The organism is Pseudarthrobacter defluvii, from assembly GCF_030323865.1.
GTDB lineage: Bacteria > Actinomycetota > Actinomycetes > Actinomycetales > Micrococcaceae > Arthrobacter > Arthrobacter sedimenti.
The window spans coordinates 1,927,318-1,984,988 of record NZ_CP066362.1 but is presented as its reverse complement, the minus strand read 5'-3'; the positions used below and the strand labels follow the sequence as shown (position 1 = coordinate 1,984,988).

Annotated in this window: 49 protein-coding genes (2 of these 49 only partly in view); 13 read left to right on the top strand and 36 right to left on the bottom strand. The window is 66.9% G+C overall.

All coding sequences use genetic code 11. From position 1 onward, the window contains the following. From JCQ34_RS09120 to JCQ34_RS09075, 10 genes are all read right to left on the bottom strand, one after another. Positions 1-704: the 5' portion of a gluconeogenesis factor YvcK family protein gene (locus tag JCQ34_RS09120; protein WP_286403991.1), read on the bottom strand. Its footprint begins 316 nt before the window's first position; 704 of the gene's 1,020 nt are visible here — the first part of the coding sequence; the start codon lies at positions 702-704; the stop codon falls past the left edge of the window. Next, positions 704-1,627 carry an RNase adapter RapZ gene (gene rapZ / locus JCQ34_RS09115; protein WP_142133918.1) on the bottom strand — a complete coding sequence of 308 codons (924 nt, stop codon included), beginning with the start codon at positions 1,625-1,627 and terminating at the stop codon, positions 704-706. The genes JCQ34_RS09120 and rapZ overlap by 1 nt, the downstream gene beginning before the upstream one ends. 66 nt (positions 1,628-1,693) lie before the next feature. Continuing rightward, complete coding sequence (uvrC, locus tag JCQ34_RS09110; protein WP_286403987.1) at positions 1,694-3,739, bottom strand: excinuclease ABC subunit UvrC; 2,046 nt, start codon at positions 3,737-3,739, stop codon at positions 1,694-1,696. A gap of 45 nt (positions 3,740-3,784) precedes the next feature. Further along, on the bottom strand, positions 3,785-4,453 hold the full coding sequence (locus JCQ34_RS09105) for a lysophospholipid acyltransferase family protein (protein ID WP_286403985.1): 669 nt from the start codon (positions 4,451-4,453) through the stop codon (positions 3,785-3,787). Then, entirely contained in the window at positions 4,440-5,156 is a 717-nt protein-coding gene (locus JCQ34_RS09100) for an HAD hydrolase-like protein (RefSeq protein ID WP_286403983.1), read from the bottom strand. Before JCQ34_RS09100 ends, JCQ34_RS09105 begins: the two co-directional genes overlap by 14 nt. Before the next feature lie 79 nt (positions 5,157-5,235). Then, positions 5,236-8,160 (bottom strand): excinuclease ABC subunit UvrA, encoded by a 2,925-nt coding sequence (uvrA, locus tag JCQ34_RS09095; RefSeq protein WP_286403980.1) that lies wholly within the window; start codon positions 8,158-8,160, stop codon positions 5,236-5,238. Between the two features lie 47 nt (positions 8,161-8,207). Then, on the bottom strand, positions 8,208-8,588 hold the full coding sequence (locus JCQ34_RS09090) for a GntR family transcriptional regulator (RefSeq protein WP_286403977.1): 381 nt from the start codon (positions 8,586-8,588) through the stop codon (positions 8,208-8,210). Then, positions 8,585-10,426: an ABC transporter ATP-binding protein gene (locus JCQ34_RS09085; RefSeq protein WP_286403974.1), complete on the bottom strand. Its 1,842-nt coding sequence runs from the start codon at positions 10,424-10,426 to the stop codon at positions 8,585-8,587. The genes JCQ34_RS09090 and JCQ34_RS09085 overlap by 4 nt, the downstream gene beginning before the upstream one ends. Continuing rightward, complete coding sequence (locus tag JCQ34_RS09080; RefSeq protein ID WP_286403971.1) at positions 10,423-12,192, bottom strand: ABC transporter ATP-binding protein; 1,770 nt, start codon at positions 12,190-12,192, stop codon at positions 10,423-10,425. Before JCQ34_RS09080 ends, JCQ34_RS09085 begins: the two co-directional genes overlap by 4 nt. Positions 12,193-12,331: 139 nt before the next feature. Next, the gene (locus JCQ34_RS09075) at positions 12,332-13,114 is read right to left on the bottom strand and encodes a trans-aconitate 2-methyltransferase (protein WP_286403969.1); all 783 of its coding nucleotides are present in this window, start codon (positions 13,112-13,114) and stop codon (positions 12,332-12,334) included. 97 nt (positions 13,115-13,211) lie between these two features. On the opposite strand from JCQ34_RS09075, the gene JCQ34_RS09070 reads away from it, so the two are divergent. From JCQ34_RS09070 to JCQ34_RS09060, 3 genes are all read left to right on the top strand, one after another. Then, on the top strand, positions 13,212-15,755 hold the full coding sequence (locus JCQ34_RS09070) for a DEAD/DEAH box helicase (protein WP_286403966.1): 2,544 nt from the start codon (positions 13,212-13,214) through the stop codon (positions 15,753-15,755). Positions 15,756-15,831: 76 nt separating this feature from the next. Beyond that, positions 15,832-16,338: a GNAT family N-acetyltransferase gene (locus JCQ34_RS09065; RefSeq protein WP_286403963.1), complete on the top strand. Its 507-nt coding sequence runs from the start codon at positions 15,832-15,834 to the stop codon at positions 16,336-16,338. Positions 16,339-16,402: 64 nt separating this feature from the next. Further along, entirely contained in the window at positions 16,403-17,668 is a 1,266-nt protein-coding gene (locus tag JCQ34_RS09060) for an alpha/beta fold hydrolase (protein WP_286404399.1), read from the top strand. On the opposite strand, the gene JCQ34_RS09055 is transcribed toward JCQ34_RS09060, so the two are convergent. Together JCQ34_RS09055 and JCQ34_RS09050 are read right to left on the bottom strand one after the other, a co-directional pair. After that, positions 17,654-19,033: an MFS transporter gene (locus JCQ34_RS09055; protein ID WP_286403960.1), complete on the bottom strand. Its 1,380-nt coding sequence runs from the start codon at positions 19,031-19,033 to the stop codon at positions 17,654-17,656. The two genes, JCQ34_RS09060 and JCQ34_RS09055, sit on opposite strands and share 15 nt — an antisense overlap. A gap of 131 nt (positions 19,034-19,164) precedes the next feature. Further along, positions 19,165-20,193 (bottom strand): TerC family protein, encoded by a 1,029-nt coding sequence (locus JCQ34_RS09050; protein ID WP_286403957.1) that lies wholly within the window; start codon positions 20,191-20,193, stop codon positions 19,165-19,167. Between the two features lie 329 nt (positions 20,194-20,522). Between JCQ34_RS09050 and JCQ34_RS09045 the strand changes: the two genes are divergently transcribed. Then, positions 20,523-21,848 carry an ABC transporter substrate-binding protein gene (locus tag JCQ34_RS09045; RefSeq protein ID WP_286403955.1) on the top strand — a complete coding sequence of 442 codons (1,326 nt, stop codon included), beginning with the start codon at positions 20,523-20,525 and terminating at the stop codon, positions 21,846-21,848. A gap of 115 nt (positions 21,849-21,963) precedes the next feature. Here JCQ34_RS09045 and uvrB read toward each other — a convergent pair whose 3' ends face one another. From uvrB to JCQ34_RS09030, 3 genes are all read right to left on the bottom strand, one after another. After that, complete coding sequence (uvrB, locus tag JCQ34_RS09040) at positions 21,964-24,087, bottom strand: excinuclease ABC subunit UvrB (RefSeq protein ID WP_286403952.1); 2,124 nt, start codon at positions 24,085-24,087, stop codon at positions 21,964-21,966. 80 nt (positions 24,088-24,167) lie between these two features. Beyond that, positions 24,168-25,382 carry a dephospho-CoA kinase gene (coaE, locus tag JCQ34_RS09035; RefSeq protein WP_286403949.1) on the bottom strand — a complete coding sequence of 405 codons (1,215 nt, stop codon included), beginning with the start codon at positions 25,380-25,382 and terminating at the stop codon, positions 24,168-24,170. Between the two features lie 61 nt (positions 25,383-25,443). After that, positions 25,444-25,893 (bottom strand): hypothetical protein, encoded by a 450-nt coding sequence (locus JCQ34_RS09030; protein WP_286403946.1) that lies wholly within the window; start codon positions 25,891-25,893, stop codon positions 25,444-25,446. 112 nt (positions 25,894-26,005) lie between these two features. On the opposite strand from JCQ34_RS09030, the gene JCQ34_RS09025 reads away from it, so the two are divergent. Continuing rightward, positions 26,006-26,716, top strand: a complete 711-nt coding sequence (locus tag JCQ34_RS09025) for an IMPACT family protein (protein WP_286403943.1) — start codon at positions 26,006-26,008, stop codon at positions 26,714-26,716. Beyond that, positions 26,700-27,197 (top strand): GNAT family N-acetyltransferase, encoded by a 498-nt coding sequence (locus JCQ34_RS09020; protein ID WP_286403941.1) that lies wholly within the window; start codon positions 26,700-26,702, stop codon positions 27,195-27,197. The genes JCQ34_RS09025 and JCQ34_RS09020 overlap by 17 nt, the downstream gene beginning before the upstream one ends. A gap of 153 nt (positions 27,198-27,350) precedes the next feature. On the opposite strand, the gene rpsA is transcribed toward JCQ34_RS09020, so the two are convergent. From rpsA to polA, 3 genes are all read right to left on the bottom strand, one after another. Next, the gene (gene rpsA / locus JCQ34_RS09015) at positions 27,351-28,826 is read right to left on the bottom strand and encodes a 30S ribosomal protein S1 (protein WP_142133935.1); all 1,476 of its coding nucleotides are present in this window, start codon (positions 28,824-28,826) and stop codon (positions 27,351-27,353) included. Between the two features lie 241 nt (positions 28,827-29,067). Further along, a complete protein-coding gene (locus JCQ34_RS09010) occupies positions 29,068-30,366 on the bottom strand; it encodes a GNAT family N-acetyltransferase (RefSeq protein WP_286403937.1) in 1,299 nt (432 codons plus the stop codon). A gap of 77 nt (positions 30,367-30,443) precedes the next feature. Then, on the bottom strand, positions 30,444-33,086 hold the full coding sequence (gene polA / locus JCQ34_RS09005) for a DNA polymerase I (RefSeq protein WP_286404396.1): 2,643 nt from the start codon (positions 33,084-33,086) through the stop codon (positions 30,444-30,446). A gap of 217 nt (positions 33,087-33,303) precedes the next feature. Here polA and JCQ34_RS09000 point away from each other — a divergent pair, with 217 nt between their 5' ends. Beyond that, positions 33,304-33,768, top strand: a complete 465-nt coding sequence (locus JCQ34_RS09000; RefSeq protein WP_142133938.1) for a hotdog fold thioesterase — start codon at positions 33,304-33,306, stop codon at positions 33,766-33,768. Between the two features lie 24 nt (positions 33,769-33,792). Here the strand turns inward: JCQ34_RS09000 and JCQ34_RS08995 are convergent, their stop codons facing one another. From JCQ34_RS08995 to JCQ34_RS08965, 7 genes are all read right to left on the bottom strand, one after another. Continuing rightward, positions 33,793-34,353, bottom strand: coding sequence for a dihydrofolate reductase family protein (locus tag JCQ34_RS08995; protein WP_286403932.1), 561 nt, complete (start codon positions 34,351-34,353; stop codon positions 33,793-33,795). A gap of 80 nt (positions 34,354-34,433) precedes the next feature. Next, complete coding sequence (locus JCQ34_RS08990) at positions 34,434-34,655, bottom strand: hypothetical protein (RefSeq protein WP_286403930.1); 222 nt, start codon at positions 34,653-34,655, stop codon at positions 34,434-34,436. Further along, positions 34,652-35,911 (bottom strand): inorganic phosphate transporter, encoded by a 1,260-nt coding sequence (locus JCQ34_RS08985; RefSeq protein ID WP_286403929.1) that lies wholly within the window; start codon positions 35,909-35,911, stop codon positions 34,652-34,654. The genes JCQ34_RS08990 and JCQ34_RS08985 overlap by 4 nt, the downstream gene beginning before the upstream one ends. A 249-nt stretch (positions 35,912-36,160) precedes the next feature. Continuing rightward, positions 36,161-36,835 carry a hypothetical protein gene (locus JCQ34_RS08980; protein WP_286403926.1) on the bottom strand — a complete coding sequence of 225 codons (675 nt, stop codon included), beginning with the start codon at positions 36,833-36,835 and terminating at the stop codon, positions 36,161-36,163. Between the two features lie 91 nt (positions 36,836-36,926). Continuing rightward, entirely contained in the window at positions 36,927-37,358 is a 432-nt protein-coding gene (locus tag JCQ34_RS08975; protein ID WP_286403923.1) for a VOC family protein, read from the bottom strand. Positions 37,359-37,469: 111 nt separating this feature from the next. After that, complete coding sequence (locus JCQ34_RS08970; RefSeq protein ID WP_286403921.1) at positions 37,470-38,186, bottom strand: response regulator; 717 nt, start codon at positions 38,184-38,186, stop codon at positions 37,470-37,472. Further along, positions 38,183-40,198 (bottom strand): DUF4118 domain-containing protein, encoded by a 2,016-nt coding sequence (locus tag JCQ34_RS08965; protein WP_286403918.1) that lies wholly within the window; start codon positions 40,196-40,198, stop codon positions 38,183-38,185. Before JCQ34_RS08965 ends, JCQ34_RS08970 begins: the two co-directional genes overlap by 4 nt. Positions 40,199-40,303: 105 nt before the next feature. On the opposite strand from JCQ34_RS08965, the gene JCQ34_RS08960 reads away from it, so the two are divergent. Beyond that, the gene (locus tag JCQ34_RS08960) at positions 40,304-40,924 is read left to right on the top strand and encodes an L-threonylcarbamoyladenylate synthase (RefSeq protein WP_142133947.1); all 621 of its coding nucleotides are present in this window, start codon (positions 40,304-40,306) and stop codon (positions 40,922-40,924) included. A gap of 105 nt (positions 40,925-41,029) precedes the next feature. Here JCQ34_RS08960 and ligD read toward each other — a convergent pair whose 3' ends face one another. After that, positions 41,030-42,052: a non-homologous end-joining DNA ligase gene (ligD, locus tag JCQ34_RS08955; protein ID WP_286403914.1), complete on the bottom strand. Its 1,023-nt coding sequence runs from the start codon at positions 42,050-42,052 to the stop codon at positions 41,030-41,032. Positions 42,053-42,120: 68 nt separating this feature from the next. Between ligD and JCQ34_RS08950 the strand changes: the two genes are divergently transcribed. Continuing rightward, entirely contained in the window at positions 42,121-42,798 is a 678-nt protein-coding gene (locus JCQ34_RS08950; protein WP_286403911.1) for an alpha/beta hydrolase family protein, read from the top strand. 17 nt (positions 42,799-42,815) lie between these two features. Here JCQ34_RS08950 and hrpB read toward each other — a convergent pair whose 3' ends face one another. The 5 genes from hrpB to JCQ34_RS08925 all read right to left on the bottom strand — a co-directional run bounded on the left by hrpB (position 42,816) and on the right by JCQ34_RS08925 (position 48,206). Next, entirely contained in the window at positions 42,816-45,452 is a 2,637-nt protein-coding gene (gene hrpB / locus JCQ34_RS08945) for an ATP-dependent helicase HrpB (protein WP_286403909.1), read from the bottom strand. A 41-nt stretch (positions 45,453-45,493) separates the two neighbouring features. Beyond that, on the bottom strand, positions 45,494-46,099 hold the full coding sequence (locus JCQ34_RS08940; protein WP_286403906.1) for a hypothetical protein: 606 nt from the start codon (positions 46,097-46,099) through the stop codon (positions 45,494-45,496). Position 46,100: 1 nt separating this feature from the next. After that, on the bottom strand, positions 46,101-46,403 hold the full coding sequence (locus tag JCQ34_RS08935; RefSeq protein ID WP_286403903.1) for a hypothetical protein: 303 nt from the start codon (positions 46,401-46,403) through the stop codon (positions 46,101-46,103). Between the two features lie 148 nt (positions 46,404-46,551). Then, positions 46,552-47,067, bottom strand: coding sequence for a flavin reductase family protein (locus JCQ34_RS08930; protein WP_286403901.1), 516 nt, complete (start codon positions 47,065-47,067; stop codon positions 46,552-46,554). A gap of 200 nt (positions 47,068-47,267) precedes the next feature. Next, positions 47,268-48,206, bottom strand: coding sequence for a 5'-3' exonuclease (locus tag JCQ34_RS08925; RefSeq protein ID WP_286403898.1), 939 nt, complete (start codon positions 48,204-48,206; stop codon positions 47,268-47,270). 156 nt (positions 48,207-48,362) lie between these two features. Between JCQ34_RS08925 and JCQ34_RS08920 the strand changes: the two genes are divergently transcribed. After that, positions 48,363-49,658, top strand: coding sequence for a BNR-4 repeat-containing protein (locus tag JCQ34_RS08920; RefSeq protein WP_286403895.1), 1,296 nt, complete (start codon positions 48,363-48,365; stop codon positions 49,656-49,658). 16 nt (positions 49,659-49,674) lie between these two features. On the opposite strand, the gene JCQ34_RS08915 is transcribed toward JCQ34_RS08920, so the two are convergent. The 3 genes from JCQ34_RS08915 to JCQ34_RS08905 are packed head-to-tail and all read right to left on the bottom strand — an operon-like array spanning position 49,675 to position 53,693. Next, positions 49,675-50,283 (bottom strand): dihydrofolate reductase family protein, encoded by a 609-nt coding sequence (locus JCQ34_RS08915; protein WP_286403894.1) that lies wholly within the window; start codon positions 50,281-50,283, stop codon positions 49,675-49,677. A 6-nt stretch (positions 50,284-50,289) separates the two neighbouring features. Then, entirely contained in the window at positions 50,290-52,290 is a 2,001-nt protein-coding gene (locus JCQ34_RS08910) for a vWA domain-containing protein (protein WP_286403892.1), read from the bottom strand. 14 nt (positions 52,291-52,304) lie between these two features. Next, complete coding sequence (locus JCQ34_RS08905) at positions 52,305-53,693, bottom strand: sigma 54-interacting transcriptional regulator (RefSeq protein ID WP_286403889.1); 1,389 nt, start codon at positions 53,691-53,693, stop codon at positions 52,305-52,307. 160 nt (positions 53,694-53,853) lie between these two features. Between JCQ34_RS08905 and JCQ34_RS08900 the strand changes: the two genes are divergently transcribed. After that, positions 53,854-54,483, top strand: a complete 630-nt coding sequence (locus tag JCQ34_RS08900; protein WP_286403886.1) for an MSMEG_4193 family putative phosphomutase — start codon at positions 53,854-53,856, stop codon at positions 54,481-54,483. A 28-nt stretch (positions 54,484-54,511) separates the two neighbouring features. Further along, the gene (locus JCQ34_RS08895; protein WP_286403885.1) at positions 54,512-55,213 is read left to right on the top strand and encodes an SCO1664 family protein; all 702 of its coding nucleotides are present in this window, start codon (positions 54,512-54,514) and stop codon (positions 55,211-55,213) included. Between the two features lie 62 nt (positions 55,214-55,275). Here the strand turns inward: JCQ34_RS08895 and JCQ34_RS08890 are convergent, their stop codons facing one another. Then, positions 55,276-56,019 carry an SGNH/GDSL hydrolase family protein gene (locus JCQ34_RS08890; RefSeq protein WP_286403882.1) on the bottom strand — a complete coding sequence of 248 codons (744 nt, stop codon included), beginning with the start codon at positions 56,017-56,019 and terminating at the stop codon, positions 55,276-55,278. Between the two features lie 241 nt (positions 56,020-56,260). Here JCQ34_RS08890 and JCQ34_RS08885 point away from each other — a divergent pair, with 241 nt between their 5' ends. Next, entirely contained in the window at positions 56,261-57,040 is a 780-nt protein-coding gene (locus JCQ34_RS08885) for an MBL fold metallo-hydrolase (RefSeq protein WP_286403879.1), read from the top strand. Positions 57,041-57,066: 26 nt separating this feature from the next. Here the strand turns inward: JCQ34_RS08885 and JCQ34_RS08880 are convergent, their stop codons facing one another. Then, on the bottom strand, positions 57,067-57,671 hold the 3' portion of the coding sequence (locus JCQ34_RS08880; RefSeq protein ID WP_286403877.1) for a DUF1206 domain-containing protein. Its footprint extends 220 nt past the window's final position; the window shows 605 of its 825 coding nt (coding positions 221-825); its start codon lies beyond the right edge, outside the window; its stop codon occupies positions 57,067-57,069.

Genomic DNA, 57,671 nt, shown 5'->3' with positions numbered 1-57,671 from the left:
GGCAGGAGCAGGTGCGGCAGGACCGACGTGTACCAGGAGCCGGGGCCGAGGACCACCCAGTCCGCCAGTTCGATGGCCGTCAGGGCATCAGTGCACGCCGGGGCTGCCTCGGGCAGGAGCCGGACTTCCTCCAACGAACCGGCCACGGCACAGCGCGCCTGGCCGCGGATGGTCTGGAGGCTGGTGCCACCGTCCGGGGCGGTCACGCGCACATCGCCTTCGATGGTGAGCGGAACGGTTGACATGGGCAGGACCTGCCCCCGTGCCCCGAGCAGCGCTCCGGCCCACTTGAGCCCTGCGACGGCGTCGCCCAGCAGTTCCCAAAGCGTCACGATCAACAGGTTGCCCATGGCGTGCTCGTCAAGGGAGCCGCCCGGGCCCTTCCCGGCTCGGAACCGGTGCTGCATGACATCGCGCCAGGTGCGGCCCCAGTCTGTGTCGTCGCAGAGCGCGGACAGTGCCATGCGGAGGTCTCCCGGCGGTAGGACGCCGTACTCCTCGCGCAGACGCCCGGACGAGCCGCCGTCGTCCGCTACCGTGACCACCGCGGTGAGCTCGGAGGTGAGCAGCCGCAGTGCCGAGAGCGAGGCCGCCAGGCCGTGGCCGCCGCCCAAGGCCACCACGTTGGGACCCTTGTCCTGCTGGCCCGAGCCCTTACCAGCGGCCGGCGGCACCAGGGGCAGGGCTCCGGTAAACAGGGCCATTACTCGCGGCCCAGATCCCGGTGCGCGGTGGTCACCGTGACCCGCGGATACTGTGCGAGTTTCTTCGAAAGTTCCACGGCCACGGCAACGGAGCGGTGCTTCCCGCCGGTGCAGCCCACGGCGATGGTGGCGTAGTGCTTGTTTTCCCTGCGGTACCCCTCCAGGACGGGTTCCAGGGCAAGGACGTAGCGGTCCACGAAGTTCTTGACGCCCTCGGCCTCCAGCACATAGTCACTGACGTCCTTGTCCAGGCCGGTCTGCGGGCGGAGCTGGGGCACCCAGTGCGGGTTGGGGATGAACCGGACGTCGGCCACGTAGTTCGCGTCCACCGGCAGGCCGTACTTGAAGCCGAAGCTCATGACGTTGAGCCGCAGGGCGACGGGGCCAGTTTCGCTGAACAGTTCCGTAATGGCGGTGGCCAGGCCGTGGACGTTGTAGTTGGAAGTATCCAGGACGACGTCGGAGCTGTCGCGCAGTTCCTGCAGCAGCTCACGTTCGGCCGCTATACCGTCAAGGATGCGTCCACCACCCTGCAGCGGGTGCGGACGGCGTCCCTGTTCAAACCGCCGGACCAGGACGTTGTCGCTGGCGTCAAGGAACAGGACCCGGAAGGTGACCCCGCTGGCGGCAAGTGCATGCAGAGCCGAACGGATATCGGCAAAGAGACCTTTGCTGCGGACGTCGATGACCACTGCCAGCCGGGGAATGGACTGCGGTGCGTGCGAGACCAGTTCCGCCAGCGTGCCCAGCATCTGCGGCGGCAGGTTCTCTACGACATACCAGCCGTGGTCCTCCAGTGCGTCGGCTGCCGTGCTCCGTCCGGCGCCGGACATTCCGGTGACCACCAGCAGCTCCGCTTCGACCGGTTTGACGGGTTCCATCCCGTCGTGGCCGGCCCCGGATTCCGCCGTCGTGTCTGCCATGAAGCCTGCCCCGTTTCCTCGTTGTCCCCTTGGGCGGCGATGGCGCTGCCCCGCCCTTTACCCTAGCTAAGATTCAATGATTTCGCCGGTGGTCATGTTGATCGCCGGCACTGTGACCGCTTCGGGCCCGTCGGCAGCGAAGTGGTGCACGATGGCATTGGCCAGTGCCGGGCCAATGCCTTTCGCCTGGGCAAGCTCTTCCACGGTGGCAGCCTTCACGCCCTTGACCGAGCCGAAGTGCGCCAGCAGGGCCTTGCGCTTGGAGGCACCCAGCCCCGGAACGGCGTCCAGCGCCGAGACGGTCATGGCCTTGCCGCGCTTTTGGCGGTGGAACGTGATGGCGAAGCGGTGCGCCTCGTCACGGATCCGCTGCAGCAGGTACAGCCCCTGGGACGTGCGGGGCAGGATTACCGGGAAGTCGCTGTCCGGAAGCCACACTTCCTCCAGGCGCTTGGCCAGCCCCACGACGTACACATCATCGATGCCAAGATCCTTCAGGGCTCGGGCCGCTGCGTTCACCTGGGGCTGGCCGCCGTCCACCACCACCAGGTTGGGCGGGTAGGCGAACTTTGCCTTGGGCGCCGGGGTGGTGGTGTCGAGGGCGGCAGCTTCGGTTTCGGCCGCCTGGTCAGCCTCAGGCTGGCCATCCGCCACCAGCCCGTCCACCGCCAACCCGTCCGCCGCCAGGACGGACTCATCCACCTGCGCGGACTTGTCCTGCAGGTAGTGGCGGAACCGGCGGGTGAGGACGTCGTGCATGGCGGCCGTGTCATCGGACGCCGCGGGACCCGTGATGGAGAACTTGCGGTAGTCGGACTTCTTGGGGAGTCCGTCCTCCACCACCACCATGGAGGCCACCACGTTGGTGCCCTGTACGTGGGAAACGTCGAAGCACTCGATCCGCAGCAGCGGAACGGGCAGGTCCAGCGCTTCCTGGAGTTCCTGGAGGGCCTGGGACCTGACGGTGATATCGCCCGCGCGCCGCGTCTTGTGGAGCCTCAGCGCGTGCTCGGCGTTCTCGCGCACGGTGGACATCAGCGCCGCCTTGTCCCCCCGCTGGGGTACCCGGATGTCCACCTTGGCGCCGCGGATGCCGGCCAGCCACTTCGCCAGGTCCTCCATATTGCTGGGCGCCACAGGCACCAGGACTTCGCGTGGGAGCCGACCGTGCGTATCGCCGTCCTCGCCGTAAACCTGCTGGAGCAGGTGCTCCACCAAATCAGGGGTGCTGAAGTCCTCCACCTTCTCCACCACCCAGCCTCGCTGGCCGCGGATCCTGCCACCGCGGACGTGGAACACCTGGACGGCGGCCTCGAGTTCGTCCTCATGCAGGGCGAAGACGTCGGCGTCGGTGTCCTCTGACAGGACCACCGCGTTCCGTTCGAAGACCTTGCGCAGCGCGGTGATGTCGTCCCGGAGCCTGGCAGCGTGCTCATAGTCGAGCTTCGCCACGGCGTCGCCCATCTGCTTCTCGAGCTTGTTGATGAACCTGGTGGCCTCACCGCCCATGAAGGCGCAGAAGTCGTCAGCCAGTGCCCGGTGGTCCTGTGGCGAGATCCGGCCCACGCAGGGCGCTGAGCACTTATCGATATATCCCAGCAGGCACGGCCGCCCGCTGGCCTCAGCCCGTTTGAAGACACCGGCGCTGCAGCTCCGGACAGGGAAAACGCGGAGCAGGGTGTCCATGGTTTCCCGGATGGCCCCGGCTGTGTACGGACCGAAGTAGCGCGTCCCCTTCCGCTTGTCGCCGCGCATCACCTGCACCCGGGGGTACTTTTCGCTCATGGTCACGGCAAGGTACGGATAGGTCTTGTCATCCCGGAACACCACGTTGAACCGGGGCTTGAATTCCTTGATCCAGGTGTATTCCAGCTGCAGCGACTCCAGCTCACTGCCCACTACGGTCCACTCGACGCTGCTGGCGGCGTGGACCATCGCATAGGTCTTGGGCAACAGCCCGGCCGGGTTGGCGAAATAGGAGTTCAGCCGCGACCGCAGGCTCTTGGCTTTGCCTACGTAGATGACCCGGCCGTGCGGATCGCGGAACCGGTAGACGCCTGGGTTGGTGGGGATTTCACCGGTTTTGGGGCGGTAACTTGCTGGATTTGCCACCTATCAAGTCTACTGAGTCGCGCCGGGTCTCCCTGCCAGCCCCGGCTATTCGGCGGACTTGCTCTGGTTGTAGCTCGCAGAGCGTTCCTGGCCGCTGAGTTCGGCGATGGCGTCCATGATCCGATCCGTAACCTGACGGCGGGCCGGAAGGGAGTGGTCCGGACCCGTCTTGTCGAAGTACAGCGGCTCCCCCACCTTCATGGTGAAGTGCTGCGGCCGGACCCCTTTTTCGCCGGCGCGCTGGAGCTGCTCGGTCCCGATCAGGCCCACGGGAATCACGGGAGCCCCAGTGGTGAGCGCCAGCCAGCCAACCCCGGTGCGCCCCCGGTAGAGGATGCCGTCACGGGAGCGGGTGCCCTCCGGGTAGATGCCGATGCCGCGCCCGGCTTCCAAAATGTCCAGCAGGGTCTTGAGGGCCTGCACGCTGGCAGCCTGTTCCCCGCGCTCCACCGGGATGGAGCCCACGGACTCGAAGAAGGCCTTCATGACCTTGCCCTTGACGCCGCCGGTGGTGAAGTATTCAGCCTTGGCGAAGAAGGCGACGGGCCGGGGCATCAGCGCCTGGACGATCACGCTGTCGAAAAAGGACAGGTGGTTGGGTGCAACGATAAAGGGGCCATCGGTAGGGACGTTGTCGAGGCCGACGACGGTGGGCCGGCAGGTGCCGGCGATCAGGTTGCGGGTGGTCCAGCGGACGGCATCAAACATTTCCATCGTTGCTCACCCCGCTCATGGCCGCAGTGTGGATCGACTGGAGCCGCTCGATCACGGCTACGAGTTCCTCGCCGGTATTGACGACCGCCACGGAGCCGGCTTCCTCCAACTCCCCGTCCGGCGCGAAGCCCCAGACAACCCCGATGCAGTCCAGCCCGTTGGCGATTGCACCGGAAACGTCCTGGGCACGGTCCCCCACCATGATGGCGTGCCGGGTGTCCAGGTCCCGGAGGGCGGCGGCGATGATCTGCGTCTTGCCGAGCGGGACGCCTTCCACCAGCGTTTCGTCGTCGGCGGACCCGTGGATGCCGTGAAAGAAGCCGTCAATGCCGTGGTGGGCAAGGACCTTGTGGGCAAGCCGCTGCGGTTTTTGGGTGGCAACGGCCACGGGGCGTCCAGCCTCTGCGAACGATTCGAGGATTTCGCGGATGCCCGGGTACAGCCGGCTCTGGGCGATGCCTGTGGCGACGTAGTAGTCGCGGTAGCGGCGGACCACCTCTTCCAGGCGGTCCGCCGGCACCTTTGCCACGTTGAGCAGTGAATCGCTCAGCTTGGGGCCGATCATCGAGTCCAGCAGGTCCTGGCCGGGAACGGGGAGCCCCAGCCCGCGGAGGGCCGACGCAATCCCCCCGGTTATTCCACCGGCCGGGTCGACAAGAGTGCCGTCCAGGTCAAAGATCACGGGCACTGTTGTTGAAGTCACCGGGTTAGTTTCTCACGACAGCAGGAGTGCCTGAAACTCGCATTCCCGGCGAGGAATACTTCTCTTGTAATTCCTTCGCTCAGCCCAGTATTTCGGCGAGGAACTTCCCCGTGTGGCTGGTGCTGGACTTCGCCACCTGTTCCGGCGTCCCTGCGGCGACAATCTGGCCGCCGCCCGAACCGCCGTCAGGCCCGAGGTCAACCAGCCAGTCCGCGCTCTTGATGACATCCAGGTTGTGCTCAATGGTGATCACGGTGTTGCCCTTGTCCACCAGGCCCTGCAGGACCATGAGCAGCTTGCGGATGTCTTCGAAGTGCAGGCCGGTGGTGGGCTCGTCCAGGACATAGATGCTGCGTCCGTTGGAGCGCTTCTGCAGTTCCGCCGCGAGCTTGACCCGTTGCGCTTCGCCGCCGGACAGGGTGGTGGCCGGCTGGCCCAGCCGCACGTAGCCCAGTCCCACGTCCACCAAGGTGTTCAGGTGCCGTGCGATGGGTGAGAACGCCGCGAAGAATTCGGCGGCCTCTTCGATGGGCATGTTGAGGACATCCGCGATGGTTTTGCCCTTGTAGTGCACTTCCAGGGTCTCCCGGTTGTAGCGGGCCCCGTGGCACACCTCGCAGGGGACGTAGACGTCAGGCAGGAAGTTCATCTCGATCTTCAGCGTGCCGTCGCCGGAGCACGCCTCGCAACGGCCGCCCTTGACGTTGAAGGAGAAGCGGCCGGGGAGGTAGCCACGGACCTTGGCTTCGGTGGTTTCCGCGAAGAGCTTGCGGATGTTGTCGAAGACGCCCGTGTACGTGGCCGGGTTGGACCGCGGAGTCCGGCCGATGGGGCTCTGGTCGACGTGCACCACCTTGTCCAGCTGCTCCAGGCCCTGGACCGTCTTGTGCCGCCCGGCCACCTGCTTGGCACCATTGAGCTTGTTCGCCAGGACTTTGTAGAGGATCTCGTTGACCAGCGTGGACTTGCCCGAACCGCTCACGCCGGTAACCGCAGTGAAGAGGCCCAGGGGGAAAGCGGCATCGACGTTCACGAGGTTGTTCTCCCGCGCGCCCACTACCTTGATCTCGCGCTTCTTGTCGTACTTGCGGCGCTTCTTGGGTACCTCGATGGCCTTGCGGCCGGACAGGTAGTCACCGGTCAGCGATTCCCTGTTGTCCAGCAGTTCCTTGTATGTGCCGGAGTGGACCACCTGGCCGCCGTGCTCGCCGGCGCCGGGTCCGATGTCCACGATCCAGTCGGCCACGTGGATGGTGTCTTCGTCGTGCTCCACGACGATCAGGGTGTTCCCCATGTCGCGGAGCCGGGTGAGGGTTTCGATGAGCCGGCGGTTGTCCCGCTGGTGCAGGCCGATGGACGGTTCGTCGAGGACATAGAGGACACCCACCAGGCCGGACCCGATCTGTGTGGCCAGCCGGATGCGCTGGGCTTCTCCGCCTGACAGGGTGGCCGAGGGCCGCTCCAGGTTGAGGTACTCCAGGCCGACGTCCAGGAGGAAGGTCAGCCGTGCCTGGATCTCCTTGAGGACCTGGTGGGCGATCTGGGCTTCGCGTCCGGTCAGCACCAGGTTGTTCAGGAAATCTGCGCATTCCCGCATGGGGAGGGCGGCAACCTCGGCGATGGACTTGCCGTTGATGAGGACGGACAGTGATGCCGGGTTGAGGCGGGCACCATTGCACGCGGGGCAGGGAACCTGCCGCATGTACTCTTCGTAGCGGTCGCGGGCCCAGTCGGAGTCGGTCTCGCCGTGCTTGCGGTGGACGTACTGGATGGCACCTTCGAATCCGGTGCTGTACTTGCGTTCACGGCCAAAGCGGTTGCGGTACTGCACAACCACTTTGTGGTCCTTGCCGTGCAGGACGATCTGGCGCACGTCCTTGCCCAGCTTCTCCCACGGCGTGGTCATGGAGAAACCGACTTCCTTGGCCAGGCCCTCCAGCAGCCGGTTCCAGTACTCCGTGGTGGCGGTTCCCATGGACCATGGAGCGATGGCGCCCTCGGACAGGGACAGTTCCGGGTTGGGAACGATGAGTTCCTCATCCACCTCCAGCCGGGTGCCGATGCCGCTGCAGGCCGCGCAGGCGCCGAAGGGATTGTTGAAGGAGAAGGAGCGGGGCTCGATCTCGTCGATGGCGAGCGGGTGCTCGTTGGGGCAGGCGAGATTTTCCGAGAACGCCCGTATCCGCTCGGGGGCATCCGCATCAACGTCAACGAACTCCGCCAGGACGCGGCCCTCGGCCAGTCCCAGGGCGGTCTCGATGGAGTCTGTCAGCCGCTGGCTGATGCCTTCCTTGACCACCAGGCGGTCCACCACCACCTCGATGGTGTGCTTGAACTGCTTGCCCAGCTTGGGCGGATCGCTCAGCTGGATGAGATTGCCGTCCACGCGCGCCCGCGAGTAGCCCTTGGCGGTGAGGTCCTTGAAGAGGTCAACGAACTCCCCCTTGCGTCCGCGCACCACCGGGGCCAGGACCTGGAAGCGCGTGCCCTCGTCGAGTTCAAGGAGCTGGTCGACAATCTGCTGCGGGGTCTGCTTGGACACCGGTTCACCACAAACGGGGCAGTGCGGCCGGCCGACGCGCGCCCAGAGCAGGCGCATGTAGTCGTAGATCTCGGTGATGGTGCCCACCGTGGACCGCGGGTTCTTGCTGGTGGATTTCTGGTCGATGGAGACCGCCGGGGAGAGGCCCTCGATGAAATCGACGTCGGGCTTGTCCACCTGGCCCAGGAACTGGCGTGCATAAGCGGAGAGTGATTCGACGTAGCGCCGCTGGCCCTCGGCGAAGATGGTGTCGAACGCCAGGGACGACTTGCCGGATCCGGAGAGGCCGGTGAAGACGATCATGGCGTCACGCGGCAGGTCGAGGTCCACGTTGCGCAGGTTGTGCTCCCGCGCGCCCTTCACCACGAGGCGGGAGAGGTCCGGGCGTTCCAGGGCGGCCGCGGAGGGTACGGCGAGGGAAGCGGAGGGGGCAGGGGTTTCTTCAGCTAAGGCTTTAGGCACCCCATAATGCTAATCGAAAACTTTTTCGAACACTGACCGTTCCGCCCTCAGGGAACATCGTAGGCGGCGGCCAGCAGCTTGACCGCTTCGGCGAAGCTGGCGCCCTGGGATTTTGCGACGGCGGCATATGCGGCCGCGGCGTCGGAGAGGCCTCCCAGCCGCTCATCACGGGCACAAACAACCGTGCCGTTGCGGCCACGGGTGGCGACGACGCCGGCCGCCTCCAACTCCTTGTAGGCCCTGGCGACGGTGTGCGGGGCGACGTCGAGTTGTTCCGCGAGGGCCCTTACCGCAGGGAGCCTGGTTCCGGGCGCCAGTGCACCGCTGTCCGCCAAGTGGATGACCTGCAGACGAAGCTGCTCGAACAGCGCTACGCTGCTGGCCTGGTTGGGCCGCCAGGACCCCGGGAAGTCGGTAGCAGCTTTCACAGGCCGCCCTCCAGGACGCCCGCCTTGCCTTCGCGTTCTGCAAACTGGGCGTTGTACAGCCTGGCGTAGTAGCTGTTGGCGGCAAGGAGCCTTCCATGCGTGCCCTGCTCGACGATGCGTCCGTGGTCCATGACGAGAATTAGATCAGCGTTACGGATGGTGGACAAACGGTGGGCGATCACGAAGCTTGTCCGCCCGTGGCGCAGCCGCTGCATCGCCTGGCGGATGAGCAGCTCAGTCCTGGAGTCCACCGAACTGGTTGCCTCATCCAGGACGAGAACGGAGCGCCCGGCGAGCTGCGCCCTGGCGATAGTCAGGAGCTGCCGCTGGCCCTGGCTGAGCGGATCCCCTCCGTTCTCCAAAACAGTGTCGTAGCCGTGCGGCAGGGACCTGATGAAGCGGTCCGCATGCGTGGCCTCTGCCGCGGCGACGATGGCAGCATCCGGGGCGTCGGGCCGGCCGTAGGCGATGTTGTCGCGGATGGTGCCTCCGAAAAGCCAGGAATCCTGCAGCACCACGCCAAACCGGGCACGAAGGTGGTCCCGGGGGATGTCCGCGATGTTGAGTCCACCCATGGTGATCCTGCCGGACGTGGGCTCCAGAAACCGCATCAGCAGGTTCACCACTGTGCTCTTGCCCGCGCCGGTGTGTCCCACGATTGCCACCGACTGTCCCGGTTCCACGGTGAAGGCGAGGTTGCGGACTGCGGGAACGGAGCCGGGGTAGCCGAACGTGACGTCGTCGAAAACGATGGCGCCCCCGGCCGCAGCGCCGGAAGGCCGCCCGTCCTGCTCCGGCGGGTCCTGCTGCTGCAGGTTTGGCTCCTGCGGATCCTCACGTGCATCCAGGAGCACGAAAACCCTGCCCGCGGACGCCGCGCAGGACTGCATGACGTTGAGGAGCCCCCCGATCTGGCCCACCGGCTGGGTGAACAACCGGCTGAACTGGATGAAGGCCTGGACGCCCCCGATGGTCATGGCCCCCGCGATGACCTGCAGGGCTCCCACCACTGCAACCGCTATGTAATTGAGGTTGGACATCAGCACCATCAGCGGCTGGACCACTCCCGCCGAATACTGCGCTTTGGCAGCTGCCCGTGCCAGGCGCCCGTTGCTGCGGCTGAATACTTCCACCGCATGTCCCTGCCGGCCGAAGGCCTTGATGACCTCGTGCCCGCTGACGAATTCCTCTACGTGGGCGTTGAGTTCGCCGGTCTCCTTCCACTGCACCGCGAAGTGTTCCTGCGACCGCCTGGCCACCAGGAACGTGATCCAGGTGGAGATGGGAACGGTGGCAACGGCAATGGCTGCAAGCAGCGGCGAGATCCACAGCATCATGGCCAGCGAACCGAAGAGCATCAGCACCGACACGATCAGCTGGGTCAGGACCTGGTTGAGGGCCTGCGCAATGTTGTCGATGTCGTTGGTGGCCCGGCTCAGGACGTCACCCCGGGAGCGCTCCCGGAAGTAGGTGGAGGGAAGGCGGTGAAGTTTGTCCTCGACCGAGGCGCGCAGGCCATACATGAGACCTTGTACGGCATGGGCTGTCAGTGCGCCCTGCACCCAGTTGAACAGGGAGGCGAAGACATACATCATGGCCACGGCCGCCAGCAGGATTCCAAGGCGCTGGTCCAGGGTGCCTTGGAAGACGCCCTCCACCACCACGTCGGTGGCATCACCCAGGTACTTTGGGGCGGCAACGTTAAGGCCCGCGAACGCGCAGGTGGCCGCCACTGCCCCCAGCATGTGCAGCCGGAAGGGGCGCAGGAGGCCAAGGAGCCTGCCGGCAGTTGGCCAGAACTTCTGCGCCGCCTCCCCGGATTCCTCCCCGGCCGTCACAGCGTGCCGTCCAACGCGAGCTGGGATTCGGCAATCTCCCGGTAGGTGGCTGAGGTTTCCAGCAACTCCTGGTGCGTCCCCTGCGCAACGAGGCCGCCGTCGTCGAGCACCAATATGAGCTCCGCGTCCTCCACGGCGGAAATCCGCTCGGCAACCAGGATGGTTGTTGCCGCGGCGAGCTGCTGGTCCAGGGCCTGCCGCAGCCTGGTGTCCGTGTCGTAGTCCAGCGCCGAAAAGCTGTCATCGAAGAGGTAAAGGGGCGCTTTGCGCAGCAGGGCCCTGGCAATGCACAGCCTTTGCCGCTGCCCGCCGGACAGGCTGGCGCCGCCCTGGCCAACAGGGGTGGCAAGCCCCAGGGGGAGGTCACGCATGAAGCGCATGGTCTGTGCCGCCTCCAGGGTGGCCCAGAGTTCTTCGTCCGTTGCGTCGGGGGCGCCCATCCTCAGGTTGTCGGCGATGGTTCCGGTGAATAGGTGGGAGTGCTGGGGCACGATTGCGATGGCGGCGCGGAGCTGGTCCAGGGGCAGGTTCCGGATGTCCTGGCCGGCCAGCGTGATCCGGCCTTCCGTGGGGTCAAGGAAACGCGGAACCAGATTCAACAGGGTGGTCTTGCCGCTGCCTGTGGAGCCGACAATCGCGGTGGTGGTACCTGGAGCGGCGGTAAAATTGATGCCGGCAAGCACAGGGGCTTCTGCACCCGGATAGGAAAAGCCCACGTCCTGGAATGTCAGCGGCGCCGGGCGCGACGGGTCCAAACGGGTGTGGTCCAGCCGGGGGTGATGGAAACGGGTCTGGTCCAGCAGGGCGTGCGGCTGCGCTGAGCTGCTGACGGACGGCTCGGTGTCGAGGACCGCCTGGATTCGTTCGGCGCAGACGGCGGCGCGGGGCGCCGTCATCAGGACGTACATGGACATCATGATCGCGAGCAGGATCTGCATGATGTATGCGATGAACGCCGTAAGCGCCCCGAGGTTCATCAGTCCTGCCTGGATGCGGTGGCCGCCGAACCAAACAACGGCGACGGAACTGATGTTGACCACCAGCATGATCATCGGCAGCATCCCGGCCACCAAGAGCGCCGACTGAAGGTTGTTTGCCGTCAGGCCCGCGTTGGTCGCCGCGAACCGCCGCACTTCGTGGCCCTGCCGGACGAAGGCACGGATGACATCAGCGCCAATGATCTGCTCGCGGAGAATACCGCCGGACCGGTCCAGCAGGTCTTGGCCTTCCCGGTAGAGCGGAATCAACCGGCGGACGATCAAGTACATGATGAGCAGGAGCAAGGGCACGATGACGATCACGACCACGGAGAGCGCCACGTCCTGCTGCACGGCAAGTACGATCCCTCCGATGCCCATGGCCGGCCCGGCAAAGAGCATGGTGAAGACCAGCACGGCAAACGCCTGGACCTGCTGGACATCGTTCGTTGCGCGGGTGGTCAGGCTTTGCGTTCCAAACAGGGCCACATCCTGCGAGGACAGCGACTGGATCCTGCTGAACACCTCCGCCCGCAGGCGGTGCCCGATCCTCATGGCCACCACGGCGCCAAGGTAACCCGCGGCGATGGCCGAGACGGCCTGCACCACGGCGATGACGGCCATGAGCACCCCGAGCCGCGAGATCACCTCAGGCCTTCCGGCGACGATGCCGTCATCGATGATGGCTGCGTTCACCGTGGGCAACAGCAGGTTCGCGGCCGCCTGGACCAACTGGAGGAAGACGATGGCGCCGACCCGCCCGTATTGGCCCGCAAGCTGCCGCTTCATGAGTCCGACCAGCAAAATACCCCCTGTATGTGCGTTTGGCCGAAGAGGGGGCCAGCAGCTTGACCCCTAAACCACAGACGCCATTGTAAGCCACATCACTTTTCATCGCTGTCACGGCATGTGACGGTTTTGAAAACTATCAGCCCACAGCCTTGCGGCCTACTGCGAAGATCCGGCGGAACGGGAAGACCGTGCCGTGGACGCCCTGGGGATAAGCGTCCCGAAGGGCCGCGGCGTACTCGGATTCGAAGCGCTTGGCGTCATCCTCGCTGAGGGCGCCCATGACCGGGCGCAGCGCGGTGCCCCTGACCCACGCCAGCACCGGGTCCTGGCCATGCAGCACCTGCTGGTAGCTGGTTTCCCATGCATCCGCCGCGAAGCCGGCGTCGAGCAGGATGCCCAGGTAGTCTCCGGGCTCCCCCACTGTTTCCCCGCCCCGCAGCACCCCGTCCAGCTTGGACGCCCACCGGTCCGAGGCGGCCAGTTCCCGCATCAGGGCGTGCGACGGGGCGTTGAAGTTTCCGGGCACCTGCATGGCAAACCAGGCGCCGGGCCGGAGGGCTTCAAGCCACTTCCGCATCAGGTCCTGGTGGCCCGGGACCCACTGCAGGGCGGCGTTGCTCACCACGACGTCGGTCACGGGAGCGGGCATCCAGGCGGCAATGTCCGCCTGCTCGAATGCCAGGGCGGGGATCTTCGCCGCCAGCGGGGCAGCCTGTGCCAGCATCTCCGCGGACGAGTCCACGCCAACCACCCGCCCGTCCGGCCAACGTTCGGCCAGGGTTGCCGTGAGGTTCCCGGGCCCGCACCCAAGGTCCACCACGTGCGCCGGCCCCTCCGCATGGATCCGGGCCGTGAGGTCGAAGAACGGCCTGTTCCGGTAGTCGCCAAACTCGGCATACTTTGCGGGGTCCCATTTCATGAATATCTCCAGGTTCTGACGCGCACACGGGCAAGCCGTAGCGTAACCCGGCAGCACCGCCCTGCCGGTATGCCACGTGGCACTAAGGTTGAAGTCAATGAAACTCGTTGACCAGCTGAGCGACCTGTCCACCCCCAACCCGGCCGCCGCCGTCGACCCCGACGCCCTGTACACCCGGTTCGTGGAGTGGACGGAAAGCCGGGGCCTGTCGCTGTACCCGGCGCAGGACGAGGCCATCATGGAGCTGGCAACGGGGGCCAACGTCATCCTGGCAACGCCCACGGGATCGGGGAAGTCGCTTGTGGCGATCGCCGCGCACTTCCAGGCCATGGCCCAGGGTCGCCGCAGCTATTACACGGCGCCCATCAAGGCCCTGGTCTCCGAAAAGTTTTTTGCACTGTGCGACATTTTCGGTGCGGAGAACGTGGGCATGATCACCGGCGACTCCGGGGTCAACCAGGACGCGCCCATCATCTGCTGCACCGCAGAGATTCTGGCCAACATCGCATTGCGGGAAGGCTCGGCCGCGGAGCTCGGCGCGGTGATCATGGACGAGTTCCACTTCTACTCCGACCCGCAGCGCGGCTGGGCCTGGCAAGTCCCCCTCCTGGAGCTTCCGCAGGCGCAGTTCCTGCTCATGTCCGCCACCCTGGGCGACGTGACCCGGTTCGAGGAGGGGCTGACCGCGTTGACCGGCCGCGCCACCACCACGGTGAGCTCGGCGGAGCGGCCCATCCCGCTGCACTACTACTACCACCAGACTCCCGTCCACGAGACCCTGGAGGAGCTGCTGTCCACCAAGCAGGTGCCTGTCTACGTGGTGCACTTCAGCCAGCTCGAAGCCATTGACCGCGCCCAGAACCTGATGAGCATCAACGTGTGCACCAGGGAGGAAAAGGACAAGATCGCGGAGCTGATCGCCAACTTCCGGTTTGCGGCGGGGTTCGGGAAGACGCTGAACAGGCTGGTCCGCCACGGGATCGGCGTGCACCACGCCGGCATGCTGCCAAAGTACCGCCGGCTGGTGGAGCAGCTGGCACAGGCGGGGCTGCTGAAGGTGATTTGCGGGACGGACACACTGGGCGTGGGCATCAACGTGCCCATCCGGACGGTGCTGCTCACGGCCTTGAGCAAGTACGACGGCGTCCGCACCCGGCTGCTCAACTCACGTGAGTTCCACCAGATTGCGGGGCGGGCCGGCCGGGCGGGCTACGACACCGCCGGGACCGTGGTGGTGCAGGCGCCCGAGCACGTGATCGAGAACGTGAAGGCCATGGCCAAGGCCACCGCCAAGTTCGGCGACGACCAGAAGAAGCTGCGCCAGGTGGTGAAGAAGAAACCGCCCGAAGGTTTCGTGTCTTGGGGTGAACCAACCTTCAACCGACTGGTGGAATCAGTCCCGGACCCGTTGACGTCAAGCTTCACGGTGACGCACGCCATGCTGATGAACCTGATGGAACGGCCCGGCGACCCGTTCGCGGCGGCCCGGCGGCTGCTCACCGAGAACCACGAGCCGCGCCCCAACCAGCTGCGGCTGATGAAGAAGGCGCTGGGCATCTACCGGGAACTGCTGGCCGCCGAGGTCATCGAGCGGATCCCGCCGGACGAACAAGGCCCCGATGGCCGCACTGTCCGGCTGACCGTGCACCTGCAGCCAAACTTCGCCCTCAACCAGCCGCTCTCCCCCTTCGCACTTGCTGCGCTGGACCTCCTTGACCCGGAGTCGCCGTCGTACGCCCTGGACGTGGTGTCCGTCATTGAGGCGACCCTGGAGAAACCCCGCCAAATCCTCTCCGCACAGCAAAAGAAGGCCCGCGGCGAAGCGGTGGCCGCCATGAAGGCCGACGGCATCGACTACGACCAGCGGATGGCCATGCTGGATGAGGTGACCTACCCCCAGCCGCTGGCAGAGATCCTGGGTGAGGCGTTCGAGGTGTACCGGAAGGCTGCGCCGTGGGTGGGCGACTTCGAGCTGGCACCCAAGTCGGTGGTCCGCGACATGTACGAACGGGCCATGAACTTTGGTGAGTTCGTCCAGTTCTACGGCCTGGCGCGCTCGGAAGGCATCGTGCTGCGGTACCTCGCCGACGCCTTCAAGGCGCTGCGCCAGACCGTCCCGCAGGACGCCCTCCGAGAGGACCTGGCGGATCTCATCGCCTGGCTCGGCGAGCTGGTGCGGCAGGTGGACTCCAGCCTCCTGGACGAGTGGGAGGAACTCACGTCCGGGAAGGCCCCGACGCCGCACGACGCACCGCCGCCCCCGCCGCCGTCGCTCACCTCAAACATCCGCGCATTCCGGGTGATGGTGCGCAACGAGATGTTCCGCCGGGTGGAGTTGTTCGCCGACGAGGATTCCGCGGCTTTGGGAGAGCTCGACGGCGGCTCCGGCTGGGGTGCCGACCGCTGGGAAGACGCGCTGGACGACTACTTCGACGAACACGACGACATTGGGACGGGCCCCGATGCCCGCGGCCCCGGCCTGCTGATGATTACCGAGGAACCCGGGACCTGGAAGGTTCGCCAGATCTTCGACGATCCGGCGGGCAACCACGACTGGGGGATCTCGGCGGAGGTGGACCTGGCGGAGTCCGATGCGACCGGAACGGCCATGGTCAGGGTGACGGAGGTAAACCGCCTCTGACGCGGGCCGCCTGCGCTCCTGCGGGCTCTCCACGGCCCTGCGGTGGGCGTGCCGGTACCGGCGGTAAGCTCGAATCATGAGTGTAATCCGCCCCGCAACCCGGCATGACGTCCCCGCCATCCTCCGCATGATCCACGAACTGGCTCATTACGAGAAGGAACCCGACGCCGTCCGGAATTCACCCGAGCTGTTGGACCAGGCGCTCTTTGGCGACAACCCCAGCGTGTTCGCTGTCATGGCCGAAGATGATGCGGGGGACGTGCAGGGCTTCGCACTGTGGTTCCTGAACTACTCCACCTGGGAGGGCGTGCACGGGATCTACCTGGAGGACCTCTACGTCAGCCCGGAAGCGCGCGGCGACGGGCACGGCAAGGCGCTGCTGCAGCACCTCGCCGCGATCGCCGTAGAGAACGGCTACGCCCGGGTGGAGTGGAGCGTGCTGGACTGGAACGAGCCCTCCATCAATTTCTACCGCCGCCTCGGGGCCCGCCCCATGGACGGCTGGTCCACCTTCCGGCTCACCGGCGAGGCGCTGGATATGTTGGGCCGGGCAGCCTCCCTCCCGGCTCCCGCCCGTGGTTGACGTGCAGCGCGGCCCTGCCGCAGCGGTCCGGCACGAGGTCAGGGCCAGGCACGAGTTCCGCGGCATGCGCACCGTGGAGCACTACTTCACGGTCCCACTGGACCATTCGGAGCCGTCCGGCGAGTCCATCACAGTTTTCGCACGCGAGTACGTCTCCGCGGCACACAGCGAGGAAGCCGCCGGCGCGCTGCCATGGCTTCTGTTCCTGCAGGGCGGACCCGGCGGACGCGGGAACAGGTGGGGTTCCCTGGGCGGCTGGAGCAAGGCCGCGGCCCAGGACTTCCGGATCCTGATGCTGGACCAGCGCGGCACTGGGCTCTCCACACCCCTCGACCGCACCACCCTGCCTGGCCGCGGCTCCGCGCCCGCCCAGGCCGCCTACCTGGAACATTTCAGGGCAGACTCGATCGTGGCGGACGCGGAGCTGATCCGAGCGGCCCTTGGCTCCGGCCCCTGGACCATCTACGGCCAAAGCTACGGGGGCTTTTGCGCCCTGACGTACCTGTCCTTCGCACCGGAGGGACTGCGCGAAGTGCTCATCACCGGCGGCCTTGCACCGCTCACCGGCAGCGCGGACGACGTGTACCGCGCCACCTACCAGCGCGTGGCGGCACGCAACGAGGAATACTTCGGCTGGTATCCGGAGGACCGGAAGACGGTGGAGCGGATTGCCCGGCACCTGCGCTCAACAACCGAGATGATGCCCGACGGCGTGCCCCTGACGGTGGAACGGTTCCAGATGGCGGGGGCATTCCTGGGCGGCAACACCCGGGTGGACAGCCTCCACTACCTGCTGGAGGACGCCTTCGTGCAGACCCCCGGCGGGCCAAGGCTTTCGGACACGTTCCTGGAGCAGCTCCAGGGCGTCGTTTCCCGCCGTTCCAACCCGCTGTATGCCCTGATGCACGAATCCATTTACGGCCAGGGGCAGGCCACCAATTGGTCCGCCTGGCGGATGCTCGCCGAGAACCCCTGGTTCAGGCCGGATGCCGAGCCGCTGCTGCTGACCGGCGAGATGGTGTATCCGTGGTACTTCGAGCAGGACCCGGCCCTCGAGCCCTTGCGGGAGGTCGCGGAGCTGCTGGCTTGCAGGCAGGATTGGCAACCGCTCTACGATTCCCGGGTGCTTGCCACCAACACCGTCCCCGTGGCGGCGGCGGTGTACTCGGACGATATCTACGTGGACCGGGACCTCTCCTTGCGCACCGTGGCAGCAGTGCAGGGCCTGCAGGTGTGGGAGACCGCCGACTTCCATCACGACGGGATTGCCGACGACGGTGAGAGGATCTTCGCCCGCCTGTTGGGAATGGCCCGGTCAAGCGGCCGCTGACTGCCGGTGCGACGTGCGGGTGACAACGGCGGCGGCCAGGACAGCAGCGCCGATGGTTCCGCCCAGGAGGTTCAGGCCCAGGTAGCCGGCGTAGCCCAGGACCAGTCCGGACAACGCGCCGCCCAGCGCTCCCGCGGCGCCCATCAGCATGTCGGAGACGCCCTGCACCGCCACTTTGGCGTCCCGCCCGACGCTGTCAGCCAGCAGCGTGGACCCCGAGATGGTGGCCGCAGACCAGCCCACGCCCAGCAGGACCAGCCCGATGGCTACGGCGGTGGTTGAGGACTGCCCGAATCCGGCAACCGCGACGGCGGCCACCAGCACCGTGAAGCCGATCATGATGGTCTCGATCCGGCCTGCCCTGTCCGTCAGCCAGCCCATGACCGGGGAGAGCGCGAACATCCCGGCGATGTGCAGCGAAATGGTGAAGCCGATGATGACCAGCACGTCACCCTCGGCATGTCCGGTATGCGGACCGGGCCCCTCCACGAGGTGCTGCAGGTGCAGCGGAGTCATGGACATCACGCCCACCATGACGGCATGGGCAGCGACGATTCCGGTCACGGCCAGCAGCGCCGTCCGCGAACTGCGGATGGCCCGTACTCCACGGCCAAGGGAGCCTCCGACGGCCGGTGGCGCGCCGGGGACGCCCTGCCCGGGGACATCTGCCGAAGGGCCGCCGGTGTGCGGGGCGTCCAGATGGCCCGTCGCGACGTTCTTGCCGGCAGCGGCAAGTTCGCGTGCCAGCAGCAGCGGGTCGGGACGGAGGCCGGCGAACACGAGCACGGTGGCGATCAGGAGCCCGGCCCCGGAGATCACGAAGGGGCCTGCGATGGGCGGCAGGCCCAGTGCGGTGCCAACAGCCGTACCGGGCTGGATGAGATTGGGCCCGGCGACGGCGCCGACGGTGACCGCCCAGACGACGGTGGACAGCGCCCGGCCACGGTGCTCGGCGGCAGCGAGATCGACGGCCGCGAACCTGGCCTGCAGGCTCGCGGCAGTCCCCACGCCGATGCCTGCCGCCCCCAGGACCAGCAGGATGAAGGAACCGGATATCACTGCCAGGACCATGAGCACTGCGCCGGCAAGGGCGGCGGAGAGTCCGGCCACCTGACCGGTGCGGCGGCCGCGCCGTTCGGCCAGGGACGCCAGGGGCAGCGCTGCGGCTGCGGCGCCGAGGGTCATTACGGTGGCAACGGATCCCGCCCACGCGCTGGACCCCGAGAGTTCGACGGCCAGGATGGAGCCGATAGACACGGTTGAACCCGTCCCGAGTCCACCGAACACCTGGGCCGCGCTCAAGAGCACAACGGTGCGCCGCTGCACCTGGCGCACGCCCTGATCCTTCACAAGTGTGCGGGCCATGTTCCGAGCATAGACCCGTGCCGGGGTGCCCTGCAGGGGGTTTTGGTCGCTGTTTCTACCAGGGTTTAAAACGGGTAGTCCCGGCCGCGAAGGAGGCCGGGACTACCGTGATGGGATCGTGCGGCGCGGCCCTATTCGGCGTCGCTGTGGCTCTTCCTGGCGTCCTCTTCGAGCCGGGGATCAACTTCCGCAGCCTGCGCTTTGGAGCTGAGCAGGCTCGCGGCCACGGCAATAATGATGGTGCCCACAATGACCGCAAGCGATACGAAGGTGGGGATCTCCGGCGCCCACTCGATGTGGTGCCCACCGTTGATGAAGGGCAGCTCGTTGACGTGCATGGCGTGCAGGACCAGCTTGACGCCGATGAATGCCAGGATGACGGACAGCGCGTGCTTCAGGTAGATCAGCCGGTTCATCAGGCCACCGAGGAGGAAGTACAGCTGCCGCAGGCCCATCAGGGCAAAGAGGTTGGCGGTAAAGACGATGAAGGGGCTCTGGGTCAGGCCGAAGATCGCCGGGATGGAGTCCACCGCAAACAGGAGGTCCGTCAGGCCAATGGTGATGAAGACAATCACCATTGGGGTGAAGACCTTCTTGCCGTTGACCACGGTCCGCAACTTGCCGCCGTCGAACTTCTCCGACATGGGGATGACCTTGCGGATTTTGGCAATCAGCGGGTTCTCGCGGTCTTCTTCCTCTTCGCCCTCGTCCTGGGCCTGCTTCCACGCCGTCCAGAGCAGGAAGGCGCCGAAGATGTAGAACACCCAGCTGAACTGGTTGATGACCACGGCGCCCAGCAGGATGAAGATGCCGCGCAGGATGAGCGCGATGATAATGCCTACCATCAACACTTCCTGCTGGTATTTCCTGGGCACGGAGAACCTGGCCATGATGATGATGAACACGAAAAGGTTGTCGATGCTGAGGCTGTACTCCGTGACCCAGCCGGCAACGAACTGGCTGCCGAATTCAGGGCCGGTGAAAGCGAACATGGCGCCGGCGAAGGCCAGGGCCAGCGTGACGTAGAAGGCCACCCACAATCCGGCCTCCTTCATGGACGGTTCGTGCGGCCGGCGCACCACCAGGAGGAGATCGATCAGGAGAATGAGGCCGAGGACGGCAAATGAGCCAACCTCGAACCATACAGGCAAGTCGAGCACAGGGCAGCCTTTCGCAGGGTACACAAAAATGGTGTAAGTCTCTCCGGCCTGCCTGTGCACTTGGTGCTGATGTGGCGGCCCGCTACGCCCGGCGGGGCAACTGTGCCCTGCGTGTTGACGATCGTAGCGCTTGGGATACTCCCCTACGTGCCTTTAACTGTACCCCAGCGCATACATTCTGATGTTTCACGCAAACCGCCCCGGCCGTTTCGGATAACGGTTTCCCATACCCTATTGACCCGCCCTGCGGTGCTTGTAATAATCATCCGCAGTGAGAAAGCGCTTTCTCACCTCGACCTAGTATTCGTCCAGAAAGTCAAGGTTGGTCAATGAAGACTCCGCTTCGCACTGGCATGGTGGCCAAGGCCCTCGCCACCGCCGCCGCCGTGGCCCTGCTGGCTACCGGCTGCTCCTCCGCCTCCTCATCCAGCGACAGCGGCGGCAACATCACCGTCCGGTTCACGTGGTGGGGCAACGACCTGCGGAACAAAGAGACGCAGCAGGTTATCGACGCTTTCCAGGCCTCACATCCCAACATCAAGATCCAGGCCGAGCCCGGCGTCTGGAGCAGCTATTGGGACAAACTGGCCACCACAACCGCCGCCATTGATTCCCCCGACGTGATCCAGATGGACCAGGCCTACATCGCTGAATACGGTGGCCGTGGAGCACTGCTGGACCTCTCGAAGCAGGGCAACATCGACACCTCAAAGATTGACCAGGATGCCCTGAAGTCCGGCCAGGTGGACGGCAAGCAGTATGGCCTGAGTACGGGCCAGAACGCCAAAGCGGTGATGATCAACACCAAGATGTTCCAGGACTACGGGGTGCCCATCCCGGACGACAAGACCTGGACCTGGGACGACTACACAAAGACCGCCGCCCAGATTGCTGCCGCGGCATCCAAGGCCGGCCAGACGAACTACGGCAGTTCCTACTCGCTGACCGACTCCGACCTCAACACCTGGGCCATGCAGCACGGCGAGTCGCTGTACTCTGCGGACGGCGGCCTCGGCTTCAAGGAAGGCACCGCCACGTCCTTCTTCGAGAACGTGCTGAACCTGCGCAACAAGGGGGCAGCCGCTCCTGCCAACATCGCCACGGAGGACATCAGTGCCCCGGTTGAACAAACCCTCTTCGCCACCGGCAAGACTGCCATGTCGTGGTGGTGGACCAACCAGGTCAACGCGCTCCAGTCCGCACTGAAGAGTGAGGTGAAGATCCTGCGCGCGCCGAGCTCCACCGGCAGCGCCAAGGACAACGGCATGTCCTACAAGCCGTCCATGTTCTGGTCCGTTTCCTCGCGCAGCAAGCATCCGAAGGAAGCCTCCGAGGTGGTCAACTACCTGCTCAACAACCTGGACGCGGCGAAGACCATCCTGACGGAACGCGGCTTCCCCACCAACTCCGAGGTCCAGACGGCGATCGACCCGCAGCTGACGCCCGCGGATAAGGCAGCCGCGGCATTCCTGAAGGACATCAAGCCGGACCTCAAGGACGTTCCTCCCGTACCTCCCACGGGTTCCTCCGGGGTACAGGCACTGATCCAGCGGTACAGCAGCGATGTCCTTTTCGACCGCAGGTCACCTTCGGACGCGGCCAAGGGCCTCATGCAGGAAGCAAAGGACATGATCGACTCGGCCAGGAAGAAGTAGGATCCGGGACCGGCTCAAACAGTGAAAACGGCGGGCATCCCCTGATGGGATGTCCGCCGTTCCCGGTGAAGCAGTTGCCCAGAAACCAAGCCGCTGCCCGAAGGTAATTCCGGGCCTAGGCGTGGCCTGCGGCCTGCATCTGGCGCAGCTCCTTCTTCAGTTCGCTGACTTCGTCGCGGATCCGGGCCGCCACCTCAAACTGCAGGTCGGCGGCCGCTCCGTGCATTTGTTCCGTCAGCTGCGCGATCAGGCCCACCAGGTCCTCGGCCGGAGCGGCGGCCAGGCCGTCCGCCCGGACGGTGGCCGCGGCCTTCTTGGCCCCCTTGGCACCGGACTTGGTTGCCCCGGTGATACCGCGCTTGCCCTTGCCGTAGTCGAAGCTGTTCAACAGCGCATCGGTGTCGGCGTCTTCCTTGGCCAGTTGGTCGGTGATGTCGGCGATCTTCTTCCGCAGCGGCTGCGGGTCCACGCCGTGTTCCTTGTTGTAGGCCACCTGTATGGCGCGCCGCCGGTTGGTCTCGTCGATGGCGTTGGCCATGGAGTCGGTGATGCGGTCCGCGTACATATGCACCTCGCCGGACACGTTGCGGGCGGCACGCCCGATGGTCTGGATGAGCGACGTGGATGACCGCAGGAAGCCTTCCTTGTCCGCATCCAGGATGCTGACAAGGGATACCTCGGGAAGGTCGAGTCCTTCACGGAGCAGGTTGATGCCTACCAGTACGTCAAAGGACCCCATGCGAAGTTCGCGCAGCAGCTCCACGCGGCGCAAGGTATCCACGTCCGAGTGCAGGTACTCGACCTTGACGCCGTGGCCCAGCAGGTAGTCCGTGAGGTCCTCCGCCATGCGTTTGGTCAGGGTAGTCACCAGGACCCGCTCATCCTTCTCCACCCGCGTCTTGATTTCACCAAGCAGGTCATCGATCTGGCCCTTGGTGGGCTTGACCACCACCTCGGGATCGACAAGGCCGGTGGGCCGGATGATCTGCTGGACGAACCCGTCCGCCTTGCCCAACTCGTATTTGCCAGGGGTGGCCGAAAGGTAGACCGTTTGGCCCACCCGTTCCAGGAACTCGTCCCACTTCAGCGGCCGGTTGTCCATGGCCGATGGCAGCCGGAACCCGAAGTCCACCAGGTTCCGCTTCCGCGACATGTCGCCTTCGTACATGGCCCCGATCTGGGGAATGGTCACGTGGGACTCGTCCACCACCAGCAGGAAGTCGTCCGGGAAGTAGTCCAGCAGGCAATGGGGGGCGGTGCCCGGCCCGCGCCCGTCAATATGGGATGAATAGTTCTCGATGCCGTTGCAGAACCCCATCTGCTGCATCATTTCAAGGTCGTACGTGGTGCGCATGCGCAGTCGCTGTGCTTCCACCAGCTTGTTCTGGCTTTCCAGCACCTTCAGGCGATCGGCCAGTTCATCCTCGATCCGCTTGATGGCGCGCGCCATCCGCTCCGGCCCGGCCACATAGTGCGAGGCCGGGAAGACGTACATCTCCTCTTCGTCGCGGATGACCTCGCCCGTGAGCGGGTGAAGGGTGTGAATGTTCTCGATCTCATCGCCAAAGAACTCGATCCGGATGGCCAGTTCCTCGTACATGGGAATGATTTCCACGGTGTCGCCGCGCACCCGGAACGTTCCACGGTGGAAGTCCATGTCGTTGCGGGAGTACTGCATGGCGACGAACTTGCGGAGGAGGTCGTCCCGGTTCATCTCCGCACCCTTCCGCAGGGTGACCATCCCGGCGATGTACTCCTCAGGGGTACCCAGGCCGTAAATGCAGGAGACAGTGGCCACCACAACCACATCGCGGCGGGTCAGCAGCGCGTTGGTGGCCGAGTGCCGGAGCCGTTCGACTTCCTCGTTGATGGACGAATCCTTCTCGATGAAGGTGTCCGTCTGGGCCACGTAGGCCTCAGGCTGGTAGTAGTCATAGTAGGAGACGAAGTATTCCACCGCGTTGTTGGGCAGGAGTTCGCGGAACTCGTTGGCCAACTGCGCGGCGAGCGTCTTGTTCTGCACCATCACCAGGGTGGGGCGCTGCACCTGCTCGATCAGCCAGGCGGTGGTGGCGCTTTTACCAGTTCCCGTGGCACCGAGCAGCACCACGTCCTTCTCGCCGTTGTTGATGCGCTCCGTCAGCTCCTTGATGGCGGCCGGCTGATCGCCCGCAGGTTGGAATTCGCTGATGACTTCGAAGGGCGCTACAACACGGTTGACTTCCTGCGCAAGGCTCATGGATCTAATTTACAACCGGGCACTGACAGTGGACTGCCACGTCCGTTACCGGCGAACAACCTCCCGTGTGGGGCCCGGCTTCAGGACGCGTACGACGGCGGTTCCCACCCGGTTGCCTCGGCCCAAGCCGACATCCGCGGCCAGGCTTCGTCCGTGAACCAGGGTTCCTTGGCGTCGGCGTATGCCCTGGTGGTCGGCGAACCGGCGTACCGTGCTGCGAGGTCCGCCTTGTGCTCGGCGTAGAGCTCCAGCGCGGAGGGGTCGTTCCGCAGCCAGTCCCGGAACATCAGGGCGTAACGCCAGCCTGCCGAACCGGCCGCACGGACATGCACATTGACGGCACGGCACGGGTCCGCGTTGGCGTGGAACCGCTTCAACCAGGCCGACCGGTCAGGATCGCCGGGCTTCGGGGTGTCGGCCTCCACTCCCCGGACGGCTGGAAAGCCTGCCGCGGCAAGGAGCGGGGCAAGTCGTTCCGCCGCTTCGAGATCCGGCACGGCCACCTGCAGGTCGATGACGTCCTTGGCGGCCAGGCCGGGCACGGAGGTGGATCCGATATGGTCCACCGCCAGGATGAGGTCCGGCGCGGCCGCAGCAATCCTCGCTGCAATCCTGCCTGCCTCCTGCGCCCACCCTGCGCGGTGTGGCTCCAACACCGCTCCCCCGCGCCGCGGTGCGCGTTTCCCTTCCGCCAGGTTATGGGCGAACGGCACCAGGCGCCCGTCCCAGAGCCCATCAACCTGGTCCAGCAACTGCTGCACGGTCCCTGAGTTGTCAAGGACGGCGTCGGCGGCGGCCAGCCGTTCCTCCCTGGTGGCCTGGGCAGCCATGCGGGACAGCGCGGCCTCCGCGGTCATCCCCCGCAACTCCTGCATCCGGTGCAGCCGCACGTCGTCGGGGGCGTCCACCACGACGACCAGGTGGAAGGCGGCCCCCTGCCCGGTTTCCACCAGCAGGGGAATGTCTTGGACCACCACGGCGTCAGCGGCGGCGGCCGCCGTGATGGCAGCGGCGCGGGCACGCACCAGGGGATGGACGATGGCGTTCAGCGCAGCCAGCCGCTCGGGGTTGCCGAACACCGCCTCCCCGAGCCGCGGCCGGTTAAGCCGTCCCCCGCCGTCGAGTATCCCTGCGCCAAATTCCGCGACGATGCGCTCCAGCCCCTCGGTCCCGGGCTCCACCACCTCACGGGCCAGGGCGTCCGCGTCCACCAACACGGCGCCGCGTTCCTTCAGGCGCGCAGCCACCACCGATTTCCCAGAGGCGATTCCGCCTGTCAATCCGATCTTCAGCACCCTCCCACCCTAGGGCACGCCTTCCGGACCGCCGAGGGGTCCGGGCTGCCGCCGCATGCAATCATGTGCGTATCTCCGCGCGGGTTCTGATGCCCTGAAGCATCCGCCGCGACATGATGTAGCTTGCCACCTCCACTGCTTCGACCATCCAGACTGTCCACCATCGACGGTAGGCATACCGCTCCCGCACCAGCAGCCGGGTACTGCCGTCGGGCTGCGGCCGCAGTACGAACGCCCAGGTGAAGTGGAAAGGCCCGGGAGGTGTATCAGGTGGAACGCGCAGGACCAGTGCGCTTCCTGTGTCAACGCGGACCAGCTCCAGGTCCGAGGACGCCGCCGGGGCCAGGTGTACATGGTCCCCCGCCTGGATGTCCTGCCACTCCTGGTGGATCCGGTCTGTGCTGTGGATGTTGAGGCCCAGGAGGTTTTCCAGGAAGTCGTAACTGTAGAAACCGCCACGTCCCTGGCCTAGTTGCGCCAGCCAGGGCCACACAGCCCCGGCCGGCGCCACTGCCGGCGGGGCCAGCTGCCTGAATTTGCGTGAAATGGGTCGATTTTCCAGCCGGCCGCCTGCGCTGTCATGGGCCGTTAGCCCCAACGTGCTTCTCCACTAGACTGAAGCGGTGTTGAACCCGGCGGACCCACCACAGGACCCGGACAGCCGGGCCACGTCCTACACCACCCTGGCTGCGGGGCCGGACTTCCGGCACGAGCTCGAGGTCAAACGGTCCAGATTCATCACCGTACTCCGCCGGGCCGGCACCGAGGACGAAGCCCGCGACCTGGTGGCAGGCCTGCGCCGCGAGTTCCATGACGCCCGCCACCATTGCTCCGCGTTTGTCATCGGCCCCGACCGGAACGTCCAGAGGTCGAGCGACGACGGCGAACCCGCGGGCACCGCCGGCATCCCCATGCTCGAAGCCCTCCTGAAGAGGGAAACCGCGCCCGGGGTGACGGACCTCAGCGACGTCAGCGCCGTCGTCGTCCGTTATTTCGGCGGGGTTCTGCTCGGGGCAGGGGGGCTGGTCCGGGCATACTCTGAATCAGTATCGACGTCCCTGGACCTTGCCCCGCTGGTCAGGCGCAGGCGGCGGCGCGTGTGTTCCACCGCCGTGCCGCACGCCGCAGCAGGGCGGCTGGAGAATGACCTGCGCGCCGCCGGCATGGTCATGGCGGACACCACCTACCAGGACCGGCACACCGTGCTGCGGGTTGCCGTGCCCGACGACGCCGACGCCATCGCCGCCGCGTCCGATCGCATCCTGCAGCTCACGGCAGGGTCCGCCACGCTGACACCCGACGGAACGGAGTGGGTGGATGAACCCCTCGGCTGACGTGACCCTCGTGGACGTCGACCGGGCAGTGGCGGACCAACTGCTCGAGCTGGCCAAACGTGACGCCTCGCCCGATGAGGTGGCTCCCCCGCTGGGCGGCCCCGGCTGGAACCTCGAACGGACCGCCTGGTTCTTCAGCTACCATCACGCTGCAGCCGGCGGGCTGGACGGCCCCGCGGCGGAAAAATCCTGGGCTGTCTACACCGGCGGCCACATTGCCGGTTCCGTGCGCCTGAAGCGCGACCCTGGCGCCGCCATCCCGTCGGCGGAAACCGGCATCTGGCTTGGCCGCAGCTTCCGTTCCCGGGGTGTCGGCAGCGCTGCCCTGGAGCTGGTGCTGGCGGAGGCCCGCCGGGCGGGCCTGAAGCGCGTCACTGCCCGCACCCTCGTGGGAAACCGGGGCGCCCAGCGGCTGCTGGCGGCCGCCGGGGCGGAACTGACGCAGGACGACGGCACCGTCCTGGCCGTCGTCGAGCTCTAGCGCCGGCAGGCCGGTAAGCCGGAAAGATCGGCGGTACCTTTCAGGTGAACTGGCCGCATGTCCGGCAGCCGCGCAACGGTTTAAAGCAACAGACCCCCTGCCTTGTGGCAGGGGGTCTGTTGCTTTCAGCCCGGGAATCCGGGCCGGCGGCAATTAGTTGCCGGTCAGCTTCTCACGCAGGGCAGCAAGTGCCTCGTCCGAAGCCAGGGTGCCGGCACCGGAATCCGTGGCAGCAGGCTCGGAGGAGTAGCTGGTGGCGCCGGAATCGCTGTCACCGGACGTTGCAGCTGCAGCGTCGTCGGCAGCGTGCTGGGCAACCTGCTTCTTGTGTGCTTCCCAACGGGCCTGGGCGTCAGCGTACTGCTGCTCCCAAGCTGCGCGCTGGTTCTCGTAGCCCTCGAGCCATTCGTTGGACTCGGGGTCGAAGCCCTCGGGGTACTTGTAGTTGCCCTCTTCGTCGTACTCTGCGGCCATGCCGTACAGAGCGGGATCGAATTCGGTGCTGTCGGCGTCGACGCCCTCGTTGGCCTGCTTGAGGGACAGCGAGATGCGGCGGCGTTCCAGGTCGATGTCGATGACCTTGACGAACAGTTCGTCGCCAACGGAGACAACCTGCTCGGCCAGCTCAACGTGGCGCACGGCGAGCTCGGAGATGTGGACCAGGCCTTCGATGCCGTCTTCGACGCGGACGAACGCACCGAACGGAACCAGCTTCGTGACCTTACCGGGAACAACCTGGCCCAGGGCGTGGGTGCGGGCGAAGGTCTGCCACGGATCTTCCTGCGTAGCCTTGAGCGACAGGGAGACGCGCTCGCGGTCCAGGTCGACCTCAAGGACCTCGACGGTGACTTCCTGGCCAACTTCGACAACCTCGGACGGGTGGTCGATGTGCTTCCAGGACAGCTCGGAAACGTGAACCAGGCCGTCTACGCCGCCCAGGTCCACGAAGGCACCGAAGTTGACGATGGAGGAAACGACGCCGGGACGGACCTGGCCCTTTTCCAGCTTGTTGAGGAAGGTGGAGCGGACCTCGGACTGGGTCTGCTCGAGCCATGCACGGCGGGACAGGACCACGTTGTTGCGGTTCTTGTCCAGTTCGATGATCTTGGCTTCGATCTGCTGGCCGATGTACGGAGCCAGGTCGCGCACGCGGCGCATCTCGACCAGGGATGCGGGCAGGAAGCCGCGCAGGCCGATGTCGAGGATAAGACCACCCTTGACAACCTCGATGACGGTACCGGTGACGACGCCGTCTTCTTCCTTGACCTTCTCGATGTCGCCCCAGGCACGCTCGTACTGAGCACGCTTCTTGGAGAGGATCAGACGGCCTTCTTTGTCTTCCTTGGTGAGCACCAGGGCTTCGACCTGATCGCCAACGGAGACAACGTCCCCGGGGTCAACGTCGTGCTTGATGGACAGCTCGCGGGAGGGGATGACACCTTCGGTCTTGTAACCGATGTCGAGCAGGACTTCATCGCGGTCGACCTTGACGACGGTACCTTCGACGAGATCTCCGTCGTTGAAGTACTTGATGGTGGCGTCGACAGCTGCGAGGAAGTCCTCAGCGGTACCGATGTCGTTAATGGCGACCTGCGGGGTACCGGGCTTCTCGGTGGAGGTGATGGTCATGTAGTAGGGGCTCCGTTGTGGATAGTTAGTCGGTCAGGCAAAACCGGCGCGCCCGCGTCATGGAACGCAGGCGCGATTCGCGGTGAATCCGAACGGATCCTCCGGGTCATCCTGATTTGTGGATTGCTTTTCAATGCCGCCCCCAAGGAGCAGCAAGCGCGTGCACGTGGTACACGCCCGTTTATTCTAGTCGCTGCCGGCAACGCGGGTCAAAGCGGAAGCCGGGCAGGTACGGGGCCGCTCAGAAGTGCGTCAGGCAATGGGTGGGCCGCTCCACGGAGAACATCTGCTGCGCTTTGAAGGCGGCCCCGGGTGTTGCTTCGGAAACCGCACCTGCCGCCTTGAGCGTCACGGGGCTGATTCCGCCGAGGTAGATCGAGGACAACGCCGAGACGTCCAGGACCAGGTCCACTGGGTCCCCGGCGGGAACGCGTTCGACGGCGGCCTGGCCGCCCTTGACCTCCAGGATGAAAGTTCCAGCGGTGAGGCCCAGCGGGTCCGTCACCTCGAGGACCAGCCGTCCATCCGCAGGATAGTGCCGGGCGGCCAGCGCCCGCGGGACGTCGAGGATGCGGAGCCAGAGCATGTCGCGGCTGTCCGACGCGTCGATGCAGCGCGGGTCCGCCAGTGCCCAGGCCAGGGGATCGTCCACCGGGGCCTCGTTCCAGGAGACCCGTTCCACGAGGTCGATGGCGGCAAGGTATTGCCACAGCTCCAGGTAGGCGTGCTCCGTTGCGGCAACAAGGTCCACCACCTCCACCGTGGCGGGCGTGGTGTCCCAGCCGGCGAACTTGTAGGAGACGTAGCCGTCCACGCCGCCGTCCGGGCCGTAGTGCAGCGCCGCCTTGATGGCGGGGTCCTCCTTGCCGTCCCGGCCCATCGACCCCGAAGCGAGCAGCCAGTACCACTCCTGCCGCCCGAGGGAGCCGGGTGTGTTGCGATGCACGCGGTCGAAGACTTTGGGGGCAACGTCGAGCAGGACTTTGGGATCCGCAACCTCCACCGTCCCCGTGGCCTGGTGCCGCAGGTTGAACCGGGCCGTGGTGTCCACTTTGACGGTCCGCTCCAGGCTGGCCACCCCGTACCCGAACCGCCCGTAAATACTTCCCTCGGAGGCGGTGAGGGCGGCCACCGCGACGCCGTCATCCTTGGCCGCCTGCAGGTCCGCGGTCATCATGCGGCGCAGCAGTCCGCGGCGGCGGTGCGAGGTCCGCACGGTGACGGCGGTAACCATCTGGGCTTCCAGCATCCGGCCAAAACCGATGTTGAGGGTTTTCCGCAACGTCCCAAACGTGGCTACGGGGACCTCGGCCGGGAGCGAGTGCTGCGCCGGTGTTCCCGTCTGGTAGGCGCCGGTAAAAATCCTGCCATCGGCCTCGTAGGTGGCCATTGACCGCGCCACATGCTCAGGGGTCCGGGTGGAGTCGTGGAAACCGAAACCTACCGCCCTCCCCCAGGTTTCGGCTTCGGCGTACCCGTCCTTGCCTTTGGACACAGCAGGAAAGCGCCGGATTTCATAGTTTCCGCTCAGATCACCCATTTACCCGAGCCTAGTCAATGGATCCGGCGCCTGACCAGCAAAAACGCTGCGGCATATCCCCAGCGCCCGCAGCGGACCTAGTGGCCGGCGTCGTACCAGCTGGGTCCCACGCCGATCTGGACCTCCAGGGGGACGCTGAGGTCTGCCGCAGCAGCCATCTGCTCGGTCACCAGCTTCTCCACGGCAGCCCGCTCCCCCGCAGCCACCTCGAGGACCAGTTCGTCATGGACCTGGAGGAGCATGCGGGACTTCAGGCCCTGCGCCTGCAGTTCGGCGTGGACCCCCAACATGGCGCGTTTGATGATGTCCGCGGCCGAACCCTGGATGGGGCTGTTCAGTGCGATGCGTTCTGCGTTCTCACGCAACTGCCGGTCCGTGCTGGTGAGGTCCGGCAGGTAGCGGCGGCGCCCCTCGATGGTGGCCGTGTACCCATCCACCCTGGCCTGGTCCACCACGCCGCGGAGGTAGTCGCGGACGGCGCCGAAGCGGTCGAAGTAGTCCTTCATGAGGGTACGGGCCTCATCCACGGAGATTTCGAGCTGCTTGGACAGGCCAAAGGAGGTCAACCCGTAGGCAAGGCCGTAGGACATGGCCTTGACCTTGGAACGCATGGCGCTGGTGACCTGGTCCGTGGGGACGTGGAAGATGTTGGAGCCGACGAACCGGTGCAGGTCCTCGCCGTCCTTGTACGCCTGGATCAGCCCCGCGTCTCCGGAGAGGTGGGCCATGATGCGCATCTCGATCTGGGAGTAGTCGGCAGAGAGGAGGCATTCGTAGCCGTCGCTGACGACGAAGATGCCGCGGACCCGCCGGCCTTCCTCACTGCGGATGGGGATGTTCTGCAGGTTGGGGTTGTTGGATGAGATCCGGCCCGTGGCGGCAACGTTTTGCGCGTACGTGGTGTGGATGCGGCCGTCCTCCGCCACGGACTTCTTCAGCGACTCGATCATCTGCCGCAGCTTGGCGGCCTCGCGGTGCGCCATGAGCTGGACCAGGAACTCGTGCCCGGTCTTTTCCAGGAGGTTCTTGAGCGAGGCGGCGTCCGTGGTGTAGCCGGACTTGATCTTCTTGGTCTTGGGCAGCTGCAGCTCCTCGAACAGGACGGTCTGCAGCTGTTTGGGCGACCCCAGGTTGACCTCGTGCCCGATGGCGGCGAAGGCCTGTTCCTGGGCCTGGTCGATCACCCTGGCGAGGTCGGCAAGCTGGTCGTCCATCTTGTCCATGTCGATGGCGATGCCCGCGAGCTCCATGTCCGCAAGGACACGGCTGACCGGCAGCTCAAGGGTGGACAGCAGTTCCTCTGCCTTGCGGCTCTTGAGTTCGTCCTCGAAGTAGCGGCTCAGGGCCAGCACGACGGCGCCGGCCTGGACCAGGGAATCGGCTGCGGCGTTGTCGTCGCCGTCGAAGGACAGCTCCAGCTGCCCGGCTTTGGCAGTGGCCGCGGGGATCCCCACATTGAGGTGGTGCTGGGCGAGCTCGGCGAGTTCGTAGGTGCGGCGGTCGGGCTGGATGAGGTAGCCGGAAATGGACGTATCGTCCACCACGCCCTCCAGCTCCAGGCCGCGGGCCGTCAGCGCCTTGAGCGCAGCCTTGAAACCGTGCATGACCTTGGGCGCTTCAGGATCGCGCAGCCATGCCGCGAGCACGTTCTCGGTCTCCGTGTCCTGACCTGACAAGCTGACGTAGGCTGCGGCGTCGCCACGGACGATGGCCACCGCATCGGCGTCCTCGCCGATGCGGCCCGGCACGAGGTCGACGGCGAGGGCGGACCGCTGCCCGGCGCCTGCAGCCAGGAAGGCGGCCAGTTCAGCGGCATCGGCAGGAACGGTGTAGTCCGGGGTGTCGATGCTTTCGCGTTCGGCGGCGGGGGTGTCGGCGTCGCCGTAGAGGGCGAACAGGCGGCCGCGGATGGCTTTGAACTCAAGCTGGTCGAAGAGGTCTTCCATGGCTGCCTGGTCCGGGCGGGGCTGGTGGAGGTCCTCCAATGTGACCGGGAGTTTGAGGTCGGTGTGGAGTTGGTTGAGCCGCCGGTTGCGTTTGACGTTTTCGATGTTCTCCCGGAGGGCGTCGCCCACCTTCCCGCCGATGGAGTCGAGGTGTTCCAGGACGCCTTCCAGGCCGCCGTACTGGTTAATCCACTTGGCCGCTGTTTTGGGTCCGACGCCGGGCACGCCCGGGAGGTTGTCCGCCGTCTCCCCCACCAGCGCTGCGAGGTCGGAGTAGCGGGACGGGCTGACGAAGTACTTTGCTTCGATGGCTGCGGCGTCCATCCGGGGGATGTCGCTCACGCCCTTCCGCGGGTACAGCACGAAAACGTTGTCCGTGATCAGCTGGAAGGCGTCCCGGTCGCCGGAGACGAGCAGCACCTCGAAACCTGCCCTTTCCCCCATGGCGGCAAGGGTGGCCAGGATGTCGTCGGCCTCGTAACCCGGCATCTTGATGGTCTTGATGCCCCAGGTTTCCATGACCTGGGCGATGAGGTCGATCTGCCCGCTCATCTCGCGGGGAGTTTCGTTCCGGCCACCCTTGTATTCGCTGTACTCGGTCTTCCGGTGGGTGGATTCGTCCGAGACGTCGAAGGCCACCGCGATGTGCGTGGGCTGCTGCTCCTTGATGAGGTTGATCAGCATGGAGGTGAAGCCGTGGATGGCGTTGGTGTGCTGGCCGTTGGAGGTGGAGAACTTGTCCGCGGGCAGCGCGAAGAACGCACGGAACGCCATGGAGTGGCCGTCCAGCACCAGCAGCCGCGGCTGGTCCGTAATGGGAATGACGGGCGCTTCGGTAGCTGAAACAGACCCTCCGGCAGCGGGGGCGGCGCTCTTGGCAGCAGGCTTCGGGGCGGCGGAGCGGGGCTGGGCGGCAGCCCCCTCATCGATGGCCTGGGACGGGAAGGGAGCCGGTTTGGTTGTTTCACTCACAGGTGCCAGCCTAGTTGCCATGACAGACAATTTCACGCCGGGCGCTTTCGCCGAAGAGCTGGCAGCCGCCGGCATTCCCGACCACATGCACGGCTGGCTGGGCAGGTTCGGCGTTGGCGCATTGGTGGTGAAGATGGGGATCCATTTCCTGGAGATGAGCCCGGAACGCACGGTTGCCACCATGCCCGTCGAGGGCAACACGCAGGTGGCGGGAATCCTGCATGGCGGCGCACACGTGGTGCTGGCAGAAACCCTTGGCTCCTTCGCGGCGGGAATGCACGCCGGCCCGGACCGCCACGCAGTGGGCATCGAAGTCAGCGCCACCCACCACCGGTCCATCGCCGGCGGCCTGGTGACCGGCACCTGCAGCGCCATCCACTTGGGACGTACCCTGACCACGCACGAGGTGGTCATGACCGACGGGCAGGGACGCCGCCTTTCAACGGCCCGGATCACGAACATGCTCCGGGACAACGCCGGCTGAGCCAGGCCGGCCCCAGGGCTTGCCTCAGGCCTGCGGGGCCGATGCCGCGGGAAGCAGATAGCGCAGCTCGACGATCCCCCTGCCCAGGGTGCGGCAAGCAGCCAACTCAAGTGCCGGCGTCGGGCCCTTCATCGGCAGCAGCCGCTTCCCTGCGCCCAGGACCACCGGAATGACGGAGAGGATGATCTCATCCAGCAGTCCGGCGTCCGCAAACTGGGCCGCGAGGCTGCCACCGCCCACCACCCAGATGTTCCTGTCCCCGGCGTCGCGCCGGAAGTCCGCAATGAATTCCTGGACGTCCCCGCGGACAAAGGTGATGTCGGCGCCGTCCGGGGCTCGGTATTCGTGGTGGGTGAAGACGTAGCTGGGCGTGCCGGTGTAGGGCCAATTCCGCGGCTCGTGTTCCATCAACCATGCGAACGTTTCCCCGCCCATGACGATGCAGCCCACACCGGACATGAAGTCGTTGTAGCTGTCCGCCCCGCCTTCGAAACCGTCGAACTGCAACAGCCAGCCCAGGTCGTCCGTGGTGGTGGCGATGAAGCCGTCAAGGGACGCTGCAACGAAGTACTGGATGCGTGGCATGGGCCCAGCCTAGCGAGCCCGGGCAACCCCGCCAATCAGCAGGCCCGGCGAACCGTCCGGCAGTGCTGCGTGGTGGGGCGCTACTTCGTGAAGTACGGGATGATCAGGTACAGCCCAAAGAGGACTGCCACACCGCACAACCCGAAGCATACGTAGGCGAAGGAGCGCTTGACGCCGGGAGACGCCTGCTGGGCGTCAGCCGCAATGGCCGTAAACCGGACCCCAAGCGAGTAGAGGGTCACCACAATTGCCGCGGACACCAAAGTGGCGCCTGCAACGGTCAGGAGTTCCAACCACTTCATCGTTGAGTCTCCTTGCGGTTGTTTGCTGTTGCTCTTGCTTCTGCCCTGGCCCTGGCGTCGGCCTTGGCTTTCGCTTTGGCTTCGGCCCGGGCCTTCTTCTTGGCAAACCGGACGGCCTGGCCGGCTTCCTCCACCTCGACGGCGTTCTGATGGCTCACGGAGGACTTGCGTGAGTAGAAGAACATGAACAGGACAGCCGCGCTGCCTGCCACGGCGGCGATGAGGACGCCCACGGCGCCGGTCTTCACCAGGAGGGCGGTCAGGGCGCCGACGACGCCCGCGGCCGGAAGGGTGAAGAGCCAGCCCAGCGCGATCTTGCCCACCATGTTCCAGCGGACCGTGGTCCCGCGGCGGCCCATTCCGGAACCGATCACTGAGCCCGAGGCCACCTGCGTGGTGGAAAGGGCGAAGCCGAGGTGTGAGGACGCGAGGATGGCGGACGCGGTGCTGGTTTCCGCCGCGAAGCCCTGGGCAGGCTTGACCTCGGTCAGGCCCGAACCCATGGTGCGGATGATGCGCCATCCGCCGGCGTAGGTGCCGATGGCGATGGCCATGGCGCAGGCTGCTATCACCCAGAGCTGGGGGCCGGAGCCGGGAGCCTGGGTTCCGGCGGCGATCAGGACCAGGGTGATGATGCCCATGGTCTTCTGGGCGTCATTGGTGCCATGGGCCAGGGCCACCAGGCTGGAGGTGAAGACCTGGCCGGTGCGGAAGCCGCCGCGCTTCTGCGTGAGCTTGGTGCCCGTCTCGGGGTCATGGCGGGAAGTCAGGGCGTAGGCCAGGCGCGTGCAGACATAGGCAGCAAGGCCGGCAATGACCGGGGCGAAAACAGCCGGAAGGATGACCTTCTGGAGCAGGGTTTCAAGGTTGACGGAGTTGAATCCCGCGCCGACGACAGCTGCACCGATGAGGCCGCCGAACAGTGCGTGGGACGAGCTGGACGGCAGGCCCTTGAGCCAGGTGATCATGTTCCAGAGGACGGCTCCCATCAGCCCGGCGAAGATGATTTCCGGGGTGATCTGGACGCCGCCGGATCCCTCCCTGATGATGCCGCCGGAGATCGTCTTGGCAACCTCGGTGGAAAGGAATGCGCCAACGAGGTTCAGGACCGCTGCCAGGGCCACCGCCGTCTTGGGCTTGATGGCACCTGTCGCAATGGGCGTTGCCATGGCGTTAGCGGTGTCGTGGAAGCCGTTCGTGAAGTCGAAAAATAGTGCCAGTGCGATGACCAGCGCCACCATGAAGGTGATATCCACCTGTTGCCCAATCTGCAGAGACGACGTTCAGCAGTTTCACTTGCCAGGCTGCCTTGCACAGCATAGTTCACCAGCTGTTTGCGTGGAATGACTTGCGGCGCTGGCACAACCGGCGGGAAACCCTATCGATCGTACGCGTACCGGGCATGAGGTCAAAACACGGGTTGGAGCCGGAAAGACCGGACCCGGTCCAGTTCCGGCGGGGATATTCCACACCGGGGATGCAGCGGGACGTGCACCCGGAGGGATTCAGCCCTGGTGGAACTGGGGCGGCCGCGGCCCGGCATCCAGTTCCGGCGCGATCTTCTCTTCGAGGGCCGCCACGGTGACGTCGGGCAGGACGATGAGGCCGTCCAGCTCCCGGCGCGCCCGTTTGTAGGCGGCCTGCCGTTCTGCCGGGGTGGCAGCGTCGTTCTCGGCAATCATCAGCAGTTTCCGTGCCGTGGCCAGCCGTTCGCGTTCGGGCCCACTGAACTTGCTGTCCCTGACGCGCCGGGCTTCGCGCTCGGCCACGTCAAGCGCCACCGCGAAGTTGTTGACCGCCTGCCGGTAGGCGTCAAGGCCGGACACCGACCGGAGGTCTTCGGCGGAGGCGGGGCGTTGGCCGTCCGCTTCCCGCTTGGCGCGAAGGAAGGCCACCGTGAGGGGTTCGCGGACGTCGGTCATCATGGGGAAATCGATAAGCTTGCCGACGTCCAGCTCGTATTCGAGCCACCGCCGGTTGGTGGCCTCATGGGTATTCATCAGCGCCTGCACCTCTGCCACGGAGGCCTTTTCGGCCTCCAGTGCCTGGTTCCTGAGTGTGTACAGTTCAACCCGGCGCCGGTGCCGGCGTTCGCCTGCCCCCCGCCAGCCGCTTGCCCAGCGGCCGGCGAACGCCATCAGCGGAAACACCATCCACCATTTGTCGGACAAGAACTCCATGACGGGCCTCACCCCTTAATCCTCGCAGTCCGGCGGCCCGGCCTCAAGAAGCACGGGAAGATCGCCCGGCCAGCCGGCAGGCGCACGGACGTCAAGAGGCCGGTGCCACCTGGGCGGCATTGACGTTGACCAGCCACGAGACACCGAACCGGTCGGTGCACATGCCAAAGACATCGCCCCATGGAGCCCTTTCCATGGGAACAGTCACTGCTCCCCCATCGCCGGTGAGCTTCTGGTAATAGCCGCGAAGCTCAACCTCATCCTCGCCGCTGAGCGAAATGGATATGGAGGAGCCAGGGTGGTACTGCATGTTGTTGGGAGTATCGGCGCCCATGAGCACCAGGCCATGGGTGGTGACCAGCATGGCGTGCATGATTTTCTCCGCTTCCGCGGGATCGTCGCTGGCCTGGAAGTCGCCAAAGGTACTGAGCGTCAGTGCGCCGCCGAACACGGACTGGTAGAAGTTCATCGCCTCGCGGGCATTGTCGCGGAAGCTCAGGTAGGGGTTGAGGACTGTTGGCATGGCAGGGTCTCCTTCTCAGGGGCCGGAACCGCATCGGCCGGAACTGGGGCAGACAACATCCTGCCCCATCCGGCGCCCGGCAAGGGAACGCTCCCCTGTCGATCCCCGGGTTCACGGCACGAAGCGGTAGCCCGCGCCGGCCTCGGTCAGCAGGTGGCGGGGGTTGCCGGGATCGTCCTCCAGCTTCCTTCTCAACTGGGCCATGTACACGCGGAGGTAGTTGGCTTCCTTGCCGTAGGCCGGGCCCCAGACGTCGGCCAGCAACTGCTGCTGGGAGATGAGCCGGGACGGGTTGCGGACCAGGATTTCCAGGATGTTCCATTCCGTGGGGGTGAGCCTCACCGGCTGCCCGGAACGCAGGACCTGCCTCGCCAGGAGGTCAACGGTAAAGCCGGCGGAGCTGACCAGGGGGTGTGTTTCGGCTTGGGGCACCCTCCGCAGCAGGGCACGCAGCCGCGCCAGGAGCTCATCCAGGCCGAAGGGCTTGGTGATGTAGTCGTCGGCGCCGGCATCAAGGGCACCCACCTTGTCCGGGGATCCATGCCGGGCGGACAGGACCAGGACGGGCGCAGCGCTCCAGCGGCGCAGGTTCCGCAGGACCTCGGTCCCGTCCATGTCCGGCAAGCCGAGGTCCAGGACCAGCACGTCCGGCGCCAGCCGGGAGGCCGCCGTGAGGGCGGAAGCGCCGTCCCCGGCCGTCTCCACGGCGTAGCCGTGCGCGGCGAGCGTGATCCGGAGCGCCTTCAACAGGTGCGGATCGTCGTCGATCACCAGCACCTTCGCCTTGGCCTGGCCACTGCCGGGAGTGCCGGCGTCGTTCCCCCTCATGGCCGGGCCCCGGCGGCTGCGTGGGCCCCGCCGGGTCTGCCGCCGGCGGGGTCGCCTGCCGGTACGCCGGTGGAGAGGGGCAGGCGGATCACCATGGTCAGGCCGCCGTCCGGGGTTTCCCTGGCGGTGAGGGTTCCCCGCATCGACTGGACGAAGCCCTGCGCCACCGAAAGTCCCAGCCCAATCCCCGTGGACGGGGAGGTGTCGTCGAGCCGCTGGAACGGACGGAACATCTCCACTACTTTGCTGGCCGGAACGCCCGGACCGTGGTCAATGATCTGCAACTCCCCGCAGGGATGACCGTCCAGGACACTGCCGCCGGCACCGCCCGTCACCACCACAGCCGTCCCGGCGGCATACTTCAGCGCGTTCTCCAGGATGTTGGCCACCGCCCTCTCCAGCAGGCCGGGATCGGCGTCCACTGGGGGCATATTGGCGGGCAGCGCCACCCGCACCGTTCCTTGGGGCAGGCCCCGCAAGGCGGCCTCAACGGCCTCGGACCAGCGGACCGGGCCCAGCAGCGGTTCCACCGATTGCGCGGTGATCCGCGACATGTCCAGGAGGTTGGCCACCAGCAGGTCCAACCGGTCCGTGCAGGCATCGATGGTCTCCAGCAGGTCATGCTGCTCGGCCGGGGTGTAGGAGACGCCGTTCTGCAGGAGTCCGCCGGCAGCCAGCTTGATGCCGGCCAGGGGCGTGCGGAGGTCGTGCGACACGGCCCGGAGGATGGCCGTACGCATGGCGTTCCCCTCGGCGAGGCGGAGCATTTCGGTCCGGGTGGCTGCCAGCTGGCGGCGCTCGAGCTGGGCTTTGACGTGGACCGCGAACGCAGCCAGCAGCCTGCGCCCGGACGGTGGAACGTCCCGGCCCAGCAGCACCAGCGTGGTCTCCTCATCCACCTGCTCGACGGTGGTTCCAGGAGCCCCAGTGCCAGGGAGCCCGCCAAGTGGCCCTCCCAACCGGCCCACTGCATTCCCGGCCGCGGCAAGCACCTGCCAGCCGCCCGGCCCAAGGTCCGCTCCGGCGTCGTGCTTCATCCCGGTGTCCGCCCCATCACCGCTCCCCGCGGACCCTGTGGCTGCAACGGACCCGGCGCTGGGTCCGGCACCGGGGCGGGCCAGGACAGCGGCACCCGTAACGCCGAAAACACTGACCGCTTCCGCCAGGAGCCCTGTCAGGTTGTCCTCGTCCCGGGACGCCGCAAGGGCCAGATCGGCCAGGGTGGCGGCTTCTGCCCGCGCCGTGGCAGCCTCCTTGGACCGCCGGGCGGAGCGGTCCACCACCCCGGCCACCGCGACGGCCACGCCGGCGAAAACGGCCAGTGACAGGATGTCCTGCGGATCATGGATGGCGAGGTCCCGCAGCGGCGGAGTGGAAAAGTAGTTGACCAGCACGCTGCTCCACAGCGCACCCGCAACAGCCGGCCAGAGGCCCCCCACCAGGGCGATGGCCACCGCGCCGGCCAGCTGGAGCAGTGCCGCCGTGGCCACGCTGTGGTCAAAGACTGCCAGCAGCAGTTGCAGCCCGGCCGGGAGAGCGGCGGCGAGCGCAAACCCGATCACCACCCTGCGCCGCCCCAGTGCGGTCCGCTGCCCGGCGCCCCTGGACAGGGTCGGCTTGGACACCGCCGGCCGGGGCACCACCTGGACGTCGATGTCCCCGGCGCCCCGGACCACCTTCGCTTCCACGCTGCCGCCGGACAGCACCGCAAACCGGCGGCGGCTCTGCCCCACCAGGATGTGCGTCGCATTGTGCGCGTGGGCGTAGTCGAGCAGCGCCCCGGCGACGTCGCCGGACGAGAGCGCGTGGTAGCTGCCGCCCAGCCCGGCCACGAGCCGCCGCTGGGACTCCAGCGCGTGCGGGGATTCACCCTGCGCGCCGGACGGTGTCCGGACGTGGACTGCAAGGACGTCACCACCGCCCGCGCGGTCGAGGAGCTTGGCGGCGCGGTGCACCAGGAGGTCTCCGTCGCCGCTGCCGTTGAGGCCGATGACGATGCGTTCCCTAGCCATGACGCACATTCTCCCACCATTGAGCACCCCCGGTGCGTGCCGCCGCCGCGCGGGAGGCGGCGGCGGATGGGTGCGCCCCGGCCCGCGGGAACGTAGGCTCGGGGCATGGCCCGATTCTTTGATGTCCACCCCCACGACCCCCAGCCCCGCGCCATTGCCCAGGCAGTGAAGATCATCCGGGACGGCGGCCTGATCGCCTACCCCACGGACTCCTGCTACGCCCTGGGCGCGCAGATGGGCAACCGGGAGGCCCTGGACCGGATCAGGAGCATCCGGCACCTGGACGACAAACACCACTTCACGCTGGTCTGCCGGGACTTCGCCCAGCTGGGGCAGTTCGTGAACATCAGCAACGACGTGTTCCGCAGCATCAAGGCCGTCACCCCCGGCAGCTACACGTTCATCCTGCCCGCCACCAAGGAGGTCCCCAAGCGGCTGCTGCACCCCAAGAAGAAGACCGTTGGTGTGCGTATCCCGGATAACCGGGTGGTGCAGGCGCTGCTGGCCGAGCTGGGCGAGCCGCTGCTGTCCAGCACGCTGCTGCTGCCCGATGAGGAGGAACCGCTGACCGTGGGCTGGGAGATCAAAGAGCGGCTGGACCACCAGGTGGACGCCGTGATCGATGCCGGGGACTGCGGCGCCGAGCCCACCACCGTGGTGGACTTCTCCAGCGGGGTGGCCGAGGTTGTCCGGCGCGGCATGGGCGATCCGTCCAGGTTCGAATAACCCGCCCGGGAGCCGTCGCGGGGCACTTTGCCGCCGGCCGCCGTCGTAAAGTACGACGGCGGCCTGCGTGTCCGTGCCAGAGCGCCCCAATACTGGGTGTGCGGCTCAGTCCTGCTTGCGTGCCCTGCTGGGCTGGACCCGCGGCGGTTCGCCCGGCATCTTGGGGTAGTCCGGCGGGAACGGCATCTCGCCCAGGCCGGCCTTGCAGTCGCGGTCCCACCATTCCAACAGGGTGTCGATGGTGCCGGGGCTCGCACTGAAGTCCGCCCAGGGATCGCCCACGGTCTTAAGCCGCTCCGGCACGGTGAGGATGGTGAAGTTTTTCGGATCGGCGTGCTCCAGTTCGTCCCAGGTAATGGGGCAGGACACGGGGGCGTGCGGAAGCGCCCGCGGGCTGTAGGCGCCGGCGATGGTGCGGTCGCGGTTGGCCTGGTTGAAGTCCAGGAACACGCGCCGGCCCCGTTCTTCCTTCCACCAGGCGGTGGTCACTTTGTCCGGGATGCGCCGTTCCACTTCCCGGGCAGCGGCGATGACTGCGTGCCGGACGTCCAGGAACTCGCGGGTGGGTTCGATGGGCGCATACACGTGGAGTCCGCGGTTCCCGGAAGTTTTGATGAAGCAGGTCAGCCCCGCCTCGGCCAGCACCTCCTTCATCACCATGGCGGCGGGGACGGCGTCATCGAAGTCGGTGCCGGGCTGCGGGTCCAGATCGATGCGCAGCTGGTCCGGGTTGTCCGTGTTTTCAGCGCGCGAAGGCCAGGGGTGGAACACCACCGTGTTCATCTGGACAGCCCAGACGGCGGCCGCAGGCTCGTCCAACACCAGCTGGGGGTGGGACCGGGCACTGGGGTAGACGACTTTGACTGACCGGATGAAGTCCGGCGTGCCCTTGGGCGGGTTCTTGGAGAAGAACATCTCGCCGTCGATGTTGCCCGAATACCGCTGGAGTGAGATGGGCCGGTCCCCGTTGGCGGCGATGAACGCCTCCCCCACATCGCAGATGTAGTTCACCAGATCCAGCTTGGTAAGGCCCAGGTCCGGCCAGAGGACCCGGCTGGGGCTGGAAATCCGCATCTCGCGCTCGCCGTCGGGACCCGGGACAGTGATGGTGGTCTGTTCACTCGCCATGGGGACAACGTACACCCCGGCGCGGGCCGGGACCGGCACATCCGGCAGGGCTCCGGCATGATGGACCCATGCCGGCAACCGAACAGCAGCTCACCATCACCACAGCGGACGCCACCTTTTCCGCCATTTACGCCCGCCCCGCGAACCCCACCGCAACCGTGGTGGTGGCACACGGCGCAGGCGCCGGCATGGAGCACCCGTTCCTTCGCGGCTTCAGCGATGCGTTGAACAGCCTGGGCCTGGCCACCCTGCGCTTCAATTTCCCCTACCGCGAGGCAGGGCGGAAGTTTCCGGACCGCCCTCCCCTGGCCATCGCAGCCTGGCGGGCAGCCATGGACACTGCCCGTGCGCGGGCCGGAGCGCACGGTGACCGCGGTCCCGTGTGGGCGGCCGGCAAGTCGTTCGGTGGACGGATGGCGTCCATGGCCGTCGCCGAGGGCATGGAGACCGCAGGCCTGGTGTACCTGGGCTATCCCCTGCATGCTCCCGGAAAACCGGAAAAGCTCCGGGACGAACACCTGTATGGGCTGGCCACGCCCATGCTGTTCCTGCAGGGGACCCGGGACACCTTTGCCACGCCGGACATCATGGCGGACGTTGTGTCCCGCATCGGGCCCAATGCCGTCCTTCAATGGGTGGAGGGCGGCGACCATTCCTTCGCGGTGGCAGGTAAGAAGCGCCCTGCCGACGAGGTGGGGGAATCCCTGGCCGCCCCCGTCGCCGAATTCATCGGGTCGCACTCCTGAGCGTCCCGGGTTTGCCCTTACGGGCGCTGCCTGGTCCGCGCCGTCGCCGGGGCGGACCAAGGGTCCTCCGGCCAGGGGTGCTTGGGGTAGCGGCCCCGCATTTCCGCACGTACCTGCCTGTAGGGTCCCGACCAGAACGACGTGAGGTCATCGGTGACGGCGAGGGGGCGGCGGGCCGGTGAGAGCAGGTGGAACAGCACGGGGACCCTGCCCCCCAGCAGCCTCGGGGATTCTGCCAAGCCAAAGCACTCCTGAAGTTTTACCGCCACCACCGGCGCAGCAGCTCCATCACCGGGCTCCGGGTAGTCGATCCGGATCCGCGAGCCGCTGGGTACCTCAAGAGCTTCCGGCGCAAGCTCGTCCAGCCGGGCGGCTTCGGGCCAGGGCAGCAGGCGGCGCAGTGGCTGGGCCAGGTCAAGCGAACTGACAGGCTTGCCGGCAGCGAGCTCTTCCAGCTCCGGCCCCAGCCAGTCCTCCAGCCGCGCCAGCAGCGCAGCGTCCGAAACGTCGGGCCAGGGCTCTCCCAACCCGCGATGCAGGAAAGCGAGCCGGCGCCGGAGGGAGGACGCCGCCGTCGACCATGCCAGCGCCGTGAGCCCCCCTGACTGCAGCGCCGCCGCCACGGCCTTCCTGCCCTGCTCAGCCGTGGGCCGGACCGGCGTGGCGGACAGCACGATGGCACCCAGCCGCCTGGTCCTCCGTGCGCTCACCCGGCCGCCGCTGAATTCCTCCTCCACCGTGTCGGCGAACAGGCGCGCCGCTGCCCGGTCGGCCATCGCGGCCGAGAGCGGCGCCGCGGCGCGGATCACGGCGCCGGTGCCGGCAGCATCCCGGCCTTCCGCCCGCGACACTTCCGCCACGGACAGCCACTCCTCCCCTGACAGGCTGCTGCCGGCGGGCAGGCCCGCCCTGGTGCCGGAGGTCAACAGGTACTGCCCGGCGCCCCCGCTGCCGGGCACGCGGCGGGCCACCCGGTCCGGGAAGGCGAGGGCGACGACGGCGCCTACAGCTTCCCCGCCAGTGGCAGGCATGGCAGGGCCCGCCGCGGCAGCGCTCTTTTGCCGCCGCCCCAGCCCTGTCAGGCGTTTGGCCTCTTCCGCCCAGCGGCGGCCGGCCGGGCCCGGATCGGCACGGAGCTGGGACATGAGGCGGGGCAGGTCTGCTCCCGGGGCACGATGGTCCCCGGAGAGCGCGGCGACGACCTCTGCGGCGGCCTGCGCGCCATAGGAGGCGCCGCCGTCGAGCAATGCACGGGCCAGCCGGGGATCGGCGGGTATCGCGGCAAGGGCGCGTCCCGCCTTCGTCACGTGGCCGTCGTCGGAGACGGCGCCAAGCTCGCGGAGCACCTCGATGGCGTCCTCCATCGCCAGCCGCGGCGGCGCGTCCGGCAGGGCGAGCCCCTTTCCGCCCGGCGCTCCCCAGCAGGCGAGGGTCAGGGCGGCGCCGGTCAGGTCCGCCACACCGATTTCCGGCGTCACGTGGGCGGGGGCAGCCCCGTACGCCTGCTGCGAGTAGCAGCGGACCACGGTTCCCGGCCCTTGCCGGGCAGCACGGCCCGCACGCTGGTCGGCGGATGCCCGGGAGCAGGAAACCGTCACCAGCCCGCTCATGCCCCGGCCCGAGTCGCGCCGCGGCTCACGCGCGAGCCCGGAGTCGATGACCAGCCGGACGCCGGGCACCGTAAGGGAGGACTCGGCAAGATCGGTGGAGACGATGATCCGTGGCGGATCCCCGGGACCCCGCCCTGACACCGCCCGGTCCTGCTCCGCTGCACCCACCTGGCCGTGGAGTTCGAGGACCTCAACGGTGCGTCCCGTCCGGGAACGGAGCAGCGCAGCAACGTGGGAAACTTCCCTGGCACCAGGAAGGAACACCAGGGCGTCCATTGACTCGTCAGCGGCAAGGGTGCGGGCGTGGGCGTCAGCCGCTGCCGCGGCCACGTGGTCCAGGAAGGAGCGGCTCACCCCCCTGGCGTCCAGCCGCGCGGCCGGCGCCGGGAGCCATTGGACCTCCAAGGGATGATTCACGGAAGGACAGTCGACGACGGGCGCCGGCCCGCCGCCGTCGGTATCCCCCAGCAGGGCTGCGAACCTTGGTGCGTCCAGCGTTGCGGACATGGCGACGACGGCCAGGTCGCCCCGCAGCGCCCGGACCTCCGCGAGCATGCCCACCAAAAGATCCGTCTCCAGCCCGCGTTCATGCACCTCGTCAAGGATGACGGCGGCGGTCCCGTCAAGCCCGGGATCGGCCAGCAGGCGGTGCAGCAGGATGCCCGGGGTGACGAACTCGACCCGGGTGCCTGGACCTGCGTGGTGTTCCCCGCGGACGGTGTACCCGACTCGACTGCCCTTGCCTCCGGCCTCCAGTCCCTTTGCGTCCAACCCGGTGAGGCGGCGGGCGGCGGCCCGCGCGGCAACGCGCCGCGGCTGGGTGACGACGATGCGCCCGTGCCGGCCGTACAGATTCGCCAGCAGCGGCGGAACGAGCGTGGTCTTGCCTGTCCCGGGCGGCGCCTGCACCACGGCAGCGCCCGGCGCCCCGCCGCTTTGCAGTGCGCTTCGCAAGGCGGGAAGAGAACCTTCGAAGGCAAGCCCTGCGCCGATGGCCGCGAGGTCGAAAGCGTCGGCGGGCGGGGAGCCCTCAGGTGGAGTCATCCGTCCATTCTGCCCTGACGGCATGGGCCCCGCCGTTGGGGTCAGGGCTTCCCCTGTTCCTTGCCCTTGTTCTTGTTTCTGGCTTCCTTGGCGGTATCCGAACGCTGGTCACCGGGAACGGCGGCCGCCGGAGCAGGGGCGGGGGCCGCGGCAGGCACCGCCGGTTCCACGGGAGCGGGGACGGGTTCACTTTGGGCGGTGTCGGCAAGTTGGTTGGTGTCGGAACCGGCAGGGGCCGCTGCGCTGGGTTCCGCCGCGGGAGGTGCTGCGGCGGCCGCCACTTTCGTGGCAATGTCCGACTTCACTGCCGTGAGCGCGGTCTCGATGCCCCGGTACCGTGCAGCGGAGAGGCGGCCTGCTGCAGCCGCATCGCCCAGGTCCTTTTCAAAGGCCTGCAGGGCTGCAAGTGCCCCGTCCATCCTGTTCTCTGCCGCCGCCTGGCTGATGCTCAATACGCGGACCTGGAAGCCCCGGAGGACGTTTTCGTCGGCGTCTGCGGAACGGATACCCGACGCTCCCACCACCAGCGCGGCGGCAACCAGGGTGCAGCAGAGGACGATCAGGGCATGGGCCCTCCGACGGCGCAGGGGTACGGGACGGGCCCCGACTGCTTCACTGGCAAGCCCGGGTGCCGCTGTGGATTCCACCCTAGGCGGCATGCCTGCCCCGCATCGGCATGGGAGCGGTGGACCGGATGGGCAGCACGGTGACGGTGGCCGGGTCGGCCTCGGGGGGCAGCGCTGTGGTCTCATGCGCGGGTGAAGTACGCCGGGCCAGGAGAATCCGGGCGCCTGCCCGCAGGATGGTGGCGATCAACAAGCCGATGCCCACTCCGAGGAGCACATGTCCGGCAAGATAATGCTGGGCGGCTCCGGGGCCACCCTCTGCGGCAACCGCCGCCCCGCCAACGGTCAGCATCAGCGACAGGGCCGTACCGAAAATCGCGCCCATGGCTCCTGCTCCCATCCCATTTAATCAGCAAGCTTACTAGTAATGCTCAGTAAGCTTACTACCGGATGGGCCGGAAGCAAGAGTGCGGACCGCCGATGTTTCCGGGCGCGGAGTGGAAGCCCTTGGGCCAATGGGTTGGCAGGACCCGTCAGCGCCCCGCTTCGAGCAGGCCCTCCACCGGTGCCAGCCCGCCGTACCGGCCCCTGAAGAACAGCAGCGGTTCTGCGTCGTGCCGCGCGCGGAGATGGCGCACCGCGGCCACCACAATGCTGTGGTCGCCGCCGTCGTACTCGGCGTGAAGGTCGCAGTCGATCCAGGCGAGCGCATTATCGAGAAGGGGATTTCCCAGCGGCGACGACGTGTGGCTGACTCCTGCGAACCTCTCGGCTCCGGGGCGGGCGAACTGCCCGGCGAGGTGCTGGTGCTCCGCCGGAAGGATGTTCACGGCGAAGGAACCGGCCCTCCGCAGCACCGGCCAGGTGGTTGAGGTGCGCGCCGGGCTGAACGTGACCAGGGCCGGATCCAGCGACAGGGATGCAAATGACTGGCAGGTGAAACCGGCGGGTCCGTCCGGGGTGGAACCGGTGATTATGGTCAGGCCGCTGGCGAAGGTTCCGAAAATGTCGCGAAGCCGGCGCGGAGCAAGATCTGAAGTGACTGTCATGGAAGTGGCCTCTCGTCTGGATCTTTACCTCACCAAACCATCCCGAAAAAGGCCTGTTCAAGCCGCCTGACATGAACGGACACGGGCCGAAACCCGGCGTCACCCCTGCACATCCGGCGTCATCCAGCAGGGATCCAAGGGGGCGTGTTATGTCCCTGGATGACGCAACACAAGGCGGCTTTCACCGCCGTTGGCGTCTGCTAACCGCGCTGATCCAGGGCGGCCAGCAGCCGGCGGACCGATCCGCCCAGGTTCCAGTCCGTTGCCAATTGCTCGAGTTCAGCGCGCCGCCCACCGGTCACCGGCTGCAGCAGGGCGCCGGCCTCATCCAGGGTGGGCAGCTTCAGGTTGCGCACCAAACGGACGACGGCGGGGGCTGCTTCCAGGTACGCGGCGGCGGCTGTGAGCTTGGCCTGGACAGGCCCGGACACCCCGCCGCCGGGCTCTTCCGCGGCTGCCAGCAGCCGTTCCAGGGTGCCGTGCTTCAGCAGCAGGGAGGCCGCCGTCTTCTCGCCGATTCCCGCCACGCCGGGCAGGCCGTCGGAAGCGTCCCCGCGCAAGGTGGCATAGTCGGCGTACTGCTGGGGCAGGACCTTGTACTTGGCCACCACACTTTCTTCGGTGATGACTTCGAGGTTCTTCATGCCGCGGGCGGTGTAGATGACCCGGACTCCGCGTTCGTCGTCGCAGACCTGGAAGAGGTCGCGGTCGCCCGTAACGACATCCACGGGGAAGGCAGCCTGGCTCGCGTAGGTGCCCACGACGTCGTCGGCCTCATGCTGCGCGGCACCCACGATGGCGATGCCGGCCAGCTCCAGCACCCGGCGAATCATGGGCAGCTGCGCTTCAAGACCCTCCGGTACCACCTCGACGTCGGTGCCGCCCGGTACCGCCCGGGCCACGCGGTGGGCCTTGTAGGTGGGAAGCAGGTCCACGCGCCACTGCGGCCGCCAGTCATCGTCCCAGCAGGCCACCAGATGGGAGGCATGGTAGTCGGTGGTGAGGCGGGCGATCATGTCCAGCAGTCCGCGGACGGCGTTGACCGGCGTTCCGTCCGGATGGCGGATGGTGTCCGGCAGGCCGTAGAAGGCACGGAAGTAGAGGGAGGCAGTGTCGAGCAGCATGAGGCGCTGGGGCATACCTTGATCCTGACACGGAACGGCTCGGTACGGCAGCAGGCGGCCCCGGTGGACGGAGCGGCTGTTGATCCGATATCAGCGGTGCAGAAGCGTTGACGCCGGAAGAGGTATGGGCAAGGATAGCGGAATACGCTTTCCCGCCGATACTGGAGTGCCATGTCCCTTGACCCGATCACAATCAATGACAACGGCGCCTGGTGCTGGTTTCAGGACGAGCGGGCCCTGGTGGATCCCGTTGCCAACACCCTGCTGGTGGGTTCGGTGGCTGCTCCGGAAGGCCCCGGCGGCGAAAGCCGTGGCGGCAACATCGAAATTGCAGTCCTGGACCTGGCAACAGGCCAGAGCACGGTACATGTCCTGCACCGGAAGCTGGAGCCTGACGACCATGACGCTCCTGCGTTGCTGATCAGGCCGGACGGCCGGTACCTGGCCATGTACGCCAAGCACAAGACAGACAACTTTTCCCGCTGGCGGATCTCCACGCGGCCCCACGACGCCTCCGAATGGGGGCCTGAACAGTGCTTCGACTGGACGGAACTGGCCAACGGGCGCGGCGCCACCTACTCCAACCTGCACCGGCTGGACTCCGAGTCCCGCGTGTACAACTTTGTCCGGGCCATCAACGACGACCCGACCCTGATGGTGTCCGAGGACGACGGCACCAGCTGGCGCTTCGGCGGCAAGCTCTTTACCCGGCCCAAGGTGGGCTACGTCAACGGCTACACGCGCTACTTCGGCAACGGCAGTGACCGCATCGACCTCATCACCACGGACCACCACCCCCGCGACTTCAACAACAGCATCTATCACGGCTTTATCCGCGACAACGCTCTGCACGACGGACAGGGCCAGGTGGTGTCCAAGCCCCTGCTCGGTTCCCCCGGCATCAACCAGAGCTCCCTCACCACGGTTTTCCAGGCAGGCACCGAACTCGACGGGCACATCCTCACCCACGGCTGGACTGTGGACCTCCGCGGCCAGGGTTCCCAGCTGGCCGCGATCATCAGCTGCCGGGCAAACGATGTCAACGGTGCCCTTGAGCGGGAGCAGCGGCTCGACGTCGACGATCACCGCCTGCTCTACGCGCGCTTCGACGGCACCCGCTGGCAGCTGCACCATCTCGCCGCCGCCGGCCCGGCCCTGCTCCCCCACGAACAGGACTACACCGGGCTGGGCGCGGTGGATCCCTACGATCTGGACCGGGTGTACATCTCCGCTCCGCTCGATCCCCGGACTGGGGAAGCCACTGCACACTACGAGATTTACACCGGCTTGACCCGGGACGGCGGCGGCACGTGGGACTGGGAGGCAGTGACCGCCGACTCCCAGGTGGACAACCTTCGTCCAATGGTGCCGCCCGGAGACTCTGCGGTGCATGCGGTGTGCTGGTTCCGCGGCACCATGCGCTCCTCGCAGGCCTACGAAACTGAAGTCGTGGTGCTTCCCCTGTGACCTGATGCCAAGGGCGCTACGCCTGTCCCCTCCGTTGCGGCGCGTCGATCACGCGCGGAATGTACTCGAGCAGCTGGAGGCGCCCGTCAAAAGTCCTGCTGTCCACCATCTCCAGGGCAACGTCAGGGTAGCCGTCATAGATCCGTTCGCTTCCGGTGCGGCCGGTGATCAGGGGGAAGACGACCAGGCGGAAACGGTCCACCAGGCCCGCTCCCATCAGGGACCGGCAAAGGCTGAGGCTGCCCAGGGTACTCATGGGCCCCGCATGGGTTTGCTTCATCCGCCTGACGGCCTCAACGGCGTCACCGGCCACCAACTCGGAGTTCGGCCACTGGAGGGGCGCCGTCAGGCTGGAGGAAAAGACCACCTTGGGAACGGCAGCGAGGCCCGTCAGCGAAGCGCTCTCGTCTTCCGAGTAGCCTGTACCCCCGGCCGCGGCATCCTCCGACATCCCGGACATGAGGCGGTAGGTGTTGGCCCCCAACAGATAGGTGCGCTCCGTACGTGCCTCCTGCTGGAGCCAGGCCAGGTACTCCGGCCCTTCCAGGCCCCACCAGCCCGGCCAGCCCTCCCCGGAGGCACAGCCGTCCAGCGTGATGATCAGGTCCACCATCAGCTCGGCCATGGCGGGTCAGAACCAGTCGCCGTCGGCGTAGGCGCTGCGGACGTGGGCGCGCAGGTACTCGCCCACCACTGCGGCGCCCAGGTCGCCCACCTCGGGCGCCACCACGCGGCCATCCACGCGGTGCGCCATCCGCTGGATGAACCGTTCCAGGCCCGGATCGTTCCCCAAGCGGAAAAAGGTGGTCTGCACCCCCATGCGGCCAAGCCGGTCCAGTTCCCCGACGGTGGCCCGGATGGTTTCGGCATCCGGCGGCCAGTTGAACCAGGAGTCCCCATCCGGCAGCAGGTGCGCGGTGGGTTCGCCGTCCGTGACCACCAGCAGGACCGGCTGCATGGACGGGTGCTGGCGGAAGAAGCGGGCCGCCAGCAGCAGGCCGTGGTGCAGGTTGGTTCCCTGCTCGCGCAGGGCAGGCAGTGCCGTCAGTTCCCCTATGTCCATGGACTGCGCGTAGCGGCCGAACGTGATCAGCTGCAGCCGGTCGCCCCGGAAACGGGTGGACACCAGGTGGTGCAGCGCGAGCGCCGTCCGCTTCATGGGAACCCACCGCCCCTCGGCGGCCATGGAGAAGGACACGTCCACCAGCAGGGCAACGGCGGCCTGCGTCCGGGCTTCCGTCTCCGCTACTTCGATGTCGTCCACCGCCAGCCGCAGTCCGCGGGCCGGGTCGCCGCCGTCGGCCATGGTCCGCCGGATGGCGTTGGTCATGGTGCGGGTGACGTCCCAGGGTTCGGCGTCGCCGAATTCCCACTGCCGGCTGGACCCGGTCAGTTCACCCGCGGCCCCTGCCATCCTGGTGTCCCGGCTGCCCTGCCGCCCGGACAGCTGCCTGGCGGCGTCGCGCAGCAGCGACTTCCCCAGCCGCCGCATCGCCTGTGGGGACAGCCGAAGGTCGCCGTCCGCCCCGCGCCGCAGGTAGCCGCCGTCCTGCATGGCCCGCTCAATCTCCGCAAGCGTCCTGGCGCTTACCGCGGCGTTCTCGCCGAGCTGGCGGGCAAGGGCGTCCAGGTCCAGGTCATCCAGCCGGGAGCCGTTGTAGCTTTGGGACAGCTGCTCAGACAGTTCGTCGAGTTCCGCGATGTCCTGGAGCACTCCGGTGCCGTCGCCCAGTCCCAGGCCTTCCTGTCCTTCGAAACGTTCCGATCCATTCCAGTCCTCCCCCGGCCGCAGCGCCTGCAGGGCGGCGTCGAGGTCGCTGAGCTGGGCCATGAGTTCGGGCGAGCCGAAGGCCTGGGCAGACAGGCGCATCAGCTCATCACGCTGCTCCGGGGACATCGACTGCAGGAGCCGCTGGGCAGCGGCGGCGCGCTGTGCCAGCGCGTCCACCAGCTCCTCGACCGACTGCGGGTTCTCCGGAAAGTACTGGCCGTGCCTGGCCATGAACTCCTGGAAGTCCGCCTCCGTGTCTTCGCCGCGCCGGTGCTTGCCCAGCAGCTCGTTGAGGTCCCGGAGCATGGTGCTCACAGCCTCGCGGTCTTCATCGGTGGCGCTCTCCAGCGCCTGCTTCATCCCGGCGAACCGCTGCTCCAGGACTTCCCGGCCCAGCAAGTCCTTGATCTGTTCGTACGCTTCGCGTGCTGCACTGGATTGCCAGTCGTAGGACGCCAGCTCATTGACGGCCGCGGCGGTGGAGTGCGGCAGGTTCTGCAGCTGCATTTCCCGGAAGGCACGGTCGGTGTTGTCCATCATGGCGTCCCGGGCCAGCTGCTTGCGTTCTTCCAGCACGGCAGTATCCAGGAGTTTCTTCACTTCGTCCAGGGTGCCGTCCAGCCGGTGCCGGCCGAGCAGGTCGTGCCGCCGCTGCTGGACGCGCCGGGCAAGGTCATCCAGCCCGTCGCGGTTCCGGCCGCCCCGCCGCAGGAACTCCTGCAGGGCGTGGCGCGGCGAATAGCCTGCCATGACGTCCTCGGCGACGGCGTCGAGGGCCTCGGCCAGGTCCACCGGCGGGGCAAGCGGATCGGGGCCGCCGGTGTACCGGCCGTATCTGGCGGACCGTTTGTGGATGGCCATGGTGCCTCCTGGGCTTAGCCGTAAATGGTTTCCTCGTCGTCGGACTCCTTGGAGATCCGCCGGCCAAGGTACAGGCCTTCCAAGGCGAGTTCGACGGCGGCGGCCCGCTGGCCGTCGTTCACCGCACCGAGGCGCCGGCCAATTTCGTCGTAGAGGCCGGAGCCGTTCAGCGACGGGAGGTTGCCAAGGAACTCCCGGGCTGTAACCTGCTCGCCGGTGCTGACGGTCCGGTGTCCATCGAGGGCGGCGACGAGCGGTCCCATGTCCAGCCCCTGGAAATGGGCCCTGACCGCTTCGGCTGTGGCGGTGCGCAACAGGTGGTCAAGGACGCCCTGCTCCCGCCCTTCTTCACCTGATTCGAACTCGATCTTGCCGGTGAGCACCTCCACGGCGGGTTCCAGGTCGATGATCCGGGCCACGGCCTGGTCCTCACCCCGCAGGCTGGCCCGGCGCAGGGCCGCGGCGGCGATGGTCTCCGCCCCGGCAATGGCGAACCGGGCGGAAACACCGGAGGTCTGGTTGATCGCCGGCGACTGCCGCAGCGCCCTGGTGTAGCGGGCCAGGATCTCCAGGATGAATGGCGGGACATCCGCCACCAGGCGGCCCTCCTGCCGGATGACTGAGACCTCGTCTTCCAGTTCGATCGGGTAGTGCGTCCGGATCTCCGCGCCAAAGCGGTCCTTCAGCGGGGTGATGATCCGGCCGCGGTTGGTGTAGTCCTCCGGGTTGGCGGACGCGACCACCAGCACGTCCAGCGGCAGCCGCAGCACGTAGCCGCGGATCTGGATGTCCCGCTCCTCCATGACGTTGAGCATGGCCACCTGGATGCGTTCGGCAAGGTCCGGCAGTTCGTTGATGGCGATGATGCCGCGGTTGGAGCGCGGGATAAGGCCGTAGTGGATGGTTTCGGGATCGCCCAGGCGCCGGCCCTCGGCCACGCGCATCGGGTCCACATCGCCGATGAGGTCTGCCACCGACGTGTCCGGCGTCGCCAGCTTCTCGACGTAGCGCTCCGAACGGTGCCGCCAGGCAACCCGCAGCCGGTCCCCTTCGGTGACGGCGCGGGTACGGGACTGTTCGGTAATCGGTTCGAACGGATGCTCATTGAGCTCCGAATCTTCAATCACTGGGGACCATTCATCCAGCAGCCCGGCCAGGGTTCGGAGCAGGCGGGTCTTGCCCTGGCCGCGCTCGCCCAGCAGGACAATGTCATGGCCTGCAATCAGCGCCCGCTCAAGCTGCGGAATAACAGTCCTGCTGAACCCGTACAGGCCCGGCCAGGGGTCACGCCCCTCCGCCAGGGCGGCGAGGAGATTGTCGCGGATCTCATGGCGAAGGTCCTTGAGGACGTAGCCTGCCGCACGGAGTTCACCAACGGTGTAGATATCGGGGCGATCAGTCACCTCTCTACCGTAAGCCCCGCCCTGCGGCTAATCGAGAGATTCCTCCAGATTCCCAAGCGGCTGGCCGTAACGCTTGCCGCTCCCCGCGCGGCTACCGCTTGCCGCTCCCCGCGCCTCGCAAGCTCGGCACGGGGTCCCCTCGCGGCTACGCTTAGACGCAATGACACAGAGCACCTTGATCCTTTTAGTCCGCCACGGCCAGACGCCCACCACTGGTACGGTCCTGCCCGGCCGGGCCCCGGGGCTGCACCTTTCAGAGCGCGGGCGCGCCCAGGCCGACGCCGTGGCCGAACGCCTTTCCGGCCTGCCCGTGCACGCGATCTATTCCTCGCCGCTGGAACGGGCACGGGAGACAGCTGAACCGTCCGCTGCCCGTGCCGGGCTCACCATCAGCGAGGATGCCGGGCTCCTGGAGTGCGACTTCGGCGACTGGACCGGTGCGGCGCTCGCCGGCCTGACAGGCCTGCCGGAGTGGCAAACCGTCCAGCACAACCCGTCCGCTTTCCGCTTCCCCAACGGCGAGGGATTCTCCGGAATGCAGGCCCGGATCGTCGGCACGCTGGACGCCCTCCGGGCTGCCCACCCGGGTGCCGTCGTCGTCTGCTTCTCCCATGCCGACCCCATCAAAGCTGCCGTCGCCCACGCGCTGGGCACCCACCTGGACCTCTTCCAGCGGATCATGATCAGCCCGGCGTCGGTCTCGGCAATCTCCTACACCGACGGCCAGGCACCAGCCGTGCTTATGGTTAATTCGACGTCGGAACCCCTCAGCGGGCTGAGGGCGCCGTGACCAGGCGTGCATCCACGTGGAGCCCGTGGTGCCTGAACGTGAACTGACCCTCCTCACGGAAGGCCGCGTGGAGCTGCTGGGCCGCATCATGAGCGGCAGCAATGCCACCTTCCTCGCAGAGCTTTCGTGCGGGGATGACTCCGCCTGGGCAGTCTACAAACCAGTTGCCGGCGAACGTCCGCTCGCAGATTTCGACGCCGGCCTGCACCGCCGGGAGCGCGCCGCGTACCTGCTCAGCGAAGCACTGGGGTGGGGAATCGTCCCGCCCACGGTGGTCCGCGCAGACGCACCGCTGGGGGTGGGATCGTTGCAGTGGTTCATCGAAGGCGATCTCGGGGAGCATTACTTCACCCTGTACGAAGACTCCCCCGAAACGCACGGCGCACTGGCCAGGATCGCCCTGTTCGACTACGTGGCGAACAATACGGACCGGAAAAGCGGGCATGTGCTGCGGGGCGCCGACGGCCATATCTGGGGCATCGACCATGGCCTGTGCTTCTCCGCCGCCTTCAAACTGCGGACGGTGATCTGGGACTTCGCCGGCGACCCCATTCCCGAGGCCCTGCTCGACGACATCAGCCCCCTGGCCACCCAGGTGCCGGCCGATCTGGCCGAGCTGCTTAACGACGCCGAGGTGGCCGCGCTCCAGCGCCGGGTCCAGCGCATGCTGCAGGAACGGGTCCTCCCCGTGGACCGCACGGGCATGCGCTACCCGTGGCCTTTGGTCTAAGTGACGCAGGTGATGCTGTCCAGGCGCTTTTGATCGGGCCTCTAGTGGTCCTGTCCGCGGGACTAGGCTGCAGGCTTGCGCGGGTCCTGGCGCCCTTCCAATGCCGCTGCAGCCGCCGGGGCTGCCTGCTCAAGGTAGGCGCCGATATGGTCCAGCAGGTAGTGCTGCCCCTGAACGGTCGGATGGTCGCCGTCCGGACCAATCAGGTCGTCAAAATCATCGCTGATCCAGCCTTCGGCGATGGGGTCCACGAACTCCCCGCCGGCCTGCAGGGCAGCGGCTTTAAGTTGGTCGCTGATGTCCACCAGTCCGGGATCCGGGGTTGTGGTGTACGACGGCGGGCCCACCACGATGATTCTGGCCTCGGGGGCCAGGGTCTCCGCCCGGTCCATGGCGGCCAGGGCGGCGCTGCCTAAATCGGCCGGCGGGTAGCCCAGGTCATTCTCGGACCCGAAGAAAACCACGATCCCAGTATCCGGGGTGACGAAATCTTCAACCTGGCTGCCGAAAGTTCCGTTGTAGTCGCCCAGGCTGAGGTAGCCGCTTCCGTCCTCGGCGGCGTTGACCACTTCCAGGCCGGCCACCTCCGGGTCCTTCCGCATCAGCGCAGGCCACGCCTGCTGCGGAGAGGTACCGTGGCCGGTGCTCAGCGAGTCCCCCACCACCACCACGCGGACCGGAGGCGCCGCCGTGGCGGATGGCTGGGTCTGGGCGGCACTTCCCGATGTGATGGCCAGGAGGAGGGCAACAGCTCCGGCCGCCAAAAGACGCCCGGGATGCGAGTGGGGGTACGCATTTTGGTGCATGGGTACTGCCTCCTCCCTGGAAATGCGTGGCGGCAGCTGGGTCGCTGCCGCCGATATGTTCTTTGTCCGTGTCCAATCGTAGGCAATTGTGGGATCACTGTAGGGCGAAGGTGACCAGAATCAACAGGATGCACAGCGACTGCACAGGAAGTCTTAGGGCACTAGGTACCCCGCCAGCCTCCGTGGGGGGGCAGGCGCGCACCCGGCCGTCCCGCTGCGCTCGAGCAGCTACCCTTGACCCGTGCAGCAGCAAACCACCTGGAACCCCGCGACCAGCCTTTCCGTGCAGGCACCCGGCGTCTACTTCGCTGAAGGGCCGGCCGCCAACTGGATCGTGGTCCGGGACGGGACGGGATTCATCCTGATCGACAGCGGTTACCCCGCTGACCGCCACCACGTCCTCGCCTCACTCCGCCACCTTGGCCTGGACCCTGCCGACACCGTTGCGCTGCTGGTCACGCACGGCCGCGTGGACCACACCGGCTCGGCGGCGTACTTCGCCGAGGAGTTCGGAACCCCGGTGCTGTGCGCCCCCGAAGAACTGGCCCACGTGCGCGGAACGGAAAAGCACCAGGTCAGCCTTGCCCAGGTGCTGGGCCGTGCATGGCGGCCCCGCGTCATGCGCTGGATGCTGCACGCCATCAAAGCCGGGGCGCTGGCGGCCAAGCCTGTTTCCGGCGCGCAGGCATGGGACGCAGCCGCCCTCCGGGCGCTGCCCGGCAGGCCCGAAGCCGTCTCCCTGCCCGGCCATACCCCAGGCAACGCGGCACTCCTCCTTCCGGGGGCCGGCGTCATCGCCGTCGGTGATTCGTTTGTCACCGGCCACCCGATCAGCCGGAGCGGCGGGCCGCAGATGCTGCACAGGATGTATCACTCAGACCCGGCCGAGGCGCTGGCCGCCCTCCGGAAACTGGAGGGAGTTGACGCCTCGGTAATCCTCCCCGGCCACGGGCCCGCAGTGCGCCTCCCGTTGGGCGCGGCCCTGGCCGCCATACAGGGCCGGGTTCCTGAGGCCCCGTAATCCGGGCTGGACTGGCACGGCTGGGTCTAGAACCGTCCGTAGCGTGCCCGTGCCATGGAATACACGCCGTAGCAGATGAGTCCGGCGGCAATGGCGGCGAGAAGGAACACCCCGTAAGGCTGTGAGCCGAGGGCCTTCAGGCCGCCGTCGAGGCCCGAGGATTTGGATGGGTCGGCGGTGGCCGCAGCCACGACAATCAGGACACCGACGGCGGCGAGCACCACGCCCTTGGCCGCATAGCCGACTGTTCCAAGCCACTCAACGGCCGTGCGGGCACTGCCCGGATCCTGCAGGTCCTTCATGAACTTCCGGGAAACACCCCGATAGGCATAAAAGACCCCTGCCCCGACGATCGCCAGCCCCACGACAATGACAAACACCACCCCGGCCGGCGCTCCCATCAGCTTTGCTGTGAAGTCGCTGGCCGACTGGCTGGAGTTTTTGCTGCCACCGGCGGCGAAGACGGCAAAGGTGAAGGCCAGGAAACCGAACACCACGGCCTTGCCCACGGCGGTGGCCGCCTCTTTCACCTTCTTCTTGGACTCAGTCTCGCTGCGGGCACCATAAAAGGCTTCGCTGAACATCCACAAGGCAAGGGCGCCGCAGGCCACGGCGCCGGCCCACAGCAGGA

Excerpts from the sequence above, each read along its gene's own strand:
- JCQ34_RS09080 (WP_286403971.1), bottom strand. The coding sequence starts at position 12,192 with ATGAAGCGGCAGCTTGCGGGCCAATACGGGCGGGTCGGCGCCATCGTC.
- JCQ34_RS08995 (WP_286403932.1), bottom strand. The coding sequence starts at position 34,353 with ATGCCACGCATCCAGTACTTCGTTGCAGCGTCCCTTGACGGCTTCATC.
- JCQ34_RS09070 (WP_286403966.1), top strand. The coding sequence starts at position 13,212 with ATGAAACTCGTTGACCAGCTGAGCGACCTGTCCACCCCCAACCCGGCC.
- JCQ34_RS09045 (WP_286403955.1), top strand. The coding sequence starts at position 20,523 with ATGAAGACTCCGCTTCGCACTGGCATGGTGGCCAAGGCCCTCGCCACC.
- JCQ34_RS08915 (WP_286403894.1), bottom strand. The coding sequence starts at position 50,283 with ATGGCCGAGCTGATGGTGGACCTGATCATCACGCTGGACGGCTGTGCC.
- JCQ34_RS09060 (WP_286404399.1), top strand. The coding sequence starts at position 16,403 with ATGCGCACCGTGGAGCACTACTTCACGGTCCCACTGGACCATTCGGAG.
- JCQ34_RS09000 (WP_142133938.1), top strand. The coding sequence starts at position 33,304 with ATGACAGACAATTTCACGCCGGGCGCTTTCGCCGAAGAGCTGGCAGCC.
- JCQ34_RS08925 (WP_286403898.1), bottom strand. The coding sequence starts at position 48,206 with ATGCCCCAGCGCCTCATGCTGCTCGACACTGCCTCCCTCTACTTCCGT.
- hrpB (WP_286403909.1), bottom strand. The coding sequence starts at position 45,452 with ATGACTCCACCTGAGGGCTCCCCGCCCGCCGACGCTTTCGACCTCGCG.
- JCQ34_RS08990 (WP_286403930.1), bottom strand. The coding sequence starts at position 34,655 with ATGAAGTGGTTGGAACTCCTGACCGTTGCAGGCGCCACTTTGGTGTCC.
- JCQ34_RS08965 (WP_286403918.1), bottom strand. The coding sequence starts at position 40,198 with ATGGCTAGGGAACGCATCGTCATCGGCCTCAACGGCAGCGGCGACGGA.
- ligD (WP_286403914.1), bottom strand. The coding sequence starts at position 42,052 with ATGGCGAGTGAACAGACCACCATCACTGTCCCGGGTCCCGACGGCGAG.
- JCQ34_RS08900 (WP_286403886.1), top strand. The coding sequence starts at position 53,854 with ATGACACAGAGCACCTTGATCCTTTTAGTCCGCCACGGCCAGACGCCC.
- JCQ34_RS08910 (WP_286403892.1), bottom strand. The coding sequence starts at position 52,290 with ATGGCCATCCACAAACGGTCCGCCAGATACGGCCGGTACACCGGCGGC.
- JCQ34_RS08980 (WP_286403926.1), bottom strand. The coding sequence starts at position 36,835 with ATGGAGTTCTTGTCCGACAAATGGTGGATGGTGTTTCCGCTGATGGCG.
- JCQ34_RS09065 (WP_286403963.1), top strand. The coding sequence starts at position 15,832 with ATGAGTGTAATCCGCCCCGCAACCCGGCATGACGTCCCCGCCATCCTC.
- polA (WP_286404396.1), bottom strand. The coding sequence starts at position 33,086 with ATGGCGTTCCGTGCGTTCTTCGCGCTGCCCGCGGACAAGTTCTCCACC.
- JCQ34_RS08890 (WP_286403882.1), bottom strand. The coding sequence starts at position 56,019 with ATGCACCAAAATGCGTACCCCCACTCGCATCCCGGGCGTCTTTTGGCG.
- uvrB (WP_286403952.1), bottom strand. The coding sequence starts at position 24,087 with ATGAGCCTTGCGCAGGAAGTCAACCGTGTTGTAGCGCCCTTCGAAGTC.
- JCQ34_RS08930 (WP_286403901.1), bottom strand. The coding sequence starts at position 47,067 with ATGACAGTCACTTCAGATCTTGCTCCGCGCCGGCTTCGCGACATTTTC.
- JCQ34_RS08960 (WP_142133947.1), top strand. The coding sequence starts at position 40,304 with ATGGCCCGATTCTTTGATGTCCACCCCCACGACCCCCAGCCCCGCGCC.
- rapZ (WP_142133918.1), bottom strand. The coding sequence starts at position 1,627 with ATGGCAGACACGACGGCGGAATCCGGGGCCGGCCACGACGGGATGGAA.
- JCQ34_RS08970 (WP_286403921.1), bottom strand. The coding sequence starts at position 38,186 with ATGAGGGGGAACGACGCCGGCACTCCCGGCAGTGGCCAGGCCAAGGCG.
- JCQ34_RS08975 (WP_286403923.1), bottom strand. The coding sequence starts at position 37,358 with ATGCCAACAGTCCTCAACCCCTACCTGAGCTTCCGCGACAATGCCCGC.
- JCQ34_RS08935 (WP_286403903.1), bottom strand. The coding sequence starts at position 46,403 with ATGGGCGCGATTTTCGGTACGGCCCTGTCGCTGATGCTGACCGTTGGC.
- JCQ34_RS09055 (WP_286403960.1), bottom strand. The coding sequence starts at position 19,033 with ATGGCCCGCACACTTGTGAAGGATCAGGGCGTGCGCCAGGTGCAGCGG.
- JCQ34_RS09020 (WP_286403941.1), top strand. The coding sequence starts at position 26,700 with ATGAACCCCTCGGCTGACGTGACCCTCGTGGACGTCGACCGGGCAGTG.
- JCQ34_RS09105 (WP_286403985.1), bottom strand. The coding sequence starts at position 4,453 with ATGGAAATGTTTGATGCCGTCCGCTGGACCACCCGCAACCTGATCGCC.
- JCQ34_RS08950 (WP_286403911.1), top strand. The coding sequence starts at position 42,121 with ATGCCGGCAACCGAACAGCAGCTCACCATCACCACAGCGGACGCCACC.
- rpsA (WP_142133935.1), bottom strand. The coding sequence starts at position 28,826 with ATGACCATCACCTCCACCGAGAAGCCCGGTACCCCGCAGGTCGCCATT.
- JCQ34_RS08920 (WP_286403895.1), top strand. The coding sequence starts at position 48,363 with ATGTCCCTTGACCCGATCACAATCAATGACAACGGCGCCTGGTGCTGG.
- JCQ34_RS09010 (WP_286403937.1), bottom strand. The coding sequence starts at position 30,366 with ATGGGTGATCTGAGCGGAAACTATGAAATCCGGCGCTTTCCTGCTGTG.
- JCQ34_RS09075 (WP_286403969.1), bottom strand. The coding sequence starts at position 13,114 with ATGAAATGGGACCCCGCAAAGTATGCCGAGTTTGGCGACTACCGGAAC.